This window comes from Pseudomonadota bacterium (assembly GCA_016719885.1).
Classification (GTDB): Bacteria; Pseudomonadota; Gammaproteobacteria.
Window position 1 is genome coordinate 1 of record JADJYF010000016.1, and the last position, 57,671, is coordinate 57,671.

At 63.0% G+C, this 57,671-nt stretch carries 50 protein-coding genes, 2 tRNA genes and 8 pseudogenes (1 of these 60 running past the window's edge); 44 read left to right on the top strand and 16 right to left on the bottom strand.

Translation table 11 applies throughout. The annotated features are described in order from the left end of the window. Window positions 1-781 precede the first annotated feature (781 nt). The 25 genes and pseudogenes from IPM80_16790 to IPM80_16910 all read left to right on the top strand — a co-directional run bounded on the left by IPM80_16790 (window position 782) and on the right by IPM80_16910 (window position 22,165). On the top strand, window positions 782-1,648 hold the full coding sequence (locus IPM80_16790; protein MBK8960024.1) for an integrase domain-containing protein: 867 nt from the start codon (window positions 782-784) through the stop codon (window positions 1,646-1,648). 67 nt (window positions 1,649-1,715) lie between these two features. Continuing rightward, a complete protein-coding gene (locus IPM80_16795; GenBank protein ID MBK8960025.1) occupies window positions 1,716-2,219 on the top strand; it encodes a hypothetical protein in 504 nt (167 codons plus the stop codon). Next, the gene (locus IPM80_16800) at window positions 2,219-2,455 is read left to right on the top strand and encodes a hypothetical protein (protein MBK8960026.1); all 237 of its coding nucleotides are present in this window, start codon (window positions 2,219-2,221) and stop codon (window positions 2,453-2,455) included. The genes IPM80_16795 and IPM80_16800 overlap by 1 nt, the downstream gene beginning before the upstream one ends. A 170-nt stretch (window positions 2,456-2,625) precedes the next feature. Further along, window positions 2,626-3,234 carry a TIGR03759 family integrating conjugative element protein gene (locus IPM80_16805; protein ID MBK8960027.1) on the top strand — a complete coding sequence of 203 codons (609 nt, stop codon included), beginning with the start codon at window positions 2,626-2,628 and terminating at the stop codon, window positions 3,232-3,234. 71 nt (window positions 3,235-3,305) lie between these two features. Next, the gene (locus IPM80_16810) at window positions 3,306-3,770 is read left to right on the top strand and encodes a transglycosylase SLT domain-containing protein (protein MBK8960028.1); all 465 of its coding nucleotides are present in this window, start codon (window positions 3,306-3,308) and stop codon (window positions 3,768-3,770) included. A 27-nt stretch (window positions 3,771-3,797) separates the two neighbouring features. Next, window positions 3,798-4,297: pseudogene (locus IPM80_16815) on the top strand (integrating conjugative element protein). After that, a pseudogene (traD, locus tag IPM80_16820) lies at window positions 4,294-6,379 on the top strand (type IV conjugative transfer system coupling protein TraD). Before IPM80_16815 ends, traD begins: the two co-directional pseudogenes overlap by 4 nt. After that, window positions 6,372-7,106, top strand: a complete 735-nt coding sequence (locus tag IPM80_16825; protein MBK8960029.1) for a TIGR03747 family integrating conjugative element membrane protein — start codon at window positions 6,372-6,374, stop codon at window positions 7,104-7,106. Before traD ends, IPM80_16825 begins: the two are co-directional and overlap by 8 nt. A 154-nt stretch (window positions 7,107-7,260) precedes the next feature. Beyond that, complete coding sequence (locus IPM80_16830; GenBank protein ID MBK8960030.1) at window positions 7,261-7,554, top strand: hypothetical protein; 294 nt, start codon at window positions 7,261-7,263, stop codon at window positions 7,552-7,554. Window positions 7,555-7,563: 9 nt separating this feature from the next. Next, window positions 7,564-8,043, top strand: a complete 480-nt coding sequence (locus tag IPM80_16835; GenBank protein MBK8960031.1) for an HNH endonuclease — start codon at window positions 7,564-7,566, stop codon at window positions 8,041-8,043. 466 nt (window positions 8,044-8,509) lie between these two features. Next, window positions 8,510-9,679, top strand: coding sequence for a hypothetical protein (locus IPM80_16840; GenBank protein MBK8960032.1), 1,170 nt, complete (start codon window positions 8,510-8,512; stop codon window positions 9,677-9,679). Window positions 9,680-10,040: 361 nt separating this feature from the next. Further along, the gene (locus tag IPM80_16845) at window positions 10,041-10,340 is read left to right on the top strand and encodes an RAQPRD family integrative conjugative element protein (protein ID MBK8960033.1); all 300 of its coding nucleotides are present in this window, start codon (window positions 10,041-10,043) and stop codon (window positions 10,338-10,340) included. Window positions 10,341-10,349: 9 nt separating this feature from the next. Then, on the top strand, window positions 10,350-10,580 hold the full coding sequence (locus IPM80_16850; GenBank protein ID MBK8960034.1) for a TIGR03758 family integrating conjugative element protein: 231 nt from the start codon (window positions 10,350-10,352) through the stop codon (window positions 10,578-10,580). Window positions 10,581-10,633: 53 nt separating this feature from the next. Then, window positions 10,634-10,981, top strand: coding sequence for a TIGR03745 family integrating conjugative element membrane protein (locus tag IPM80_16855; protein ID MBK8960035.1), 348 nt, complete (start codon window positions 10,634-10,636; stop codon window positions 10,979-10,981). Between the two features lie 22 nt (window positions 10,982-11,003). Next, on the top strand, window positions 11,004-11,348 hold the full coding sequence (locus tag IPM80_16860; GenBank protein ID MBK8960036.1) for a TIGR03750 family conjugal transfer protein: 345 nt from the start codon (window positions 11,004-11,006) through the stop codon (window positions 11,346-11,348). After that, entirely contained in the window at window positions 11,335-11,997 is a 663-nt protein-coding gene (locus IPM80_16865; GenBank protein ID MBK8960037.1) for a TIGR03746 family integrating conjugative element protein, read from the top strand. Before IPM80_16860 ends, IPM80_16865 begins: the two co-directional genes overlap by 14 nt. Before the next feature lie 16 nt (window positions 11,998-12,013). After that, window positions 12,014-12,805: a TIGR03749 family integrating conjugative element protein gene (locus tag IPM80_16870; GenBank protein ID MBK8960038.1), complete on the top strand. Its 792-nt coding sequence runs from the start codon at window positions 12,014-12,016 to the stop codon at window positions 12,803-12,805. 9 nt (window positions 12,806-12,814) lie between these two features. After that, a complete protein-coding gene (locus IPM80_16875) occupies window positions 12,815-14,203 on the top strand; it encodes a TIGR03752 family integrating conjugative element protein (GenBank protein MBK8960039.1) in 1,389 nt (462 codons plus the stop codon). Further along, complete coding sequence (locus IPM80_16880) at window positions 14,160-14,600, top strand: TIGR03751 family conjugal transfer lipoprotein (protein ID MBK8960040.1); 441 nt, start codon at window positions 14,160-14,162, stop codon at window positions 14,598-14,600. Before IPM80_16875 ends, IPM80_16880 begins: the two co-directional genes overlap by 44 nt. Further along, window positions 14,597-17,301, top strand: a pseudogene (locus IPM80_16885) (conjugative transfer ATPase). The gene IPM80_16880 and the pseudogene IPM80_16885 overlap by 4 nt, the downstream one beginning before the upstream one ends. A 227-nt stretch (window positions 17,302-17,528) precedes the next feature. Beyond that, complete coding sequence (locus IPM80_16890) at window positions 17,529-17,708, top strand: hypothetical protein (protein MBK8960041.1); 180 nt, start codon at window positions 17,529-17,531, stop codon at window positions 17,706-17,708. Window positions 17,709-17,753: 45 nt separating this feature from the next. Further along, window positions 17,754-17,909 (top strand): DUF1525 domain-containing protein, encoded by a 156-nt coding sequence (locus IPM80_16895; protein ID MBK8960042.1) that lies wholly within the window; start codon window positions 17,754-17,756, stop codon window positions 17,907-17,909. Further along, window positions 17,909-18,928 (top strand): annotated as a pseudogene (locus IPM80_16900) (TIGR03756 family integrating conjugative element protein). The gene IPM80_16895 and the pseudogene IPM80_16900 overlap by 1 nt, the downstream one beginning before the upstream one ends. A 62-nt stretch (window positions 18,929-18,990) precedes the next feature. Next, a pseudogene (locus IPM80_16905) lies at window positions 18,991-20,285 on the top strand (integrating conjugative element protein). A 315-nt stretch (window positions 20,286-20,600) separates the two neighbouring features. Then, window positions 20,601-22,165 (top strand): annotated as a pseudogene (locus tag IPM80_16910) (conjugal transfer protein TraG N-terminal domain-containing protein). 400 nt (window positions 22,166-22,565) lie between these two features. On the opposite strand, the pseudogene IPM80_16915 reads toward IPM80_16910, so the two are convergent. From IPM80_16915 to ispB, 3 genes and pseudogenes are all read right to left on the bottom strand, one after another. After that, a pseudogene (locus IPM80_16915) lies at window positions 22,566-23,570 on the bottom strand (site-specific integrase). A 100-nt stretch (window positions 23,571-23,670) separates the two neighbouring features. Next, a tRNA-Pro gene (locus tag IPM80_16920) sits at window positions 23,671-23,748 on the bottom strand. Window positions 23,749-23,811: 63 nt separating this feature from the next. After that, window positions 23,812-24,765, bottom strand: coding sequence for an octaprenyl diphosphate synthase (gene ispB / locus IPM80_16925; protein ID MBK8960043.1), 954 nt, complete (start codon window positions 24,763-24,765; stop codon window positions 23,812-23,814). Window positions 24,766-25,040: 275 nt separating this feature from the next. Here ispB and rplU point away from each other — a divergent pair, with 275 nt between their 5' ends. The 4 genes from rplU to IPM80_16945 all read left to right on the top strand — a co-directional run bounded on the left by rplU (window position 25,041) and on the right by IPM80_16945 (window position 27,927). Further along, window positions 25,041-25,355 carry a 50S ribosomal protein L21 gene (gene rplU, locus IPM80_16930; GenBank protein MBK8960044.1) on the top strand — a complete coding sequence of 105 codons (315 nt, stop codon included), beginning with the start codon at window positions 25,041-25,043 and terminating at the stop codon, window positions 25,353-25,355. Window positions 25,356-25,361: 6 nt separating this feature from the next. Then, complete coding sequence (gene rpmA, locus IPM80_16935) at window positions 25,362-25,622, top strand: 50S ribosomal protein L27 (protein ID MBK8960045.1); 261 nt, start codon at window positions 25,362-25,364, stop codon at window positions 25,620-25,622. Between the two features lie 84 nt (window positions 25,623-25,706). Beyond that, window positions 25,707-26,792 (top strand): GTPase ObgE, encoded by a 1,086-nt coding sequence (gene obgE, locus IPM80_16940; GenBank protein MBK8960046.1) that lies wholly within the window; start codon window positions 25,707-25,709, stop codon window positions 26,790-26,792. After that, window positions 26,770-27,927 carry a glutamate 5-kinase gene (locus tag IPM80_16945; protein MBK8960047.1) on the top strand — a complete coding sequence of 386 codons (1,158 nt, stop codon included), beginning with the start codon at window positions 26,770-26,772 and terminating at the stop codon, window positions 27,925-27,927. Before obgE ends, IPM80_16945 begins: the two co-directional genes overlap by 23 nt. Window positions 27,928-27,980: 53 nt before the next feature. Here IPM80_16945 and rpsT read toward each other — a convergent pair whose 3' ends face one another. Continuing rightward, on the bottom strand, window positions 27,981-28,244 hold the full coding sequence (gene rpsT / locus IPM80_16950) for a 30S ribosomal protein S20 (GenBank protein ID MBK8960048.1): 264 nt from the start codon (window positions 28,242-28,244) through the stop codon (window positions 27,981-27,983). Window positions 28,245-28,394: 150 nt separating this feature from the next. On the opposite strand from rpsT, the gene murJ reads away from it, so the two are divergent. The 4 genes from murJ to ispH all read left to right on the top strand — a co-directional run bounded on the left by murJ (window position 28,395) and on the right by ispH (window position 32,451). Continuing rightward, on the top strand, window positions 28,395-29,942 hold the full coding sequence (gene murJ, locus IPM80_16955) for a murein biosynthesis integral membrane protein MurJ (GenBank protein MBK8960049.1): 1,548 nt from the start codon (window positions 28,395-28,397) through the stop codon (window positions 29,940-29,942). 49 nt (window positions 29,943-29,991) lie between these two features. After that, on the top strand, window positions 29,992-30,927 hold the full coding sequence (ribF, locus tag IPM80_16960; GenBank protein ID MBK8960050.1) for a bifunctional riboflavin kinase/FAD synthetase: 936 nt from the start codon (window positions 29,992-29,994) through the stop codon (window positions 30,925-30,927). Continuing rightward, window positions 30,833-31,411 (top strand): lipoprotein signal peptidase, encoded by a 579-nt coding sequence (locus IPM80_16965; protein MBK8960051.1) that lies wholly within the window; start codon window positions 30,833-30,835, stop codon window positions 31,409-31,411. Before ribF ends, IPM80_16965 begins: the two co-directional genes overlap by 95 nt. Window positions 31,412-31,488: 77 nt before the next feature. Continuing rightward, window positions 31,489-32,451 carry a 4-hydroxy-3-methylbut-2-enyl diphosphate reductase gene (ispH, locus tag IPM80_16970; protein MBK8960052.1) on the top strand — a complete coding sequence of 321 codons (963 nt, stop codon included), beginning with the start codon at window positions 31,489-31,491 and terminating at the stop codon, window positions 32,449-32,451. 64 nt (window positions 32,452-32,515) lie between these two features. On the opposite strand, the gene IPM80_16975 is transcribed toward ispH, so the two are convergent. Genes IPM80_16975 through IPM80_17005 form a run of 7 tightly spaced genes read right to left on the bottom strand, consistent with a single transcriptional unit; the run spans window position 32,516 to window position 41,652 of the window. Then, window positions 32,516-33,007 (bottom strand): DUF4124 domain-containing protein, encoded by a 492-nt coding sequence (locus tag IPM80_16975; GenBank protein ID MBK8960053.1) that lies wholly within the window; start codon window positions 33,005-33,007, stop codon window positions 32,516-32,518. After that, entirely contained in the window at window positions 33,007-33,468 is a 462-nt protein-coding gene (locus tag IPM80_16980; GenBank protein ID MBK8960054.1) for a type IV pilin protein, read from the bottom strand. Before IPM80_16980 ends, IPM80_16975 begins: the two co-directional genes overlap by 1 nt. 26 nt (window positions 33,469-33,494) lie before the next feature. Further along, window positions 33,495-38,759 carry a hypothetical protein gene (locus IPM80_16985; GenBank protein ID MBK8960055.1) on the bottom strand — a complete coding sequence of 1,755 codons (5,265 nt, stop codon included), beginning with the start codon at window positions 38,757-38,759 and terminating at the stop codon, window positions 33,495-33,497. 30 nt (window positions 38,760-38,789) lie between these two features. After that, a complete protein-coding gene (locus tag IPM80_16990; GenBank protein MBK8960056.1) occupies window positions 38,790-39,419 on the bottom strand; it encodes a hypothetical protein in 630 nt (209 codons plus the stop codon). Window positions 39,420-39,422: 3 nt separating this feature from the next. Continuing rightward, a complete protein-coding gene (locus IPM80_16995) occupies window positions 39,423-40,427 on the bottom strand; it encodes a PilW family protein (GenBank protein ID MBK8960057.1) in 1,005 nt (334 codons plus the stop codon). A gap of 23 nt (window positions 40,428-40,450) precedes the next feature. Further along, a complete protein-coding gene (gene pilV / locus IPM80_17000; protein MBK8960058.1) occupies window positions 40,451-41,035 on the bottom strand; it encodes a type IV pilus modification protein PilV in 585 nt (194 codons plus the stop codon). After that, a complete protein-coding gene (locus IPM80_17005) occupies window positions 41,026-41,652 on the bottom strand; it encodes a GspH/FimT family pseudopilin (GenBank protein ID MBK8960059.1) in 627 nt (208 codons plus the stop codon). The genes pilV and IPM80_17005 overlap by 10 nt, the downstream gene beginning before the upstream one ends. 224 nt (window positions 41,653-41,876) lie before the next feature. Between IPM80_17005 and IPM80_17010 the strand changes: the two genes are divergently transcribed. Beyond that, on the top strand, window positions 41,877-42,308 hold the full coding sequence (locus IPM80_17010; GenBank protein MBK8960060.1) for a transcriptional repressor: 432 nt from the start codon (window positions 41,877-41,879) through the stop codon (window positions 42,306-42,308). A gap of 128 nt (window positions 42,309-42,436) precedes the next feature. Next, a tRNA-Thr gene (locus tag IPM80_17015) sits at window positions 42,437-42,512 on the top strand. 181 nt (window positions 42,513-42,693) lie between these two features. Here IPM80_17015 and IPM80_17020 read toward each other — a convergent pair. Beyond that, a complete protein-coding gene (locus tag IPM80_17020) occupies window positions 42,694-42,948 on the bottom strand; it encodes a hypothetical protein (GenBank protein ID MBK8960061.1) in 255 nt (84 codons plus the stop codon). A gap of 331 nt (window positions 42,949-43,279) precedes the next feature. Here IPM80_17020 and IPM80_17025 point away from each other — a divergent pair, with 331 nt between their 5' ends. The 7 genes from IPM80_17025 to IPM80_17055 are packed head-to-tail and all read left to right on the top strand — an operon-like array spanning window position 43,280 to window position 51,079. Beyond that, complete coding sequence (locus IPM80_17025) at window positions 43,280-43,465, top strand: carbon storage regulator (GenBank protein ID MBK8960062.1); 186 nt, start codon at window positions 43,280-43,282, stop codon at window positions 43,463-43,465. Window positions 43,466-43,505: 40 nt separating this feature from the next. Further along, window positions 43,506-44,588 carry a multicopper oxidase domain-containing protein gene (locus IPM80_17030; GenBank protein ID MBK8960063.1) on the top strand — a complete coding sequence of 361 codons (1,083 nt, stop codon included), beginning with the start codon at window positions 43,506-43,508 and terminating at the stop codon, window positions 44,586-44,588. Between the two features lie 17 nt (window positions 44,589-44,605). Further along, entirely contained in the window at window positions 44,606-45,280 is a 675-nt protein-coding gene (locus IPM80_17035; protein MBK8960064.1) for a c-type cytochrome, read from the top strand. After that, window positions 45,277-45,636 carry a cytochrome c gene (locus IPM80_17040; protein ID MBK8960065.1) on the top strand — a complete coding sequence of 120 codons (360 nt, stop codon included), beginning with the start codon at window positions 45,277-45,279 and terminating at the stop codon, window positions 45,634-45,636. Before IPM80_17035 ends, IPM80_17040 begins: the two co-directional genes overlap by 4 nt. Before the next feature lie 46 nt (window positions 45,637-45,682). Next, on the top strand, window positions 45,683-46,615 hold the full coding sequence (locus IPM80_17045; protein MBK8960066.1) for a multicopper oxidase domain-containing protein: 933 nt from the start codon (window positions 45,683-45,685) through the stop codon (window positions 46,613-46,615). Window positions 46,616-46,666: 51 nt separating this feature from the next. Further along, complete coding sequence (locus tag IPM80_17050) at window positions 46,667-47,920, top strand: efflux RND transporter periplasmic adaptor subunit (GenBank protein ID MBK8960067.1); 1,254 nt, start codon at window positions 46,667-46,669, stop codon at window positions 47,918-47,920. Between the two features lie 3 nt (window positions 47,921-47,923). Then, complete coding sequence (locus tag IPM80_17055; protein ID MBK8960068.1) at window positions 47,924-51,079, top strand: efflux RND transporter permease subunit; 3,156 nt, start codon at window positions 47,924-47,926, stop codon at window positions 51,077-51,079. Here IPM80_17055 and IPM80_17060 read toward each other — a convergent pair. Together IPM80_17060 and IPM80_17065 are read right to left on the bottom strand one after the other, a co-directional pair. Next, on the bottom strand, window positions 50,973-51,455 hold the full coding sequence (locus IPM80_17060; GenBank protein MBK8960069.1) for an Rrf2 family transcriptional regulator: 483 nt from the start codon (window positions 51,453-51,455) through the stop codon (window positions 50,973-50,975). The genes IPM80_17055 and IPM80_17060 overlap by 107 nt on opposite strands. A gap of 307 nt (window positions 51,456-51,762) precedes the next feature. Further along, the gene (locus IPM80_17065; protein ID MBK8960070.1) at window positions 51,763-52,809 is read right to left on the bottom strand and encodes an AraC family transcriptional regulator ligand-binding domain-containing protein; all 1,047 of its coding nucleotides are present in this window, start codon (window positions 52,807-52,809) and stop codon (window positions 51,763-51,765) included. A 131-nt stretch (window positions 52,810-52,940) separates the two neighbouring features. Here IPM80_17065 and IPM80_17070 point away from each other — a divergent pair, with 131 nt between their 5' ends. Together IPM80_17070 and IPM80_17075 are read left to right on the top strand one after the other, a co-directional pair. Continuing rightward, complete coding sequence (locus IPM80_17070; GenBank protein MBK8960071.1) at window positions 52,941-53,753, top strand: enoyl-CoA hydratase/isomerase family protein; 813 nt, start codon at window positions 52,941-52,943, stop codon at window positions 53,751-53,753. Between the two features lie 62 nt (window positions 53,754-53,815). Further along, on the top strand, window positions 53,816-54,979 hold the full coding sequence (locus tag IPM80_17075; GenBank protein MBK8960072.1) for an acyl-CoA/acyl-ACP dehydrogenase: 1,164 nt from the start codon (window positions 53,816-53,818) through the stop codon (window positions 54,977-54,979). Window positions 54,980-55,182: 203 nt separating this feature from the next. On the opposite strand, the pseudogene IPM80_17080 reads toward IPM80_17075, so the two are convergent. Both IPM80_17080 and IPM80_17085 read right to left on the bottom strand, forming a co-directional pair. After that, window positions 55,183-56,798: pseudogene (locus IPM80_17080) on the bottom strand (NAD(P)/FAD-dependent oxidoreductase). 106 nt (window positions 56,799-56,904) lie between these two features. After that, window positions 56,905-57,671, bottom strand: the 3' end of a protein-coding gene (locus tag IPM80_17085) for an anion permease (GenBank protein MBK8960073.1). 1,624 nt of this gene lie beyond the right edge of the window; only the last 767 of its 2,391 coding nucleotides appear in the window; its start codon lies beyond the right edge, outside the window — the gene reads right to left on this strand; it ends in the stop codon at window positions 56,905-56,907.

A 57,671-nucleotide genomic window follows, 5' to 3' on the forward strand; every position in this document is an offset into this window, starting at 1 on the left:
TCAATCGGCCGTCAGTGGCGGCGCGCCCGTGCGTACTATTCACTGCCAAGCCACCCAGACGACCGACACCGACGGCTGTCATTGGATCCAAACGCGAGTCGCATGACAGGCCGGCACGGCCTGGCGTGGGGCTTGCTCGCTCCGAAGCGCCCTCGTCACTGCGCGAAGCGGGTAGTGACGAGGGCGGCCGCGCCAGCAATGACGCCGCTTGCAGCGTGATTTTCGCCATGCCAGCGACGTGACGCGTTGCTAGAGTTCCGCCCACGTCGAGATTCAACCGTGGCTACTGCGGATCAGTAGCAAGAGGCGCGTACGACCTCGCCTGCAAAGGCAAACCGTGCGACGGGCAGGCACACACCTGCACGATGATGCGTCGCAGACCGTGCAATGACACAGCGACCAAAAGTCGTCGGTCTCGTTCTAACACTTCAAATGCGCGCGATCTGCGCTCTTCGGCCCACGCTCACACCGTGGCGCTGTCTTCAAACTAATTGCCGAGTGACACCACGCATGCGCGTGGCGGCAATTGCAATCTGTTCAACAACGCCAGGCCTCGTGCCTGCAATTCAACGTAAAGGAGGTGAAAAGCCGCGAAGTCACGCCCGTATGGGCGCAGTTGGTCCCCGTCGGCCCATTCCCCAGCAGGGGACAACCGACGCTGCCTGTCACCAGGCATATCAGGTGAACGGGAGTCGTGCCCCGAGACCCTAGCCGCGTAAGCGGATCCAGCAGGGAGTAACCCTGAGGTTGGTCAGAAGCACTTACCGAAAAGGAATCGCACTTGAAGACCCTGAACTACCAACTGAAGCAACTTTGTCGGCGCAATCGCGAAGGCAGCTACAACACACAGCGCGACCGGGAGCACAACCTGACGCTGATAGCCGATCAGCTCCAAGAAATGCGTTTCCGATTCATGAGCGCGCATTCGCTGAAGGCGAAGCACGTCCAAGGTTTGGTGCGTCGCTGGCTCAGTGAGGAATTGAACGCAGGCACGATTAAGAATCGCATGGCGGCGCTGCGGTGGTGGGCGGCAAAAGTCGGCCTGCCTGACGCGGTGGCCAAGTCCAATGACCATTACGGGATCCCCGTGCGGCGCTTCGTGACCGATGGCACGAAGGTTCGCCACGTAGACGGCTCTCAGCTTGCACGCGTGCAGGACGAGTATGTGCGGATGAGTCTCGAGCTTCAGCAGGCATTTGGATTGAGGCGCGAGGAAGCTATCAAATTTCGGCCGAGCTATGCCGATCGCGGTGATCGAATTGTGCTCAAAGAATCGTGGACGAAAGGCGGCAAGGCCCGCGAGGTGCCGATCCTGACGGCCGCCCAACGGGAGGTCCTCAATCGCGCCCACCGACTTGCTGGCAAAGGCTCGCTCATCCCGGCCGAGAAACGCTACGTCGAACAGCGGCGAGTCTATGAGCGCCATACGGTGGACGCTGGCCTGTCGAAAATGCACGGCTTGCGGCACGCCTATGCGCAGGCGCGCTATCTCGCGCTGACCGGTTGGCTCTCGCCGGCGGCGGGTGGACCCAAGTCTCGCGCGCTGAGCACGGCGCAGCGCGAAGCCGATCGTAACGCGCGCCTGACTATCAGTCGCGAGCTTGGTCATGAGAGAGAGCAGGTGCTGACGGTCTACATCGGGCGATAAATCGTGCCTTGGGCACTGAAAAGGCGCGGCCGGCAGGATTGGTTTCCGGTTTGCGGATGTGACCTGGATGGAGACGATGCCGGCGACCAGCCATTCCAGGGTCCTCGGTATGACGCATCGCAATGACCTGATCTCTTGTGCGCGGCTCCTGACGCCGGCGATCATCGGCCTCACGTTTGCTATGAGCAATGCCGAGGCACTTGAGACCCTCGGCCGTTACACGACGGTCAATCCGCATGCACAAACTGTCGTGCGCGATCTCCTCGCGGCACCGGTCTCGGTTGAGTTCCCGCAGAGCATTACCGTAGGGGACGCCGTCGCGCGTGTCTTGCAGGACACGGGGTATTCACTGTCACCAGCCACAGCCGCCGCTGACGAGCGGTCAGCACTGCTGTTGCTTCCGTTGCCGCCAGCCCATCGCACACTGGATGTGCCGTCAGTTCGGTTGGCACTTCAAATGTTGGTGGGGCCAGCCTTCGCTGTCATTGAGGATCCGGTCCATCGTCTGGTCTCATTCGAGCGCTGTCGTGCCGCAGATCCGGCGACCGCCGGCATGGTGGTGCAGCCGTAATGGCCATCGCACTCATCATCTTCTGCCTGCTCGGACTGTTCGCCGGAACCCATTCGCCCGATGCGGCTAGAGCGGTCAGGGTACCGTCGCGAGCCGCAGCTCCTATCGAGGCCGTGCGCGAACCCGACCACGTCGAATTGGGCGCCGATTGCGCTTTGGCAACGCCCCACTATCGTGACTTGAGTGTTCCGGACAGCGGCCATGCCTCGACCGATGCTTTGGTGCTTTGCCGATGAACACGCGGTGCCAGTGGTTAGTGGTCATCGCATTTCCACTTGCCTTCATGAGCCCCAACGAAGCGGCCACTCTCAGCCCTACACAGGGTGCGGAAACGTCGACGGTGACGTCCGAAACAGTCTCGATTGCGGTATCGCCCGTCGCTCGCGCGCGAGCAGATCTGTGGAGCTTGTCAGCCGTCGAATGGCAGCGCTACGAGTCCTTGATGTCAGGTGTGCGGGGCAGTATCAGTCCGGCGAGCATTTCTCCGATTGAAGTCCTTGGCATCCATGCACGCGACAATGCAGAGCGCCAGAAATACGCCGAACGCTGGGCTCGGGTAATGCATGAGGACGTCGAGCGGATCCTGGCGTTTCAGCATGCGTACGACGATGCCAGCCAGCGGCTCTATCCCAATGAGCCACTCATTGCCGACCGTTCAGCGACAGCGACCTCCGAACCCGTTCCAGCGCTGTCGGCGCAAGACCGACTGCTGCTCTTCACGGCGCCGACGTGTGCCGACTGTGACAACGCTCTTTCCTATGTACTGAAACGCCTGGCGCAGGTCGCGGGGATTGATATCTACCTGAGCGGCATCAAGACAAACGATACCGCTGCTGTTCGCGGCTGGGCGGCGAAGCATGAGATCCCACTCGACCAGGTCAAGGCGGGAAACATCACACTCAATTTCGAGGACGGGACCCTGGTCAAGCTGGGTTATGGCGCAGCCACGGTGCCGGTGATCATGCGGCGACGTGGCGATGAGGTGAGCGCCCTGCCTTCAGATGCCCCGCGATGAAGAAGGCGATGATTGCCGCCGCATTGACGCTGCTGTCCCGGCCGTCAGGCGCTGTGTCTGCCGAACTGGGGGTGCCCAGCGGATATCAGCAGGTAGCCGCCGAGTACGCTATCCCGCCGCAGATCTTCTACGCCGTGGCATTGACCGAGAGTGGGCGCCGGGTCGAGGGATCTGCGGCGCTGCATCCCTGGCCATGGACGCTCAATATTCGGGGTGAGGCGCATTTCTTCCGCGAACGGCGTGCCGCCGAGCGTGCACTTCATCATGCATTGGAAGGCGGAGAAGACTTAATCGACGTCGGACTCATGCAGGTCAACTGGCGATTTCACCAGGCGCGCCTCGGCAGTCCGAGCGGCGCACTCGACCCCTATCGCAATCTTCGTATTGCGGCGCGCATTCTCCGCGAGTGTCATCGCGAGCGCTCGGACTGGTGGGCGGCTGTGGGTTGCTACCACGCGCCGGCCGATCCGGCACGCGCGGCAAAGTACCGATCCCTGGTGCGTCAGCACTGGCGCCGGCTACGGCGGACGGGTTGAGAGCCCATGAATTCGGGACGGCGGCGGATGGCATTCGGGCTGATGCTGATCATAGTAGGACGTGCATCTGCGGAGGGTCTTACGGTTATCTACGACAATGGTGATACGCAGCCCATTGCCCCCTACCTTGAGATCTTGAAAGACCCGACTGAGGGCGACGACACCGAAGCGCCCCAGTTCCCTCGCTCGGCGCAGCAGATCTGAGCCAACTGTTACCGATCCACTCGCCGGATCTGACACCCGGTCCCGTAACACGCACCGCTATCAGCCGACCGTATTCGGCGCCGCTCTTTCTGATCGGGTGCGACCCACTCTCGGCACGCTGGTTGGCTGCGAACCGCTCGCGGCTCGCCCATCTCGGTGCCGTCGGCATGGTCGTCGAGGTGCCGGACGAGGCTGCGCTCCAACGCATCACCGAACTGGCCGGTGGGTTGTCGTTGTTGCCGGCGTCAGCCACCGACCTGGCCGCGAGTCTCGGCATCACGCACTACCCGGTGTTGATCACGCAAGACGGCTTTGAGCAATGAGCCGCTATCCTCTCGAAGCACTGCTGCGTCCGCCGGTCGAGTTGTGGTCGGCGCTGGCGGCGAGCGCCGTCGGCACTATCGCGCTGCTGGCGCCGTGGTCCTTGATGATGCCGCCGGGACTGGCCCACGGCACGGCGGCAGCGCTATTTGCGCTCGCCGTGTTGGAGAGGCCGTCAGGGCTGGCGGATTCTCCGATACCAACGCCATTTGCGCCAGTTACCCGAATACCATATTCGTGCCGCGCAGATCCCGGTCAGCCATAGCAAGCTGTTTCTCGGACGTGGATTTCGTTGGACGCAACGCCACACGCAGCGCCTGCGCGACACGTTGCGTCCTGAGGCGGCCCGCTATCTTGAACCGAACCGCCTCTACCGCTGGGCGCGACAGGCCGAAATTGCCTGGGAGTCGAAGCCATTCCTGGATGGCCTGGCGCGAGGACTGCGTTCACGCGTCTGGTGGAATCCGCTGCGTCCGCTGCCGGCGGTGGGCGGCCTTCCGGCGCTCCATGGCGTGGAGCCCGATGAGCAGAACGTCTGGATGAATCTCAGCGACCGCGTCGGACACACGCTGGTCCTCGGCACTACCCGCGTCGGCAAGACCCGACTCGCTGAAGTCTTGATCACCCAGGATATCCATCGTGGTGACTGCGTGATCGTGTTCGATCCGAAAGGCGACGCCGATCTACTCCGGCGAATATTCGCGGAAGCAGCCCGCGCCGGCCGCGCCGACGCGTTTTTGCTCTTTCATCTCGGCTATCCGCAAGTCTCAGCACGTTACAACGCTATCGGGCATTTCTCGCGGATTACGGAGGTGGCCACGCGGATCGCCAACCAACTGCCGAGTGAAGGCAACTCGGCCGCCTTCAAAGAATTCGCATGGCGCTTCGTCAACATCATCGCGCGTGCGTTGGTCGCGCTGGGTCGCCGACCTGATTACACCCAGGTACGGCGCTACATCAACGATATCGAACCCCTCTTCGTAGAATATGCGCAGGCACACTTAGCCGCGAAGGGTCCGCCTGGATGGCAGGCGGCTTTGAGCACCACGGGTGAGCAGACTAAGGATAAAAATCTGCCGTCCGCCATGCGTGGCCGCAATCCGAAGGCCGTGGCGATTGCCCGCTACATCCAAGACCTCGACCTCTACGACCCCGTTCTCGACGGTCTGGCCTCCGCATTCAAGTACGACAAAACGTACTTCGACAAGATTGTGAGCTCGGTCGGCCCCTTGATGGAAAAGCTGACCACCGGGCCCATCGCTGAACTCATCTCGCCCAATCTCGAAAATTCCGAAGACACCCGCCCTGTACTCGAATGGATGGACGTGATCAGGCGACGGGCGATCGTCTACGTCGGACTTGATGCGCTGACCGATACGACGGTCGCGAGTGCGGTCGGTAATTCGATGTTCGCCGATCTGGTGTCGGTGGCCGGGCACCTCTACAAGCATGGTGTCAGCGATCGCTCAGAGCAGGGCGCCATCATCCCTGGACCTAAGCCGCCCGCCATCTCGCTCCATGCCGACGAGTTCAATGAACTTATCGGTGACGAGTTCGTGCCGCTCCTGAACAAGGCCGGCGGCGCGGGCTTTCAGGTGACGGCTTACACGCAGACCTGGTCGGACGTGGAGGCTAGGATTGGTAATCGCGCCAAGGCCGGCCAGGTCGCCGGTAACTTCAACAGCCTCATCATGCTGCGGGTCAAAGAACTCGCGACCGCCGAGATGCTCATCGACCAGCTGCCGATGGTCGATGTTCTGACGTTGACCAGCGTGTCCAGTGTCGATGATTCCTCCGAGCCTGCTTCGGGGGTCGACTTTCGGTCAAAAAATGAAGACCGTCTCAGCACGACCGAAGTCCCGCTCCTGACTGCCGCTGATCTCGTCTCGCTGCCCAAGGGCCAGGCTTTCGCGTTACTGGAAGGGGGCCGTTTATGGAAGATCCGAATACCGCTGCCGGCCACTGCGGATGACAAATCGTTGCCCAGAGACGTCGAAGCCATTGCGCGCGCCATGGCCGCGCGGTACCGCCGACCAGCGGACGGCTTGAACCTCACTGAATCATCGGCAGGTGCGCATGGCTGAGGGGCGTCGGACACCGCCGCGGCCAGACGAGGAGCGCGGCATCACCGTCGGCCTCATCGCCCTCATCGCGAAAATCATCCAATGGCTACTGTTGAGTTTATTCCTCGCCATCTTGGTGGAGTGGGTCGGCATGACTTGGTGGTGGGAGCAGGCAGGGGTGACACACAGCCGCGAGATGTTTGAAGCAGAGCAGCGCTTTCTCGGTACCGAGTTTCATCGGACCCTGGTCAGCAGCGAGCCTGTGCGTTTGGGTGCCGCGATCGGGCATCGCCTGTCCTACGTCATCTTCGATCTGACGCGTCTCAACCAGCTCATCAACTGGGCGACTCAAACACCCTCCCGGGATGAACCACATCTTCGCGCGCTGATCCATGCCATGGTCAATAAGCTTGCACGCTACCTCATCGCCGCCAAGCAGGTCGTGCAAGTCTTCGGCTGTCGGTTAGCTGTACTGGTGCTCGCCATGCCCGTGCTCGGGCTCAGTTGCGTCGTGGCGCTGATAGAGGGGCTGGTGCGCCGGGATCTGCGTCGATGGGGAGGCGGGCGCGAAAGCGGATTCATCTATCACTGGGCCAAACGAGTGGCATTGCCGCTCGCTGTCGGGGTGTGGCTTATCTATCTAATGCTGCCGGTAAGCATTCATCCATCCTACGTGATCCTCCCATTTGCAGCCTTGCTGGGTGTCGCGACCACGGCGGCCGCTGGCACCTTCAAGAAATATCTCTAATGAAACATTGACTGGTTGAAAAACAGCCCAGATTGGGTAGCGGGGCAGGCCACGAGCTACCGGAGGAAGGGGGCATTCTGATGATAATCTTCACTGCTTCGTGCTGGTTTTGTGCGGTGTACACAGGGCCAATCCACGAAGTGGGAACCCATGGATGCAGCACGCCCAGTGGACTATGAATTTCAACAAAATGGAGAACCCGCTGATGGAAACAGCAAAAGAAACAGAGGTCGATTTGAGCCCTCTGCATCGAGCGCTGGATGACGCGACAGAGCTTCTTGCAGCGTTCTTGAGCTGCGCGCGAGGCAACGAAGTCCCGCCGGCTATTCTTATCGATGCGGCCGACGAGGCTATCGGCCAGGTGGCGCAGTGGCGATTAATCATTTCCCGTACGAAAGCTCTCCTAAATGAGAGACACGGTGCCATGCCCAAATCGATGCTCCATTAATGCGAGTGCGTGGCCGAGGCATCACTCGATGAAACCATCGGCTTCCCCAGAAGCCGCAGTCTCGCAATGAAGATCGCAGTGCGCATCGTTGCGGTTGTGGTGTTTGTCTTGATTAGCGGGACTGTTGTGGCCGATGACCTTCCTGACTTAGGCAAAACACCTGGAAAGTCCCGTCCCGGTCTGACTAAGAAGACTATCTGCGCCACCCTTTGGGGGAAGGACGAGCGTCATGTCACCGCAGCGATGAAGAAGGAAGCATTTTCTCGCTACGGTTATACGGGCTACAGCGATCCGCGCTGCGTTGCCGATAGTCACGGCAAGACCTGCGAAATTGACCACCTCGTCAGTCGTGAATTAGGCGGGGCCGACGTCGTCGACAATCTGTGGCCGCAATCTTACGGTTCGCCCTGGAACGCGCACATGAAGGACAAGCTCGAGAACCGCCTGCGTCCATCCGAGAACGATTATGGTCATATACTGTATGGATGAACAGTATATCGAAAATTGGTTCCCGTCCAGGTTTCAGATGCCCCCTGTGCGCGTCCACCGTCTACGAGCGCGTGGTTGTCCGTCTGCCATCGGGTAACTCCCGACAAACCGATTTATTCCAGTGCGCTGGCTGCAGCGTAATTTTTCGGGATAAAGACCGGTTTACGCAGCGAGCGAAATACGAACCGGGAAAAGATCGCTCACCGGCAATTCCGATGAATCCGTCGCCGGTCGACGATCAGGGAAAACGCTGATTGGGCGGTCAACGGCCGCTGCGTCCGCGCTGAGTAGACCTGCTCAATTGCCAACGCTAGAATAATTGTAGGTGCCCACCTTACTTGCACACGAGTAGAAAAAGGCAGGACGACCCACAAGCATCGAACATCTTTCTTTTAGGCCTCGTCGTCGGGGACTTAAACGTGTGCGCCTGACTCGACATTGACGCGGCCCTAAGGAGAGATCCGTCATGAAGATTCGAGAACTCGCGTACTCGGCACAGCAGCATCTGGAAACGCGCTGCGGCACCCCTTTCAAACGCTCCCATGTCTACGAGATCCTGGCTGCGTCCTTTGGTTACAAATCCTATGCCGCGCTGACGACCTCGGCCGTGTTCGCGGGCTCGACGTCACACGACAATCCCAGTGCGCGGCACGGTGCTGCCGTCAAGACACGCTGTGTCGAGTTGGGATACCTGCCTGAAACATCCGACCACGTTCCGTCCGAGCTGTCGGCGTTCGTTGCCCAACATGGGGTCGGTGTCGTCACGCTCAGTGACTTGATTCTTCATCTGCGCCGCGAATTGTCACTTCGTAGCGATACATTCGAGTTAGACCCCGGTGAAGAACCAGATTTCGAAGGTAATTACGACGGGGAGAACGAGGAAGGAGATATCGATCCGGATACCGGCTTTGCAGAAGCTGGGTTAGTGATATCACCGCTCTTGATTGACGGGCTGAAAACGGCGGCGCAGAAGGACAGCGCGACCGCACACTATGCACTGGCGCTCATATTTGCTGCGGGCGATGACGAATACAGTGGGGGGAAGGGTAGTTCGTACTGGTATACGCAGGGAAAAGAGGGGCGTGTGCTCAGTGGTGTCGAACAGGAATGGGCGGACGCTTATGCGAAGAAGGTGGCGGACGCGGGCGCCTATGATTATCACCTGCGCGAGGCCGCGCGGCTTGGTAACCGTCAGGCGCTCCTTGACCGTGCAGATCGCTTTTCTGATCCATCGTTCTTCGAAACCAGAGATGCCGCGTGCACTGCAGATCCGGTCCGAGTCGCTGAGATCGCTGAACGACTGGGACGAAAGGCGGACGCACATTACTGGTTGACGATTGCAGGCGAGGCGGGCGATACGGGTGCAATGCGTCAACTTATCGAAAGTTATGACGAAGACGATCTCGAACGCTGCTGGACATGGGTGTATCTCGCGCAGTTGGTCGGTACCGATCTGACGCAATCGCATTACTCCCTCATCCATGAAGATGGGACTGATTACGACGACGATGTGGGTGGCCCGGCATTCCCCGTCGGCGAGGATGGCGTACAGCTGGCCGTGCTCGATTCGGCGCGCGACGCTGTTGTCCGGCAGGCTGCCGAGCAGATCTTCAACCGGATGAAAGCCCGAAAATAGGGGCAGAGAAAGTCGTGACCCACGATCATTCCGACGTTTGGAAGGGCTGAGTGTTTCGGTCCCGGCCTGAACAGGGATGGATGCAGACCAAGTGCCAGTACCTATGAGGAACCTCGTAGGCGCTGGCCGCGATTGAGTCCTTATGACGTGCTTGCGGGATCTGTTCATTCTCGTCGGCGCCTGATTCATACGGCCTGGACCATTGGCCAGGCGATATCGCAGGGACAGGTCAAGATGGCCGATCCCGTTCATCGAAGATGATGTCTTAAGAAAGCGCCCACCTTGGTTCGGCGATTTTCTATCGCTCCGGATCTGGGGATGGCGGAGCATTCCCGCCATGCAGATCTCGAAGAGCCATCCGATGCGTGCAAGCTGCCAGGTCGCGGGTCTACTCGGGGCCGTGTTCCTTTCCACGACGGTATTGGCGAACGCCGACGCCGAGCGCCAATCTCTCGCCCGCCTCGTTCACGAGCTAGACGCCCTTGAGCCCTTACTTCGTTCCGCCGAGTCGCAGGCTGATGCCGACGCGCGAGTGCGATTCCAGTACGACTGGTTGCGCCAGGATCTCGCCCGCGTTCGCCTCGGCATTGAAGAGCACCTGAACGCCCCGCAGGCAGAGCCGCGCCGGTTTCCGCCACTGCGCGGAGACTATCGGCGTTGAGTGTTCCCGATGACGGCAGCGCAGAACGCGGCATTCACGGCAGGGGCAGGGGTCACGCCAGGCACGCTGCTCGTCGCTATCGCTGGTATCACCCTGACATTGAGTCTGGTCTGGGCCATGTGGCTGACCTATGGCGCATTCGGTGCGTGGCAGAGCGGGCGAGCCAGCCTGTTCGATCTGATCTGGCAGGTAATACGTGCCTGCATCGTCCTGCTCGTTCTCGGTTTCTATCTTCGGTGACGCACCACGCACTCGCCGCACTCGGCCATCCCCATCCAATCTGGAGTTCAAAAATGAAACGTGCCATTCGATCGATAACTTCTGCGCTGAGCATGCTCGGCCTGCTCGGCGCGCAGTTCGCGCAAGCTGCGCTGCCCACACCGGTAGCTCCGAGCACGGGGCCGCGCGCTGGCGACTGGATTGCGCTGATCCGGGGCTACATCAAAGACGGTGGTCTGGTGCTCGGACTCGCGATTGCCGTGATGGGCTTCCTATGGATTGCGTACCTCGCGTTCGCCAAGTTCAACGAAGCGCGGCAAGGCAAAGCGGAGTGGGCCGAAGTCGGGGTACTCGGCATCGTCGGCGCCATCGTCTTGATCTTCGCGAGCTATCTGCTCACCGAAGCGTCGGGCGTCATCTAAGGTGGCCGTGCGTAGCGACATCCTGCCGGAGCGGCTCAACGCTGAGCCGGCCATCTTCAAGGGCTGCTCGTCGAGCGAGCTCGGCGTGATCGTGATGGTCGCCATCCTGGTGTGGTTGCCAGTCAGTCTTCTCATCGCTGGGGCGCTCGGCGCCATCACCATGGGTTTCGGACTGGCGGGGATCGGGATCGTCGGCACGGTCATCGCTGTCGCGACCCTCTTTCAACATCTGAAGCGCAACCGCCCGGATGGTTACTATCAGCAGCGCTTGGTGCTGTGGTTACACGCCACGGGACTGCGTCGCTCACGCCTGGTCGTACGTAGTGGCGTGTGGGACATCGGACGGCGGGTCGATGGGACGCTATAGGCTTGAGATTGACAACGTGCGCTCGCACGTCCGGTCGCTCTGGCTGGTGATCGGCCTGCAGGTGGCCATCATCGCGGGCCTCGGTTTTGGTTGGAGTCAGGCGCCACGGCGGATCACCGTTCACTTGCCGCCTGATCTACGTGCCGGTGCCGAGCTTGCCATCGACACGGTGCCGCGCCCCAATGTTTACGCCTTCGCCTACTACATCTTCCAGCAATTGAATCGCTGGCCGGAAGACGGGACGCAGGACTGCGGACGCGCCATTTTTCGGGTATCGGCCTATCTGACACCGCGCTACCGCGCGACCCTGATAGCCGAGATGGAGCAGAAGGCGCGTCAGGGCGAACTCAGCTATCGCGTACGGGGTGTGCAGGAGGCTCCTGACCGGCCCTATACCGAAGCGCGGGTCGAAGTGCTGGGACATGACGTGTGGATAGTGTGGCTGGATCTCGATCTCATCGAGTCCGTCAAAGGCATGACAGTCAAGTCGACGGCCATCCGGTATCCCTTGCGTGTCGTTCGCCAGGCCGTCGACCTCGAAGCCAACCCGTGGGGACTCGCGCTGGACGGTTATGGACAGAGCGGACCGCAGCGCCTGAGTGATGCCGATCTGAAACAACCGTTCCATGGCCGCCCCGATGCGAGCTGAAATAAGAGGGCGGCGCATGGATCCAATCATCGACCGGATAGCGCGCCTGTGGGTCATCGTGAGTCTCTGCACGACGGCGGTCGTCCATGCAGAGCCGCCCGTCGCCGAGCGCATCGAATGGAACAAGGTTCCCGTTGAGATTGTGCTCAAGACGGGCACCGAAACACAGGTGCAGTTTCCGGCGCCCGTGAAGGTCGGAGTGCCAGCCGGACTCAAAGCTGAACTCCGTACACAGTCGGTGGGTGATACTGTCTACTTCCAGGCTTCCGCTGCTTTCGAGACGACACGCATCGTTGTCCAGACACGGGATGGCGCCCATACCTACCTGCTCGATCTGGCTGCGTCGGCGACCGCTGATTTGAGGCCGTTACTTCGCATCGTTGACGCGGCGATGCAGGACAAGCCCGACGAGACGTCAGACGTCGATGCAGATCTGGCGTCGACGAGGCAGAGCGATCCCGTTGCCCTGACCCGATACGCGGCACAGCAACTCTACGCACCCAGCCGACTGCTGCACGACGTGCCCGCTATCGTGCGTGTGCCGGTGCGCACCGAGCGTGTTGATCTGTTACGAGGCGGCTCTGTCACTGCTGTGCCCTTGATTGCCTGGCGCAGTGGTGTCTTGCATGTCACAGCCGTCAAATTGACCAATACCGGTAGCGCGCCCATCGAACTCGATCCGCGGGCCTTGAGGGGCGCGTGGCTGACAGCGACATTCCAGCACAATCGTTTGCTCGCAGCCGGAGACGAAGCCGATACGACGGTGGTTTATCTGGTTTCTGCTCGCCCATTCGCGGCGGCGCGCTAGGAGAGCGTCATGGTGCCGCCGCAACAAAATCGATTGCTCCCTATTCTCGTCAGCCTCGTGTTCGCCGCATTGCTGCTGGTCGCGTTCAAGTCCTGCCGCGAGACAGCACGGACGCCTGCGACACTCAGCACGGTACCGGTGGCGCCGGCCGCCGATGCCGATACACCCGCTGACACCATCAAGACCCTGACCGCCAATGTCGCGGCGATGACCTCCGAAGTGGAAGCGCTGCGACAGGACAACGCGAGCCTCAAGAAAGACAACCAGGCGCTGATCGGCGATCGTGATCAAATTGAGCAGCACCTGAAAGAACGACTCGACGAAACCCTCGCGACCCGCGCTAAAACGGCAGACGCAGACCAGGCAGAGCACACCAGCGCACTCTCGACGTTGACGGCGCGGGTCGATGCGCTGGCCGATTCTTTGTCGTCGGCGTCCGCCGAGCATAAAGAGAGCGATATCCCCGTGGGCCTCGGACTCGACACCACTTCCGCGGCGTCTGAGTCTCTGTCCTGGATAGAGCCGTTGGACAGCCATGAGGCTGGCAGCGGCGGCCAGGGCATGGCCGCCGGACTTGAGCGCTCATGGACCAGTGGAGCGAGTGACAAGGCCGGTGCATTGGCAGAGGCCGTCGGCGAGCGCGTGGCGGAGCAGAGCGCCCGTCCGGTCTATACCGTGCCGCGCAACGCGACGCTGATTGGCTCGACCGCGATGACGGCCCTGGTCGGCCGCGTGCCGGTGCAGGGTCAGGTTCGGGATCCAATGCCCTTCAAAGTGATCACGGGTGCCGACAATCTCGCTGCGAACGGGCTTAGCGTTCCCGGCGTGCATGGCATGGTTTGGAGCGGCACGGCAGTGGGTGATTGGACACTGTCCTGTGTCAGTGGGCGCCTCGATTCGGTCACGTTTGTCTTTGACGACGGCACCATTCGGACGATCTCAAGCGACGACAAGAGTCTGCAGGGTAGCGACAACAATAGGTCGCTCGCGTGGATCTCGGACGCGCAGGGGATCCCGTGCGTCAGCGGTGAGCGCAAAACCAATGCGCCAGCCTTCCTCGCCCAGCGCATTGGTGTCACCGCCATCGGCGCGGCGGCCGATGCGGTGGCCGCAGCGGAGACCACCACGGTCGTGACGGATACCGGCGCCATCAACCACAGCATGACCGGCAATATGGGGCCTTACGTCATGGGTAAGACCCTGTCCGGCGGCAGCGACGAGGTCGCGAAATGGCTCATGGAGCGGCAGGCGCAGAGCTTCGATGCCGTATTCGTTCCTGCGGGCATCAAACTCGCGATCCACGTCGACCGCGAACTTCTGATTGATTTCGAGCGCAACGGCCGGAGGCTGTCTCATGCGAATGGCGACTTATCCACTCTGCATCCTCATCTCGATTAGTGCGGCGTTGACGGGCTGCGCGAGCAGCAAGGACGCCGTGCTTCCCCACGATGGGCCGACCATGAAGGCCATCTATGACGCACATTTCGAGGACATGAACGCGGCCTCGACGACGCGCGCGCGCGAGGAGATCGCGAACCGGCCACTGATTGCGAACGATGAGGCACTCGCCGGCTATACGCGCGATAGCTTGACCGAGCTTGACGCACACTTTCCGCGACTCCCCGATCCCACGCTCGTCATGTATGTGTTTCCTCACCTCGCCGGCCCGTCGCGCGTCCCCGTGCCGGGCTATGCCACGACATTTTCGATGTATGAACATGGCGAGTACGCATTGCCCGGCGAGGTGCCGATGCACACACCAGTTCACTTAAACGTTCCCGGGCAGCAGCCCTGAGTACAGAAGATGGGCAAGGCCGGCTCACCCGGCTGCTGCGCACCGCTCGGATCAAGCAGACGGTCACGCGTCCGCCGTCATTTACCGATCTGCTGCCCTGGGTTGAGTACCTGCCGGCGTCGCGGGCATTTCTCCTGGAAGACGGGGTCAGCGTCGGCGCGCTGTTCGACATCGTGCCGGTCGGCACCGAGGCACGCTCGACGGAATTTCTAGCTGAGCTGCGGGATGCCATTCAAACTGCGATCAGCGATGCGATCCCCGAGCGGGATGACGCGCCCTGGGTGCTGCAGATCTATGTGCAGGACGAACCCGATCTGACCGCGCTGTCGCGCGAGGTGGCGAGCTACGGCGTCGCGTCCGACACCGCATTTACGCAGGCTTATCGGTCCGTCCTCTCCGAACACCTTATGCGCGTCACGCAACCGGGTGGCCTATTCACTGACACGGCAGTCAGTGGTGGACGGTGGCGTGGGCAACAACGGCGCGTACGCGCCACACTCTATCGACGCCAAGGGGCGCACGAGCGTCACCGCTCGCCCCTCGAAGTCGAGACTGAGTTGAACGAAGTCGCGACCAAGTGGACTTCGGCGCTCGCTGCGGCCGGGATCGGCGCACGCCGAGGCACCGGGGCCGATTTCTACCAATGGCTACTGCCCTGGTTCAATCCGTGCCCTCAAGGCTTAGGCGAGCACCAGACGTCAGTGACGGAGCTGGCGCCTTATCCCGGCGATGATGCGTTGCCCTTTGGCGCCGACTTTGCCGAAAGCCTGACGCTGTCGATGCCGCGCTCGGAGGCTGAGACGGGCACCTGGTGGTTCGATGAGTGGCCGCATACGGTGGTGTCCGTGCAAGGCTTACGACGCGCGCCGGAGGTGGGGCACCTGACGGCAGAGCGCACGATTGGCGAATATGTCTATGCGCTCTTTGACCGACTGCCGGAGGGCACTGTCTTGGTGATGACGCTGACGGTTGTCGCGCAAGACACTATTCGCAATCATCTCAATCGGGTTCGTCGCTCGGCCGTTGGTGATACTGCCGAAGCGGCAATGACGCGCGAAGATGCGGTTGTCGTCGAGCGCGCGATGGCCCAGGGTGACAAGCTCTACCCTGTATCGCTCGCCTTCTACCTTCGCGCACCCGATCTCAAGACCCTGCGGTTTCAATCGAACCAACTGCAGGCCTTGCTGTTACCCAATGGACTACAGCCGATCGGACGCGAAGCCGATCTGCTTCTTCTTGATAGCTACATCCGCAACTTGCCGATGGCCTATGACCCGACGCTGGACAAACTCCGTCGCCGCTCACGCCTGGTCTTCGCCAGTCATCTGGCCAGTCTGGTGCCGTTCTATGGTCGCTCACGCGGTACCGGGCATCCCGGGATGGTATTTTTCAATCGCGGCGCCGAGCCACTCACCTTCGATCCGTTGCACCGCGACGACCGCAAGAAGAACGCGCATCTGCTCATTCTGGGGCCGACTGGATCGGGTAAGTCGGCTCTGCTCGTCTATCTGTTACTCCAGATGGCCGCCGTGCACCGACCACGGATCTTCATCGTTGAGGCCGGCGGCTCCTTCTCGCTTCTCGGTGAACATTTTCGGGCACTGGGCTTTCCGTCAACGCCCTGACGCTGAATCCCAACGAGGACGTCAGCCTGCCGCCCTTCGCCGAAGCATTGCGACTCCTTGAGCGGGGCCGCGAGCCGCCCCTTCTGGACGATGCGGACACCTTGGATGAAGACGAGCGAGACGAGGCGGGAGGACGCGACCTGCTGGGCGAAATGGAGATCGCCGCGCGCATCATGATCACGGGGGGCGATGAACGAGAGGACGCGCGGATGAACCGCGCCGACCGGCTTCTCATCCGTAACGGGATTCTGTTGGCCGCCAAAACGGTTCACGTAGGAGGGAGAGAGCAAGTATTGACCGAGGACGTGGTTACTGCCCTGACCACACTCGGCCACGACAGCGATCTCCCCGAGCACCGGCGCCATCGCGCCCTTGAAATGGCCGATGGCATGGCCCTGTTCTGCTCTGGGCTTGCCGGGCATTTCTTCAATCGCAGAGGACGGCGCTGGATGGAGGCCGACGTGACCTTGCTTGAGATGGGGATCTTGGCGCGCGAAGGCTACGAAGACCAACTGACGGTCGCCTATCTGTCTATCTTGAGTCATATCAATGACTGCGTTGAACGACACCAGCGCGATGCGCGCCCGACACTGGTGGTGACTGATGAAGGGCACCTCATCACAACCAATCCCTTGCTCGCGCGCTATGTGGTCAAGATCACCAAGATGTGGCGAAAACTCGGCGCGTGGTTCTGGATTGCGACCCAGAACCTCGAAGACTTTCCGGACGCGAGCCGGCGCATGCTGACGATGATGGAATGGTGGCTGTGCCTGGTCAGTCCGAAAGAGGAAGTTGAACAGATTGCGCGGTTCAAAGATCTGACGCCGCAACAGCGACAACTCCTGCTCTCTACGCGCAAAGAGCCCGGCAAATATGTGGAAGGGGTGGTGCTGGCAGATACCCTGGAAGCCTTGTTCCGCAGCGTCCCGCCACCGCTCGCCCTCGCACTCGCCATGACCGAAAAGCACGAAAAGGCAGCGCGCGCCGCCATCATGCGACAACACGGATGCTCAGAGCTCGACGCGGCGTATCGGATGGCGGCGGAGATCGCTGCGACCAGTTCAAGGACGGATTGAGCCAAACCGCCGACGCGCTACCGCTCGTTTACGGGCACCGCGTCTGACCGCCACCAGGTTTTCGGTTACCCGCTGCTTCCAATAATCGCGCCGTTCGAATTCGCGATTTTCCCTTACTCAACCTTCCAGACTTCGGCAGGATGGCCGACATGTCTCGACCGTCGCATCTAATCTTGTCCTGGGGAATTCTCTGCCTACAGGCAGGTGCCTTGGCGCAAGGCGGTGCGATGGCCGAGGCGCCTCTTCATATCGAAGTCTTCATGACGCAGACGCAGCCCATCACGGTCGGTGGTGTTGCGACTAACCCGGGAGTTGCGCTTCAGATCTCCGAGGTCGACGCCGTCGAGCGCTTCGATAGCGCACTTTCGGAAGGACTACCGATCGATCCCGCGCTTGCGCAGCGCTAAGTTCAACGACGTCTGGCGACTTTCAATGACCGCGATGGGGCGACGTTGCGACGTTCAGCCACGGGCGTCGCCACCGCGGCGCGGCTCGGCATTGATCGCACGCCCGCCATTGTGTTCGACCAGTCCGCAGTGATCTATGGCGTGACAGACTTGCCGATGGCGTTGCGCCACTATCAGGCATGGGCTGCGAAGGCACGCTGATGCGTCCCGTTTTCCTCATCGCCGTCTGCTTTCTTGCGTTGAGCAGTCCGGAGGTGACCCGTGCCGAGACCCTAACGACGCCAGTAATCGTAGCTCGAACGACCACGGCGGCGTTGTCCTGCATGCGCTGGACACCGATCGGCATGTGCTTCTGGCTTCGTTGCGGGATCAGTGGTTGCCGTGTTCGCTCATCGCTCAAAGTGGGGCACTACAACCCTGATCTCGTTGTTGCCAGCTACCACACGCTAGGCGGCAATCCGTGGCTTGAGATCCGTAGCACGCTCGGAGCGGCCCAGCGCGTCGCAGCCAGCGGGATCCTGGGCCGATTGATGCACGTGCCCATCGGGAGCGGCGTCAATCGCACGGAAGGCGATCCGGCGCAGCGCGACCATCGCAATCTGCTGTTCCGCGAGGCGGACGCGATTGGCCATCCGGTCAGTACGTTTTTAAAGATCTCATTCGACCTGATTTGCAACTCGTAGGCGACGCCCTTGGTGCCGTATTTCCAGTCTGGCATTGATGCCTTGGCGTGGCGGGCCGCACTTCCCGAGAGTCTCCTTCCTGACAGCCTGATCCCGGGGCGTCGTGAGGTCGGCACCTGGCCGGTGCAGACCTGGGGCAGCGTGTACCCGAGAAACGGCTGGTTGACGCAATCCGAAGAGCCCAAGGCCGCTGCGGTGATTGCAGAGCGGGCGGGCGACATCGTCACGCGCAAAGGCCAACCGCATGTCTACCTGGCACTGTCGGGGCCGAAGGGCTCGCGTCAGCGCGTGTGGCCGCCGGGACCACTACTTGAAAACGATGCACGCACCGGATCTTGGCAGATGCTGGCGCCGAAGGCCGACACGGGCTGTGCGGTTTTCGGCCAGAACGACCTCGCGCGCCGCAATAGTTGGTCAAACGGACGGGTCGATGTCCATGGCGATTACGCCTGGAACCTCTGGCGGCCCTATAAGTGCTGTCGCTCGCGCGGCCAGGTGTTCCTGTTCAGTGTCGACTGGAGCGCTTACCCGCCATGAGTGCCGCTGTTATCGCCCGGCGGCCAATCTCGACGCCGCTCATTTTGGGAGCGGCCTTGCTCATGTTCGTGAGTAGAGCAGGGGGCGTCACTGATGCGCCGACCGAAGATGGACTCTGGTATTACCGCATCGGCGGTGCGCGACCGGTGTCTGTCCCCGCCAATCCCAATGTCGTCAATCTGACGTTGGGTGGCTCGGCCGATCTACGTCTGGGCTCAAGTTGCGCAAGTTTGACCCGGTCATCGCGGTCCGCCACACCTTGAACGACATCAAACGCGGGGCGGACAGCATGATGGCCGCCATGACGAGCGCCGCCACCGGTGCACTGGCATCGTTGCCAGCGCTCATCCTGCAGCGCGCGAATCCGGGCCTCTACGATCTTTTCCAGAATTCACTCTTAAAGGCTGAGGCTACTTTGCAACTCGCGACCAAGTCCTGCGAGCAGATGCAGTCGGATATCGCGGACGGTAAGAATCCTTACGCTGATCTCGTCACCCTCTCGAAGGGCCAGGACTGGAAAGTGCAGATGGGCATTGGCGGCAACGATGTCGTCAAGGCCAAACAACGCGTCGAGTCGTCGAATGGCCGCAACGGCGTGCCGTGGATTGGCGGCAAGGCCGGCGGCAGAGGACAGCCGGTGCTGCAATTTACTGGTGACCTCGTGCGGGCAGGCTACAACATCAACATGAACCGGTCATTGACGGCGACCGGCCCGGTGCCGGCAAAAGATGCCACACGGCTCACCGAGATCTGGCGCACTCCGAATGCGGCGCGCAACTGGACGGTCGAAGTGGTCGGCGAAAACATTGTGACGACCTGCGATACCTGTCGTAAGGACAGTGTCCCAGGGACGGGTCTGCTACCCAAGTTGAATGAAGAGTCCGACGCCGTCACACGGGATGTGCAAAAGCTCGTCGACGGCGTGACATCCCCGACACGTGACAATCTCGAAAAAATTGCCGCGCCGGGTGTGGCGATTACTCGCCAGGTCGTGGAGGCCATCCGCGACATGCCACCGACCGAGCGCCGTCTGATTGTCGGGCGCTTAGTCAGCGAGATCAGTACCGCCCGCACCGTCGAGAAGGCCCTCTACGCCCGGCGTCTGCTCTTGAGCGGCCGCCAGGTGCCCGAAGTCTATGCGACCGAAGTCGCCCGCGAACACGCGGACGCTTCCATTGCAGAGCTCGACAAGGAAATCGAAGCGCTGTTATTCGAAGTCCGCGCGCGCAAGGAGGTGGTCTCCGATACCGTCACCGTGCTCTTGCAGCGGGATGCGACACGCCGGCAGGCCTCACTGAATGTACCGCCGGCCAGTGTGGTAGACCCACGACCCTTCAAAGACGGCCGTGTCCAATAGTCGTCGAATGGCCACGCGGAGCTGGACGTTCGGGCTGACGCTCCTGGCGGGCATAGTGGCCGTGGGACTCGGCGTTGTACTTAGACATTCGATTTCACCCTCTCAGCACGCAATGAACTGTCGTGAGTGGGCGAGCGCCGGGCGGTTGGCCACGATCGCAATCTTGTTTGTCGGCTGGCCAACGCTCATGAGACTTGGCACGCGATTCTACCTGCGGACCAGTGCGCAGGTACGGCCGTACCGTTGGCGCGTGACGGCTTGGTTGCTAATCCTTGAACTCACCATCGGACAGAACCTGTTGGGTAGGCTGCTCGGATGAGCGTGGATAGCTACCTCGAGTTATTCACGACGTTGTTCGGATGGTCATTCTACGGCGTACTTTGGGACGCGTTGGTTGCCACGGGCATCGTCTACCTACCGTTTCTCGGCATCCTCATCGATCATTGGCGGGGATCGGCCGAGCGTGCTGAACTGGGCGTCGCAGCCCCCAATTCGTTGCGGAGCCTGGAGATTGACCTGTTCCTGGCTCTCCTCGTCGTTGTCCTCGCAGGACAGCCGGCAGCATTAACGCCCCTGAATGCGAGCGCACTGAGCTATACGCCGCCTCCGACCCTCGCCAATCCATCGCCCCCTACGGCATCGCCATCGGCGTCGCAAAGTACCTTCGGCGCTACCGGCTTTTCGGGCTCGCCTGGGTCCGTCAATCTCCACATCTGGTGGTACGCCGTGCTATCGACGAGCGCAGGTCTAAACCACGCGGTGGTTGAAGGGCTGCCAAGCGCAAGCAGTTGGCGGGCAGTCGAGCAGCAGGCACGCTTAGCGACAGTGACCGATCCTCGGCTTCGGCAGGAAGCGAGCCAGTTCTTCAGTGAATGCTTTGTGCCGGCCCGCTCGAAATTTCAGCAGTCGCGACCCGACGGGTCTGCTATTGCCGCGCAGCTAGCTGCGAATGGCGATACCGATCCGGAGTGGCTGGGTTCCCATGTCTACCGTCAGACCCCCGGCTACTACGACACGTTGCGTGCCGCCACCGCAGTTCAGGGATGGGCGTTTGATTCCCGTCGCGACACAGAATACGACCCTGCGGCCCCGCCTCAAGCCGGTCGACCAACGTGCAAACAATGGTGGGAAGACGCGTCAAGCGGACTACGGCAAAAGCTGATCGCGGAAGGGGATGCGACGTCGGGCGGACTGTCAGGACTTGTCGTTGCATTGGCACCTGGACTTGCGAGTGAGAGCCAAAAGGACACGGTCGTAAAGACCATTCTCAATAATGCACCAGCAGTCTGGTCAAGTAATGACCTGGCTGCGAACAACACGGCTACGACAGGAATTATCGGGACCGCCGCAAACTTCGTGAAAGGCGGCCTTGCGGCCGGCGGCGTTGTGACCGCGTCGGCTCTGCTCGCCGTTGGAATGACGGTTATGCTTCAGGCACTGCCAATGATCCAAGCCCTCATCCTTTTAGGGATCTACGCATTGCTGCCGCTCATCATCGTGCTGTCGAGGTATTCAATCGAATTCTTGATCACCGGCGCCCTGGCCATCTTCACCGTCAAGTTCTGGTCAGTCCTCTGGTATCTGGCGATGTGGGTCGATCAAAATCTCATCCAGTCGATGTATCCCGATGCGAATATATTTTTACAGATATTCACCAACCCGGGTGAGCATGATGCAAAACGCTTATTGCTGAATATGCTGACGACTGCGCTCTATCTCGGACTACCGATACTTTGGAGCGGAATGATGACTTGGGCCATGGTTCAGTGGGCTGAGCATTGGACGCTGGTGCGGCGGCGATTCGGTCACCGGCACAAGACGCCGGAAGTCATGGTGCAGCGATAGTAAGAGGAATTTCAGGTCGAGTTACCGGCCGCTAGTCGAGTGTGTACCAGCCTGCAGGATCAGTGCCGTCGTCAAATTGATTGGTACGGTAGTTAAATATCCCGCCGCGAATCGCAGAGGCTAATTCATCGCTCTGCGAACGAGAACTCTCGCTAGTCGCTAACACGTCGACAAAAAACTTAAAACAAATCACGCATGCGGAAACGATAGCTACTGCAGCTTTGGTGATGGTCTGCACAGAGTGCCGATGGAATATGGACAGTAACATCTTCTTCAGCGCCCGGACATGTTGCCTACTGATGAAAGTAATTCGAGAGTTCTTCGGCGACAGAACGTCTACCTATAAATGGTAGCTTACGAACGATTAACGTGCCGACTATTTGATCAACCGACGATTCGCGATGAGATCGTATTGTTCCTAGCCTTGTCGCGCCGTCATCCCAATTTCTTAGCCAAGTCCTCGGCCTTCAAGTGGGTATATCGGCGTAGCATCCCCAAGTCTTTATGACCAGTGATACTGGCCACTTCCATAACGTTCAGTCCCCGCTCGAAAAATCGAGTCGTGGCTTCGTGGCGTAGGTCGTGAAAGTGAAAATCCTGCAGTCCCGCACGCTGCGTCGCACGCGTGAAGGCGCGTTTAACCGCCTCGCGAGTGACGCCATCGAAGACACGACCCCGTCCTGGATTGTGGATGGCATTGAACGTCTCGACTGCTACGCTCGAGAGCGGTACGGTCCGAGTGTCACCATTCTTAGTATCGGGCAAGAACGCAGTTCTCCGATTGAGGTCGATATTTTCTATACCAATCCGGAGAAGTTCACCTTGGCGCATGGCGGTTTCTATTGCGAGGCGAACTCATGACTGACAGGTATCGGTTACGTGCATTTTTACACGCGGTGAATAGTCGAGTTTCCTCGGATTCGGTCCCCGGCGTCTGCGGTGACCAGGACGACGATCTCGGCGCGACCATTCTGCGGAAGCTTTATGTCCCGGAATGGGATTCAACAGGTAGATGTCCCATTCCTTTCTTGCCACTTCGAATACGTTCGACAAGATTATGAGTTCGCGTCTGACCGTCGCCGACGTAACGGTTTTCATCCGCTCGTCGCGGAAGCGCGCGATATCTATTCCACGAATAGTGGCGACGTAACGACCAGCGAGCGCATGCCGCAGGAATGCTCTAATTCTGATCGCTTCCGGCTCGGCGCCCTTTTTGTGTGGTGTCACTTCCTTAAGGTAACGATCAAGCAAATCGCCGAGGGTGGTCGTTTGGGCGTTAGCACGGGAAAGAAATGAACCTTGAGCCATTTCGACTTCCGTCGCTTTGGCCCATCGCTCCGCTTCGGCGCGTGTGTTGAATGTCTTAGTCTGATTAGGATAGCCGCAGACCCGGACTTGGGCTTGCCACTGAGACGGTCCGCGTTTTCTAAGATTCGCCATCGCACACTCCTTCGGTCGAAAGCGAGTGGCAACGCTGTGGCAAATCACCGATAGAGAACCAAATCCTAGGTTGGCGTGGTTTCTAAACGATTGATTTAAATGGTCGGGGGTGACAGGATTCGAACCTACGACCCCTGCCTCCCGAAGGCAGTGCTCTACCAGACTGAGCTACACCCCGACTGCAAACTTGATCGACGACGCCCGGGCGGGCATGCGTCGTGCGCGATGACTGGGCCTACCGTTAGAAGGTGCGGTAGACCGCAAATTCGACGAGAGTCTCCAGCGCGTTGCGATAAGGAGATTTCGGGATCTCCGTCAACGCAGCCAGAGCTTTTTGGGCTTCGGCTTGAGCGCGGGCGAAAGTGTAAGTGATGGCTCCCGTGGATTCAATTGCGGCTTGAATTTCTTTCAGGTGGTCGAGCCCGCCGTGTTCGATCGCGGTGCGGATCATGGCGGCCTGGTCCGGGGTGCCGTGCCACATGGCGTAGAGCAGGGGCAGGGTTGGTTTGCCTTCCGCGAGGTCGTCGCCGATGTTCTTGCCGAGCTCGTCGGACGAGGAGTGGTAGTCGAGGGCGTCGTCGACCAATTGAAAGGCGGTGCCGATGTGGCGGCCGTAGGCGCCCATCGCATTTTCAAAGGCACCGGCCTTGCCCGCCACCACCGCGCCGAGCATGGCGGCGGCCTCGAACAGCTTGGCGGTCTTGTTGTGGATGGTGGTGAGGTAGCGCTCCTCGGTGGTTTCCGGATCGCGGCAGTTCACCAATTGCATCACTTCGCCTTCGGCGATGGTGTTGGTGGCGTCGGCCAGGATCTCGAGGATGCGGATATTCTGCAGATCCACCATCATCTGGAAGGCACGGGAATAGAGGAAGTCGCCGACCAGCACACTGGCCTCGTTGCCCCACACCAGGTTCGCGGTCTCGCGGCCGCGGCGCAGCTTGGAGGCGTCGACCACGTCGTCGTGCAGCAAGGTGGCGGTATGCACCAGCTCGATGATCACGGCGACGTCGATGTGGCGCGAACCCTCGTAACCGGCGGCCTTGGCGCCGAGCAGCGCCAGCAGCGGGCGCAGACGCTTGCCGCCACCGGCGATGATGTAATGGCTGAGCTGGTTGATCAGGACGACGTCGGAATATAGCCGCGCGCGGATCAGGCGGTCGACCGCCTGCGAATCCTCCAGGACCAGCCGGCGCATTTCTTCAATATCGGGGGCGCTTCTTGCTTCGTGCACGGCTGTCTCTGATGGCGCTGGTGGCGGGCAGGCGGGATCTTGCCAATTGCCAGGGCAAATTGCCATTTCCTTAAGTCCGCCAAAATCGCTACGGTGGCGGTTGCGCGGCACAGGCGAGGTCATGGCGACCGGCCGCCGCTGCCGGCCCGGCGCCCGGAAAACCTTGTTTCGGCTCGCCCGATTGCTTAGAATCGCGCGCTCGTTTGCACCCCGGTGCCAGATTTTTGGATGAATTCATCATGCACGCAGTGATAAAGACAGGCGGTAAGCAATACCGCGTCAGCGCCGGCGACAAACTCAACGTCGAGACCCTGCCGGTCGAGGCAGGGGGCGACGTCGCATTTGATCAGGTCCTGATGTTGTCCGATGGCGACAATATCGAAATCGGCGCGCCGTTCCTGGCGGGCGTGACGGTCACCGCCAAGGTCGTCGAGCACGGCCGCGGCGAGAAGATCCGCATCGTCAAGTTCAAGCGCCGCAAGCACTACAAGCGTCAGGCCGGACATCGGCAGAACTACACGCGGGTGGAAATCACCGGCGTAGCACGAGGCTAAGCAGCAATGGCTCACAAGAAAGCAGGCGGCAGTACCCGCAACGGTCGCGATTCGGATTCCAAGCGTCTCGGCGTCAAGATCTTTGGCGGCCAGGCAGTGCGGGCGGGCAACATCATCGTGCGCCAGCGCGGTACGCACTTCCATGCCGGCACCAACGTCGGCATCGGTCGTGACCACACCCTGTTCGCCCTGACCGACGGCGCGGTGCGCTTCGATCGCAAGGGTCCGCACGAGCGTCGCTTCGTGAGTATCGTCGCTGCCGAGTAATCGTCACGGCCCCGCGCGTGGCTCAAGGAACCCCGTCCATGACGGGGTTTTTTGTTTAGGGCCGGACCACAGCAGTCTCCTCCCATGAAATTCGTCGACGAAGCATTGATCACCGTCCAGGCCGGCAACGGCGGTGACGGCTGCCTGAGTTTTCGCCGTGAGAAATTCATTCCGCGCGGTGGCCCCGACGGTGGCGACGGCGGCGATGGCGGCAGCGTCTACCTGGAAGTCGATTCGGGCTTGAACACGCTGGTCGATTTCCGCTTCAAGCGCCTGTTTCGCGCCGCCCACGGCCAAGCCGGACAAGGTTCGGATCGCATTGGCAAGAGCGCCGACGACCTCGTCGTGCGAGTGCCCGAGGGCACCCTGGTCTACGACGCCGATACCGAAGAATTGATCGGCGACCTGATCGGTCACGGCACGCGGCTGCTGGTGGCGCAGGGCGGCTTTCACGGCCTCGGCAACGCGCGCTTCAAGAGCAGCGTCAATCGCGCGCCACGGCGTACCACGCCGGGCACGCCGGGTGAAGAGCGCAACCTGCGCCTGGAGTTGAAACTGCTGGCCGACGTCGGCCTGCTGGGCCTGCCCAATGCCGGCAAGTCGACCTTGATCCGGGCGGTGTCGGCCGCGCGCCCCAAGGTTGCGGACTACCCGTTCACGACGCTGGTGCCCAATCTCGGCGTGGTGCGCCTCGGCCTCGAACAGAGTTTCGTGATTGCCGACATTCCCGGCATCATCGAAGGCGCCGCCGAGGGCGCGGGCCTGGGCCTGCGCTTCCTGAAGCATCTCGAACGCACGCGCCTGCTGCTGCACCTGCTCGACATTTCGGGCTTCGACCCGGAGCGCGACCCGCTGGTCGATTTCGAAACCATCTCGGCCGAGCTCGAAGCCTTCGACGAAGAACTCGCCACGCGACCGCGCTGGGTGGTGCTGAACAAGATGGACGTGGTCGATGACGCCATCGCCGACGAAGTAGAAGCGCGTCTGCGCGAGCATGGCTGGGACGGCCCGGTGCATCGCATTTCGGCTGCCACCGGGCTTGGTTGCGACGAGTTGATGTGGGCCATCTTCCACTGGCTGGGCACACGCCCGGACGAGGACGACGACCTCGAGGATTTTGACCAGCAGTACGACGAGGATGACGAGCATGACGCAGGCGCCGATGACTGACGCGCAGGCATTGCGCGACAGCGTGGCAGAGGGTCGCCGCTGGGTGGTGAAAATCGGCAGCGCGCTGGCCACCAACCAGGGCGTGGGCCTCAACCTGCCGGCCATCGAAGGCTGGGCCGAGCAGATGGTCGAACTGCAGAATGCCGGCCGCCAGGTGGTGGTCGTGACCTCGGGCGCGGTGGCCGAGGGCGCCGCGCGGCTCGGTTGGAAGCAGCGGCCGAGCGCCTTGCCGCAACTCCAGGCGGCGGCTGCCATCGGCCAGATGGGACTGGTGCGTGGCTGGGACCAGGCCTACGAGAAATTCGGCAAGCGTGCCGCCCAGGTGCTGCTCACCCACGATGACCTGTCCGATCGCCAGCGCTATCTCAATTCACGCAGCACGCTGTGGACCCTGCTCGAACTGGGCGTGTTTCCCGTCATCAACGAAAACGACACGGTGGCAACCGAGGAAATCAGCCTCGGTGACAATGACACCCTGGCGGGCCTGGTCAGCAATTTGATCGAGGCCGACGTGCTGGTCATCCTCACTGACCAAGCCGGCATCATGACGGCCGACCCGCGCAGCGATCCGACCGCGCGTCTCATCGAGCACGCGCCGGCCAATTCGCCGGAGCTCGAAGCGGTGGCCGGCGGTGGTGGCGCCTGGGGACGCGGCGGCATGCGCACCAAGCTGCGCGCCGGGCGTCTCGCCGCGCGTTCCGCCACCACCACCATCATCGCCTCCGGCCACGCGCCGAACGTACTGCGTGACATCGCCGCCGGCCGCCCGGTGGGTACGCTGCTTTACTCCAAGGACGAAAAGGTCAGCGCGCGCAAGCAATGGCTGGGCGGCACCATCCGTGCCCGCGGCAGCTTGCGCCTCGACAGCGGCGCGTGCCGCGCCCTGCTCGAACAAGGCAAGAGCCTGCTGGCGGTGGGCGTGACCAACGTCAACGGCGAGTTTTCGCGCGGGGAACTGGTGGTGCTGGAAGACCAGGGCGGGGTCGAAGTCGGGCGCGGCCTGGTCAACTACTCATCCGGCGAATGTCGCCAGATTGCCGGCTTGCCGTCCGATCAAATCGAAGCGGTGCTGGGTTTCTGTCGCGAAGCGGAATTGATCCACCGCGACAACCTGCTGGCCGACAGCCGCGCCTGACACAAAAAAGCCGGCACTGGGCCGGCTTTCGTGCGCAAGGGCGGAAGGACCTGTCAGGCCATTGCCTTGATGCGTGCATTCAGTCGCGACTTGTGGCGGGCAGCCTTGTGCTTGTGAATGATGTCGGTGCCGGCCATGCGGTCGATGGTCGGCACGGCTTTGCCATAGGCTGCCAGGGCGGCGGCCTTGTCACCCGACTCGATGGCCTTGATGACTTGCTTGATACGGGTACGCAGCAGGGAACGGCGGCTGGCGTTGTGCTGGCGACGCTTCTCGGACTGACGTGCGCGCTTGCGCGCTTGAGCGGAATTTGCCAAGGGACCTGATCTCCGTGCGGCTGGGCTTGAGAGCGCGGCACTATGCTGTCTCGAGCCGGGATTGTCAATCCTGCTGCGCCGCGTCCAATGCTCCGCGAGTGCGTATAATCCCGCGCTCCTGGCCCGCGGCCGCCACTTCAGGAACCCGCTCTGAGCTCCAATCTGCTGCGTTCGACCGCGCTCGTCGGTCAGATGACGTTGGTCTCGCGGATCCTGGGGTTCGTGCGCGACGTCATCGTGGCGCGCGTGTTCGGCGCCGGCATGGCCGCCGACGCCTTCTTCGTCGCCTTCAAGATCCCCAACCTGTTCCGCCGCCTGTTCGCCGAGGGCGCGTTTTCGCAAGCCTTCGTGCCGGTGCTGAGCGAGTGCCGGGAGAAGGAAGGCGAGCAGGCCGTCCGTCAGCTGGTGGATGCCGCCGCCGGCACCCTGGCAGCGGTGGTGTTGGGCGTGGTGACCTTGGGCGTGATTGCCGCCCCGGTGTTCGTGCTGCTGTTTGCGCCGGGCTTCGTGCACGAGACCGACAAGCTCGAACTGTCGGCGAGCCTGTTGCGTGTCACCTTTCCCTACCTGTTGTTCATTTCCCTGAGCGGCCTGGCCGGCTCGGTCTCCAACATCTACGGGCGTTTCGGCATTCCGGCGCTGAGCCCGGTGATGCTCAACATCACGCTCATCATCGGCGCGGTGTGGCTGGCGCCGCACCTTGAGCAGCCGGTGATGGGGCTGGCCATCGGCGTCATCGCCGGCGGCGTCACGCAACTGGCCATGCAGTACGCGGGGCTGTGGCGCCTGGGCTTCCGGCCGCGTCCCGTAATCGCGTTCGCCGACGCCGGCGTGCGCAAGATCCTGCGGCTCATGGGGCCGGCGATATTCGGCGTATCGGTTGCCCAGATCAACATGATGCTGGACACCATCCTCGCGTCTTTTCTGCAGACCGGCAGCATCTCCTGGCTCTACTACGCCGATCGCCTGTGTGAATTTCCGTTGGGGGTATTCGGGCTTGCCTTGAGCACCGTCATCCTGCCGGCCTTATCCAAGCGCCATGCCACCGGCAGTGCCGAGGATTTCGCCGACACCCTCGACTGGGGACTGCGCTGGGTGTTCCTGATCGGCGTGCCGTCGGCCATGGCGCTGGCGGTGCTGGCCGTGCCACTGCTCAGCACCCTGTTCCAATACGGGGAAATGGACGTGCGCGACGTCAACATGTCGGCCCAGGCACTGGTGGCCCTTGCCTTCGGTCTGTTGCCCTTCATCCTGGTCAAGGTGCTGGCGCCGGCTTTCTATGCCCGCCAGGACACGCGTACGCCGGTGCGTATCGGCATCATCGCGATGATCTCATCGAGTGTCATGAACGTAATACTGGTTTTTCCGCTTGCTCATGGAGGCCTGGCGCTGGCGACCTCGCTGGGTGCCTGCATCAATTCGTGGATGCTTTATTCGACCCTGCGGCGCGACGGGGTGTACCACGCCGGGCCCGCATGGCGCGGGTTCCTGCTGCGCGTGGCGTTCGCGAGTGTCGCCATGTCCGCGGTGTTGTGGCTCATCGTCACGCCATTCGATCAATGGCATGCCTGGAGCATGGTCGAGCGCGCCACGCGGCTCGGCGTCGCGGTGCTGGCCGGCGCGGTGGTGTACTTCGCGTGCCTGTGGCTCGGCGGATTGCGTTTCCGTGATATGGCAGCGCGGGAGCACGTCGTATAATGCGACCTTCGCAACCGCCGTTCCCACGCCAGGTCTCAGCCCGTCGCCCATGCAACTGATCCGCGGCATCCACAACATCCGGCCCGAGCATTACGGCTGCGTGGCGACCATCGGCAATTTCGATGGTGTGCATCTCGGCCATGGCGAGATCATCAAGCGCCTGAAGCGACTCGGCGCGGCGCGCGGCGTGCCGACCATGGTGGTGTTGTTCGAGCCGCAGCCGGCCGAGTTCTTTGATCGCGGCCGCGTGCCGGCCCGCCTCACGCGCCTGCGCGAGAAGTACCACCTGCTGGCGGCGCGCGGCGTCGATCGGCTGCTGGTGCTGCATTTCACGCGCGATCTGGCATCGATGCCGCCGGAGCGATTCGTCGGCGAGCTGCTGGTCGGCAAGCTCGGAATCCAGGCGCTCATCATCGGTGACGATTTCCGTTTCGGCAGCGGCCGGGGCGGGGATTTCGCCCTGCTGCAGGATCTTGCCGACCGTCACCACTTCACCATGGAACAGACGGTGCCGTTCCTGTTCATCGGCAAGCGCATCAGCAGCACCTACGTGCGCGACCTGCTGCGCCAGGGCTATTACCACGAAGCGACGCGCATGCTCGGTCATCCCTACATCATCGAGGGCCGCGTGGTGCACGGACACAAGCGCGGTCGCGAATGGGGGTTTCCGACCATCAATCTCGATCTGCATCGGCGCAAGAGCCCCATCACCGGCATCTTCGCCGTGAAAGTGCACGGCCTCGCCGTCGAGCCCTTGCCGGGCGTCGGCTATGTCGGCTCACGACCGACCATCGACGACCCGCGCTTCGTGCTCGAAGTGCATATCTTCGATTACAACCAGGAGTGCTACGGCAAGTACGTGGGCATCGAATTCATCGACAAGATTCGCGATGACATCAAGTTCGATTCGTTTGCCGCGATGGCGGAGCAAATCGGGCGTGATTGCGAATCGGCGCGCGGGATCCTGGCCGTTGCAAACGGATAAGCCGGCGCTCGCGCCGTGGTTGGCGGTGGCACTCGGCGTGTGCGGTCTCGACCAGGCGACCAAGTTCGCCGCCAGCGCCGGCCTCGAATACGGCGTCCCTCACCCGCTGCTGCCGAGCTTCAATCTCACGCTTTTGCACAACACCGGCGCGGCATTCAGCATGCTGCACGATGCCGCCGGCTGGCAGCGCTGGTTCTTCTCGGCCATAGCGCTGGTGGTGGCCGTCGGTCTCGGTTGGTGGCTGACGCGCATGGACCGCTCCGATCGCTTCGAAGTGTGCGCCCTGGTCCTGATCCTGGGCGGCGCGGTGGGCAACCTGGTCGACCGCGTGCGGCTCGGCTACGTGGTGGACTTCATCCAGCTCTACTATCAGCAGTACTCCTTTCCGGCCTTCAATATCGCCGATTCCGCAATTTCCGTGGGGGCATTCATGCTGTTGTTGCGCAGCGCCGGCATGGGGCCGCGCGCGCCGCTGCGCGGCTGAACCACACGGCGTTCGGCCATCCCACGACCCGCGGGTATAATGCCGCGCATCCATAGCTCCTCAAGGTCTGCCGACTCATGCAAATCCATCTGGCCAATCCGCGCGGTTTTTGCGCAGGTGTCGACCGCGCCATCGGCATCGTCGAGCGTGCGCTCGAATTGTTTGGCGCGCCGGTCTACGTGCGTCATGAAGTGGTGCACAACAAGTACGTGGTCGACGGTCTGCGCACCAAGGGGGCGATCTTCGTCGACGAATTGAACGAAGTGCCCGACGACGCAACTGTCATCTTCAGCGCCCATGGCGTGGCCAAGGCGGTGCGCGAGGAAGCCGCGCGTCGCAAGCTGCGGGTCTTCGACGCCATCTGCCCGCTGGTCACCAAGGTGCACATGGAAGTCGGCCACTACCAGGGCGAAGGACGCGAATGCATCCTGATTGGTCATGCCGGCCACCCCGAGGTGGAAGGTACGCTGGGCCAGTATCGCCATGGCGATGACGGCCGTGGCGGCATGTACCTGGTCGAATCGGTCGACGATGTGCGGCGCATGCAGGTCAAGGACCCCGACTTCCTGGCCTTCGTCACCCAGACCACCCTGTCGATGGACGACACCGCAGAGATCATCGAGGCGCTGCGCAAGCGTTTTCCGAAAATCGTCGGACCCAAGAAGGAAGACATCTGCTACGCGACGCAGAACCGCCAGGACGCCGTCAAGCGCATGGTGCAGAACTGCGATCTGATCCTGGTGGTCGGTTCGCAGACGAGTTCCAATTCCACGCGCCTGAAGGAGATCGCCGAGAAGCAGGGCATCTCGGCCTATCTCATCGACAGCGCCGATGAGATCCAGACCGCGTGGTTGAACGGCAAGAAGAGCGTGGGCGTGACCGCCGGCGCGTCGGCGCCCGAGGTGTTGGTGGAGCAGGTGGTGAAGACCCTGCGCGACCGCGGCGGCATCTCGGTCAGCGAGATCCCCGGCATCAAGGAGCAAGTGGTGTTCAGCTTGCCGCGCGAACTCGCCAAGGCGGAGGACGTCGGCGCCGAATAGGCGCTGCCTGCACTGGCGTCCGGGCGCGGCCTCGTGCGGTGCCCGGCATCGCCCCTTTCAAATACTAAGGCGCTGGCGCCTCGGTCGCGTCACCCGCGCAATTTTCCGCGATCTTGGCCTGCGCGTCGGTGATGTGCTTTTCCAGGTCTTCCGGCGTGAAATACGCGCGCTCACCCTGGTCATTGGTGTATTGCAGACGGTTGGAACGTGGTCCCTGCAGCTGCGCCAGGCGCTCACGCGCGGTTTCGCAATTCTTCTGCTTGGCTTCTTTCTGCTCGGGCGTCAGTTCCTTGGCTTTGCCCGCATCGCCGGTCGCGTTCGGCATGCCACCCGGCTGCGCGGGCGGCACGAATGGCGCCGGTCCGCCGGCCGGCGCGGTGGGCGGCTTGCTGTAGCGTGGCTTGATGACTTCGGACTTGGTGCCTTGCGGCGGCTTTTGCGAAAACACCACGCGACCGTTCTCATCGACCGATTTGTAGACTTCGGCCGTTGCGACGCTGGCGCTCACGGCCAATACCGTGAGCAGCGCGGCGCCGGCCAACACGCGCATCGTCATCACTTCGACCAGCAGATCGCGTCGCCGGTCTCGCTACCCTGCTCGCCCTTGGAGTCGAGCGACAGGTAGGTGCCGCAGGTGTCGTCGCTCCACGGGCTGACCGTCGTGATCTTCAGCAGGTAGCTGGTGGAGATATTGCCCGAGCCACCCGCCGCGATGGGATTGGTGAGCACGTAGTGGCTCTCGTCCGACTTGGGCGTGGTGGTGGCATAGCCGAGGTTGCGCGCGTCTGTCGCGTAGGAATTGTTGTCGAAGTAGTAGCGCTCCTGGCGCCCCGCGATCTCCATCAGGAAGGCTTTGCCCTCGGTGCGTTTGGCGCGATCGACATAGGCTTTGTAGGCCGGAAACGCGACGCCCGACAGAATGCCGACGATGACCACGACGATCATCAGTTCCATCAATGTGAAGCCGCGCTGGCGTTCGCTGAACGCCACGCCAGTCGTCGCATGCGGTTTGCTCATGGGATTCTCCGTGCTAGGCGCGGCCATTATTGAATGTTCCGGTATTCGCGCCAAGAGATCTCGCCATCGGTGATGCCGCCACGGTCCTTGACGTTGACCGCGCTCTGGTCGTCCACGCTGGTGTTGATGATGGCCGTGGCCATGCCGACGCCGGCGTTGACCGAGCCACTGATGCCGACATCGCCGTTGAGAGTCGCGGCATCGCCCGTGATCACGGGACCGAAATGGATGGCAGGTGCCGAGGCCATGCCGACACCGAGGTCGGTGTAGTCCGCGGATTCCTTGACGGTACCCGACGGGCAGGTACCGCCGCAGAACGCATCGCGCGTACCGATGTTGGCGTCCGGCAGGGCGGTGCCTGTATCGAAGCCCAGCACGAACAAGCGGCTGGTGCCTTCCGAAGTGCACTGGAGAATGCTGGGCGAGAACGCCGCGTTCAACACCAGGCCGCCGAACAGGGTCGAACGCACCGGACTGCGTTCGGACGGCGTGGTGCCGCCCGGCAGCAAGTAGTTGCGTTTCCAGCCGCCAGCGGCCAGCACGTCCGCCTGCAAGGCGGCGAAGGTCGTGTCGACGGCGCCATCGCCGTTCAGGTCGACGTCGCCATTGACGCGCACCCGCGCATTGGAGACGTTCTTGAGGCTGCTGATGGTGACGGCATTGGTCGAAGTGGCGAAGCCGGTGCCGGTCAGCGGGTTGGTATCGATCACGCCATACAGCGTCTGCTGCGTGGTGCTGGCCTTGTCGGCCGCCACCAGCGCGCGACCGGTGCCGGCGATCACCCAGGTACGCAGGCGGCTGTCGAGAGTCACCGACGGCTGGGCGAAGAACGGCTGGTTGGCGGCCAACAGCTTGAACGGCGTGCCCCAATCGGCCGGCGTTGCCTTCTCGCCGACGGCCAGGCGCCATAGTGAGCCGACGTTGCCGGTGGCGTTGCCGACCGTGCCGAAATAGATGGCCTCGCCCTTCATGTCGAGATCGAAGTCCGGCACCACCGGGTCACCGATGAAAGTGTTGTTCTCGTTGAGCTGCGCGAAGCCCGACGCGAACGGGCCGTCCGTGACGCGTGCGCCGTCGATGGTGCTCAGCGAGCCGCGACCGCTCGCGAGCTTGGTCAGGTCGTAGGCAAACAAGCGTGCCTGCTGCGTCGAGGCGCCGCTGCCGAGATCGGTCGGTCCAGAACCGAAAATCAGGTACCAGGAATTGGGCGACGAGACGTCCGACTCCGCGTCCGGTTCGATCGGATCGCCGATCGGCAACACGGTCGGCGCCGAGGTCGTCAGGTTGAGCGTATCGGGATTGAGTTCAGCCAACACCTTGGGCGGCACTTCGGGATTGGTGATGTCGAGCAGCACGTAGGCCGACTTGACGGTTTCCGCGCCATTGGTGGCGATGGCGCTGTCCGCATTGACGTCGATGGAAATCTTGGTGGCGTCGGAGCCGCCGCCGAGACGCATGCCCTGCACCAGCACCGTACCCCAGCCGCCGGGATGATCGGTGTCGTCGGCGAAGATCTTGGCGTCGAAGATGCGCGGCGTCTGATCCATGGTGAACACATGGTTGTAGTCGGTGCGCGCGCCCCACTGCAGGTGCGGCAGCAGGTTCTTGGGGATGTAGGCCCACAGCTCTGCGCCGAGCGGATGGGATACGGCGCCATTCTTGCTCAGCTTGAAGCGCCGGATCACCTTGCCGTCGGCGTCCTTGGTCGCATCGTCGAAGAAGCCAGCGTTGAACGCGTGGATCATGCCGTCGTTGGCACCGACATAGACCACCTGGCGGCGCTCGCGATAGTGATTGCGGAAGGTGCGATAGGACTGGTCCTGTGACAGACGGTCGTAGGCATCCACCGGCGCCGACACCGAAATCGGCGACGAATCGACGATGTCGCCGAGGCGCATGACCTCCGGTTCCCCGGACGGCATCTCCGCCACCCCCGCCTTGTTGTCGCCGTCGTAGTCCAGCGTGCGGTTGCGCATGCCGGTGGTCTCCTTGCCGCGCACCCAGTTGATGAGTTTTTGCGCGGTCGCGAGATCGCTCTCGTCGAGCCAGCGCCAGCGGTTGGACGAGCCCAGCGTGCTGGCATCGAAGGACTTGGTTTCCGAGCCATCGGTCGCCACGATGTTGTCCAGGTTGCTGTCTATCCAGGTCAGGATATGGCGACCGTGATTGGCCTCGCTGCTCACCGCCACGTCGTAGTCGCGCTGGTTGACGATGGTGCTGGCGTTGAGATCCGACAGCTTCTCGCGTGCGTTCCACAGCGGTTCGAGCGTCTTCAGCTCGACCGGCGTCGGGTTGAAATCGGAGATCTTGAGCACGTCCTGCTCGCTGGACGAAAAGCGGCGCAGCATGGCGCGTTTCTCGTTCTTGTTGAAGAAGATCTCGATCACCGGATCGGTCTGGTAGCCATCGAGTACGCCGTCCTGGTCGCCGTCCTCACGCAGCAGGCCGAAGCTGTCGATGAACAGCGAATTGAGCGTGCCCACCCATTCCGCCTTGTTCTTTGCCGCTGTCGCATCCGCCTTGAACGGATCGTAGACCGCCTGGAACACCGCGCCCACGCCTTCCTGGTTATTGGCGACCACCGCCGCCGCGGAACCGGACGCCACGCGTTCGATGATGTTTTCGAACACCGTGGTCAAGGCCGCTTCCAGTGCGCCGGGGTTGGACACGAAGAAGTAGTTGTCCGGCAAGCCGTCGCCGCCCTCGACTTCGGTGCCATGACTGTCGCGTACGTCCCATTCCTTGTCGAGATTCGGCTTGTCATTGCCATCCTCGTCGGTGAAGCCGCCCCACTTGGCCGCGTACAGCAGCGGGTTCTCGAGAAGGTCGGCGGTCGTCGAATTGGAGACTGTGAACGTATAGGACTGCGCGCCACGCTGGCCGCCGGTTTCGGACAAGGCGCGGCAATTGGTGCAACCGAGCACGCCGGAGGCGTCGACGTAGTTGGCGCCGAGGATGCCGGAATAGGCGTGGAAGCCGTTCAGGGTCGTGCCGCTGATGATGAAGCCGAACAACTGGCCGTTGGCGGTCGACTGTGCGACGGCCTTGGTGGTGATGGTGACCGTGGCGGGCGCGACGTTGGTGTTGACCACGTAGTCCAGCGTGCCCCACATGTCCTGGTCGAAGTCGCCGCCTTCCTCGGAGTCTTCCCAGTTGATGTAGAACTTGCCGTGGAAGATGCCGGTACCGGATTTCTCCACCGGGAAGTTCACGCTCGGCACGCCGGTGGCGGTGTCGATGTCGGCGGTACCGTCGGGAGTGGTATTGGGCAGCCCAGCGCCGGCCCGGTCGGTCGGATCGACCTCGGTGTGTTTACGCACCACCTTGAAGTCGACCAGGGTACCGCCGCCGTTGTTGAAGATCAGGCGGTAGGCCGGCAATACGCGCACCTTCTTGGAGGTGCCGTCCGGGCCGATGGGGATTTCTATGGTCGGCACCGAGGTGGCCAGCGCCACGCCATAGGTGTTGATCTTCTGGTTGTTGGCCAGGTCGGAGCGCATGTCGTGGGTGTGCGCGTACCACGCCATGCCGGCCATGTGGTAGGAGCCGACACCGGTGGGCGCCTCGGGGCAGATGCCAAATACCGTGCCGAGATCGGAGACGGTCTTCTGCGTGCAGAACTCGTCGATGGTGGTGCCCGCACGGCCGGAGAAGTAGTTGTTGCCGGTGATGCCTTCGTCGTCGCCGATCAACTTGGTCTCCGCCGCCGGCGTGGTCGAGCCGAAGATGCTGCTGGTGGTCTGATCGTTGTCGTAGGTGCTGACGCTGGCGTTGAAGGCAATGATGTTCAAGGACGCGCAGGCGTTGTTGGCGTTCAAGGGATCGGTAGTCCAGGCGACGTCCGTCATGCCCGGGAAGGTGCCGGTATCGGACGGGTCGAAGGCCGAGGTCGGCGCGCGCGAGGTGCTGACCGCGAAATAGCGCAGGGTCTCGAGGTAAATCTCCGACATCGGGTTGCCCCATGACCGGCACTTGCCCTGGGTGATGGCGGCCTGCTGGAAGCCGCAGTCATCGGAGCCGCTGGCGGTTGCGCCAAAGTAGGTGCCGTCGCCGTAGCGGTAACCCCACATGCGCATGATGTTGAGGGTGTTGATGATGCCGCCGGTTGAAGGCGCGGCCTTGAAGGTGCCGTCGGTAGTGCTGTTGATCTCGTCGTTCATGTCGCCGACGGCCTTGCGCAGCGCACCGCCGGAAATGTTCTTGCTCCAACTGCCGGTCACCAGGCCGAACTTGATGAGGCCGGTTTCACCGTAGCGCTGCAAGAGGCCGGTCGGCTTGCGGTTGCCGCTCGGATAGGACTGGCAGTTCTCGCGGTTTTGCGACGCATCGAAGTAGGTCGAGTCGCACACCACCACGCGCACGATGCGTTCCGGGCTGCTGCCGGCGGTCAGCAGACGCAGGGAGTTCGGCGGGTCGCTGGATACCGAGTCCAGGCCCGACTGCGCGGAGTTGTTGCTGTTGGCGTTGTCGCCGTGTTCACTCTCCCAGGTGCACTGCCAGCGTTCGTTGGCGGCCCACAGCTGGCGATTGCCGAACACGATGCGCATGGTTGGCAGCGAGGTCGAATTCTGTGATACAGCGGTCGAGCCATCGTAGCTGGTATTGCAGATGGTGATGCCTTCGCCGGCGTCGTCGTAGCCGTTGTCGTTGCCACCGTTGCTCTTGTCCGTCATCTGGCTGTCGAACGGCGTGAGCTTGTCCAGATCCTCCAGGTTGTAATACTTGGTGAAGCTATGCGCGTCGGTCGGCAGGTGTGCACGTTCGAGCACCGTGCTGCTGGCGTCATCGGTGGAACGCATGCCGCCGTAGAGCAGCTTGCGCACGATGTCCATGCGCGTCATGGTCGCCCAGTTCAAAAAATTGCCGCTGAACTTGTCGTCCTGGTCGCCCACGCAGTAGTGCTTGTTGTCGCCGCTATCGGTGTGGCCGGTCGGCTGGAAGCGCTGGTTGGTGTCGCTGTACTCGTAGCACAGGCGCGAGTGGAAGTAACCGTAGTATTCGAAAGTGTCGTCGTAGGTGGTTTCCGTCACGCCATCGGCGTCGACGTCCGAAAAATCGTTATAGGCCTTGAAGAAATACTGGTGGTCGCGCGACATCGACAGCATCACCAGCGGCGTGATCTGGGCGACCGCCGAGATCGGGCTGGCCGCGTAGTTGGACATCAGCGCACCCGAGATCTGCGCGGCGCGCACGTCCAATGACAGCATCGCGGGCAGGAACGCCAGGCTCAGGAACAGGCCGTGTACCACGCGCGCAAGGCGGCCCGAAATCGTCTTCGTACTGTTGCTCATCATGAAGTCCTCGTTTCGACGGCTCGGCCGTCACCTCACCAGCGCACGGTATTCCGCGCCGGTAATGAGTTGTGCGTTGCCGGGGGCGGCGCCACGCGAGCGCAGATCCAGGAAGGTCAGGGCATTGCCGTTGCTGGCGCCGGCGCCGGTGGTGCCGGCACCGACCTGCGCGCTGCCGCCTTCCACCAGGCGCGTCTGCAGGTAGGTCACCCAGATGTTGGCGAACATGTCGTTGGTGTCCACCACGTTGTCGTTATTGAGATCGTGCTTGAAGCGGATGTCGGGGTCGCGCGTGAAAGTTGGCGGCCCCACGCCGTCGAGCGTGCCGTTCTCGTTGGTGTCGAAGTGCACGGCCCAGTCGACCGGAAACACGTCGGCTGGAATGTCGTATTCCTTTTGACCGACGCCGCCCAGCGAGGGCGGCCAGCCGCCGTTATACATGTGCTGGGACAGCACGTCGCCGATGGCGGTGCGTGCGCCCTCGGAATTCTGAAAGGCTCGGCGCAGCAGCACGGTGTTGGTGGTCATCTTGAGATCGACCGTGGTGGTGCGCATGGCGACCACCGCGATCATGGTCATGACCAGCAGCAGCACCAGCGTGATGACCAGCGCAATACCTTTCTGGGTGGCGCGACGCGGCGAACGACGGTGACTTTTCATCGCTTATCCTCGCGTGGTGTTACGGATCTGGACCGAGAAGTTGTACTGTTTGCGGCCGTAGTGGCGATCGGCGGCGACCGGCGTGTAATCGAAATTGCCGTAGAGCTTGAAGCTGCGGTTGTCGGTGTGGGTGACGTCGTACTCGGTGCCGCGCACGATGAGCGACACCTGCACATTGACGATGCGCGGCCAGTCGGCGGCGGCAATCGACGACGCCGCGTAGTACTGGATCTTCGGCACCGCCGCGTCGCTCAACTTGCCGAAGGTTGCCTGCAACTGCTCGACGCCGGACACCACGTCTTCCTGCACCAGCGAGGTGCCGCTCAACACCAGGCGCGTGAGGGTGGGCGTGGAGTCGTCCGCGGCGTCGCATACGCCGGCCGTACCGAGATCCTGGGACGCGCAATTGCGGATGAAATAGATCACCGTCATCACGTGCCAGTTGGCTTGGTAGATCGGCTCGGGAGTTTCGTAGATCGTGCTCGGCAGCGAAGTCAGGCTGCTGCCCTTGAACAACACGCCCTCGGCGCCGACGCGGGTGCGCAGGTAGACATCCCCCGCGACGATGGCGGCCGACGGAGTGCGGTCCGGCCCGGCGTAGCGAACGACAAGCACGTCGGTATTGGGTTTGTAGTCACCGGCAGGAATACAGCTCAGAGGTGAGCTGGCGGCGCCTTCCAGGGCGAAAAAGCCGACGTTGGACACGGCGATCGACTGCGTGCACAGCGTCGAGGCGATGGGCAGGGCGGCGAGCGTCGCGTCCTTGGTGATACGGTCCGGTTCCACACCGCCCCAGTGGTCACCCATGCGCAGGTGGTACTGGATCTGGTTGAGGGCGTAGCGCGCATTTTCGTCCAGCACGTTGGTGCTTTCCTGCAGGCGGTAGGCGAGCTTGTTGCTGGAGAAGATGCTGATGACACCGGACAACAGGATGAGGCCGACGGTGATGGACACCATCACCTCGACCAGTGTCATACCGGATTGGTGACCTAAACGCGTGTTGCTCATGATTGTGGTCCGTAGTCGTCGCATCATTCCGCACTGTCGATGACGGGTACGACCGTCATGACGAAACGCTGGGTGAATTTGTTGGCGTCGGACTTGCCCGACTTGCCGACGTCGTCGTCGCCCACGGTGCGCTCCTGCCACTGCACTTTGATCGCGTAGACGTCGCCGGTGTTGTCGCACGCCCAGGCGCCGGAGGCACCGTCATTGGGAGTGGCGTCGCGACACACCACGCCATCGCCGAGCGGCAGGGCGTCCTGGTTGGACTGCACCGGCGCGTTGTCCTGGTGGTAGTTCCAGGTCTTGAGGTCATAGGCGGCGCGCTCGATCGAGGTGCATTCCAGGGTCGCGCAATCGGGCGTCGTTGTGGTCGGAATCGAGGTGTCCTTGACGTTGTACAAGCCCTTTTGCACGGCGTAGGGGTTGGCACGCATGAGGTCGGCCATCGATTCCACCTGGCTGACCGCGATGGTGCGCAACTGCGAACCGTGGGTGAAGCGCATGCCGGCCACCTGCAGTCCGGCGATGCCCAACAGGCCGATGGAGAAGATCACCACGGCGATCAGGATTTCTACCAGGGTGAAGCCCTGCGCTCGACGCATCACGGACATGTGAAGGCGCTCCCGTTCGGTTGCTTGTCTATGGACGACACGCGTCCGGTGGTACTCACGGCAACGCCCTTGGCATAGGCGGCGCCACGGAAATCGCACAGCGTGAAAAAGCTCGTGGCACGGGGGCAGGTTTCGAGCGTGGCGATGTCGGCATTGGTGTTGCAGCGGACCGAGCCGTCGCCGACGAAGGCGATGATGTCCTTGACGCTGTCCGCCGGCGTCAGCACGTTGGTGCCGACGAATGCCGGCAGCACCGATACCACGCAGTCGGTGGTGGCGTCCTGCGCGCAATCGTCCACCCCGCTTCCGCCGCTATCGATGTCGCTGTCATTATTTCGGTCAATGAACAGGATCCAGCCCTTGCTCCACGGCTGGCCGCTGCTGTAGCCATCGCAGCTCGTGCCGTTGCTGGACAGGCACACCACCGCCCGCGCGTTGAGCTTGATGGCCTCGCTGCGGGCGTGGTTCAGGGTGGTGGAGAAGCTGTTGATCTGGGTGGTCAGGCGGCTGTTGTAGATGTAGGCCTGAATGCCGGGCACGCCGACCCCAAGCAACACTCCGAACACCGCGACCGTGATCATGAGCTCGATGATGTTGAAGCCGCTTTGTCTTTTCATGCCGGGAGTATCGTCACCGTGGAAGGGCTTTTCATCCCGTATCCGATGAACGTGGCAATTCGCACCGTGAGCGGCGACGCGCCGCCGCCAGGTGTGAAATGCCTCACAGGTGGCGTGCACGGACCTCAATCACGGCGGTGCGCGGCGTCGGCCGCCATCGTTTCTAAATGACAATTATTCTTGTTTGTTCTAGACAGGGTCTAAATGCCGGGTATACTGCCGCCATGTCTCAGAACCCCCTCATGCCGCCGATCGCCCGCGAGGACATCCCGGCCACGCTGCTCCGCTTCGGCATTTCGCCGACGCCGCAGCGTGTCGAGGTGGCGGCACTGGTGCTGGAACGCACCCAGCACCTGTCGGCCGACCAGGTGCTGGCGCGCCTGTCCGGCAGCGACGCATCGGTGTCCAAGGCCACGGTCTACAACACCCTTGGCCTGTTCGCCGAGCGCGAACTGGTGCGTGAAGTGATGGTCGATGCGACCAAGGTCTTCTACGACTCGAACACCTCGCCCCATCATCATTTTTTCAATATCGACGATGGCACCTTGCTGGACGTCGCCTCGGGCGAAGTGGTCATCGACCAGTTGCCCGCCGCGCCGGCCGGTACCCGCACCGACAGCGTCGACATCGTGATCCGCGTCCGCAATCAATCCTGAGGCAAAATTTGCCGATTCATCGCGTCGCCCGCATTGACGGCCGGGTGTTGCATTGCGATGATTGCGCCCCGTCCGCGACCCGGCCCAAGGCCGCGCGGATCAAGTGCCTCAAGGCACCTCGCTCCGCTGCCGGAGTAGCTCAGTTGGTAGAGCAGCGCATTCGTAATGCGAAGGTCGGGGGTTCGATTCCTCTTTCCGGCACCATCCCACCTTTCCAGACCATCCAGCGACGTCCGAGATTGCCGAAAAAATAGCAAGGGCGGCGTACTGCGCCAGCCCCCTTTGGCGGAAGAGCTCGTTCTCCAAGCGGCCGAAGAAGCCGTCACCGGTTGCCTTGCTTCGGCGGCAGGCATTGCGGGACATCGAGCGGGTCAAACCTGCATCATCAATTCGAGACAGCCAGGCCGGCCATCGACATTGGCGCCACGATCTGAATGCACGACGGGGCGGTCAGGGCCGTTGGCGACGTCTCGATGGCCATGTCGATCATCGTGTTCACGAGTGCAGCGTAGGGACTCGGTCCCAGCGACCCGCTGAAGACCAGAGTGTCGAAGCGGTCGATGTTGTCGGTGAGACACTTCTGATCCGGCACGGCTGACCAGGAACCGTGATTGATCAGATTGGCCGTAGCTCTGCGCACGGTGAAATTCCTACGCAAGATTGCCTCGCTGTTGGTGGTCCAGGTATCAAGCCTTCAAGGCGTTGTTGGTCGGATAGTCCCATCGCCGAGTGATCGCCTTCGCACGCTTGCCGCGCTTGATGCAGGGCCTCGACCGTGCGCGCAGTCCCGTTGCACGCATACATGACCTGCCTCGAACTCATCCAAGAGCGTGTTCGCTCAGCACCTGCCTGCGCGTCAAATTTCCTCAATTTAAAAAAGCTTGAAATGCGTTGCGCTAAAAGATAGATATATCGTCCATCTTTAATAGCGACGGCACGCACTCACCCGTGCCCACCAGCGGAGAAAGCCCATGCTGCTTTTGTCGAGGAAGATTGGCGAGAAATTGCTGGTCGGGGAAAACGTCGCAATCACCATACTCGGCGTCTCGGGCCGGCACGTGCGCATCGGCATCGAATCCCCGCAGCGCATTCCCATCTACCGGGAAGAGGCCGTGCACAAGCATCCGCGTGCCTCGATCACCGCGACTCGCGATTGATTTACTCCCTCGACTCAAACCAGTGCAAGGACAACACCGTATGTTGCCGCATCACGCCAAGAAAACTGCCGGTCAGGTGAAACGAAAAACATTGTGCGCACGCGTCGTGCGGGCAGGTGCCTTGTATCTCGCCGGCCTGCTCGCCGGCGGCGCGGCGCTGGCCGAAACGCGCGAGTTCGAGATGACCATCGAAGACACGCGCATGACGCTGGTCGACAAACAGGACTTTCATACCTTCGCCTTCAATGGCCAGGTGCCGGGACCGCTCATCCACGTCAAGGAGGGTGACGACATCACGGTCAAGGTCATGAACCTGACTTCCTTACCCCACACCATTCACTGGCACGGCCTGCTCCAGCGCGGCACCTGGCAGAACGACGGCGTGCCGGGCGTTACCCAGGAAGCGATCAAGCCGGGCGAGGATTTCACGTATCACTTTGCCGCCGCGCCCGCCGGCACCATGTGGTACCACTGCCATGTCAACGTCAACGAACACGTCGCCATGCGCGGCATGTGGGGGCCATTCATCATCGACCCGCGCGAGCCGACGCCGCTGGAGAAAACCGTCACCCGCGACTTCATCCTCATGCTTTCGGACTGGGACGGAAAGTGGGCGGACAAGCCGGGTTACGGCGGTGTGCCGGGCGACGTCTTCAACTACTTCACCATCAACGGCAAGGCTTATCCCGAAACCCAGCCGCTGCGCGTCAAGAAAGGCGATGTGCTGCGTGTGCGCCTGATAGGCGCGGGCGAGCTCATCCATTCCATCCACATCCACGGGCACGTTTTCAAGGTCGCGTTCAAGGACGGTCACGCGCTGCCGGCGCCCTACGACGCCGACACCATCATGGTCGGGCCGGGTGAGCGTTATGACCTCATCTTCGAGGCCGACAACCCTGGTCTGTGGATGGTTCATGACCATGTCGACTCGCACACGGTCAACGGCGAAAAACCGATGGGCGGCATCATGTCCGTCATCGAGTATGAAGAAATAGACCCCAAGCCGGCCCTTTATGAATGGAAGGACAAGCAGTTCCAGCCGGATTTCTATTACGAACAATCCTTGAAGCTGCCCTACGGATTGCATACCCCGGCCCTGTTCAAGGGCACGGCGATCCAATGAACGACAGGAGACAGGTCATGCGCCATGTGCTGCCCGCGCTGCTGCTGGTCTCGTCGATGGCTGTTGCCGCCGACGGCCCGCAGTTACTGAAACAACAATGCGCCGAATGCCATGCGCTCACCGCGCCGGCGCAAACGGACGTCGAGCGACTGTGGTCGCGCAAGGGACCGGACCTCCACTACGCCGGTGACAAGTTCCAGCGCGCCTGGCTGGTCGCCTGGCTGGAGGCCCCGACCCGCATACGCCCGGGCGGTGAGTTCTATCGGCATCATCTCAAGGACGGCGCGGAAGGTGACGTGATCGACGAGGCGTCGCTCGCCGTGCATCCCAAGCTCGACCACGAAAGCGCCGAGGCGGTCGCCGATGCCTTGCTCGCGCTGCGCGTGCCGGGCCTGGTCGAAAGCGGCGCCTACAAGGGCGCGGCCGTCAGCGCCACCATTGGCTCGATGTTCTTCGGCAAGTTGCGCGGTTGCGCCGCCTGCCACGAGGACGCGCCGGGCAAGGGCGGCGTGTCGGGGCCCGAACTCCACACCGCGAGTACCCGGCTCAACGCCGACTATGTCTACAGCTACATCAAGCGGCCGCAGGCCTTCGACCCCCATGTGTGGATGCCCGATGCCGGCCTCGGCGAAAGCGATCTGCAACGCCTGACCGGCTACCTCATGCAACTCAAGAGCGGAGCCAAACCATGAACCGCCATCTCGCACCTCTTGCCTTCGTGCTCAGTCTCGCGCCGCTGGTCGCAGGCGCCGCCAGCGCGTTTCCCGAGGCCGAGCGCAATTACGACACCTACTGTGTGCAGTGCCACGGCGTGCATCGCAACGGTCGCGGCGTCAATGCCGCGCACATGTCGGTGCAACCACGGGATCACACCGACAGCAAGGCGATGAACGACGTGCCGAATGACGAGATGTTCAAGGCCATCAAGGAGGGGGGACTCGCGGTGAACAAATCCATTCTCATGCCGGTGTGGGGCAAGGTGCTCAGCGATGACGAAATTCACCAACTCGTCGATTACCTGCGCGAGATCTGCAAGTGCGGCACTTGAGCGCATCGGCGAACGAATTGACAGCAAACAACACGAGGGGCAAGACATGAATCGATATCTGCAACTGACGCTGGCGGCAGGCCTCGCGAGCCTGGTCGCGCTGCCAATGACAGCCGGTGCCGAGGTGGTCAAGGTGACCTTGAACAGCAAGGAAGTCGACCTGCCGATAGACAACAAGGGCACGACCTACAAGGCCTGGACTTTCGAGGGCAAGATTCCCGGGCCGGTGGTGCGGGTGAAGGAGGGCGACACCGTCGAGTTCACGCTCATCAACGACAAGTCGAACAAGAACTCCCATTCGATGGACTTCCACGCCGCGCGCGCCGACGTCGTAACGGATTTCGCGCCGATCAAGCCGGGCGAGACCAAGCAGTTCACCTTCAGCGCCGACTACCCGGGCGCATTCTTCTACCACTGTGGCGCCGACCCCATGATGCAGCACATCGCGCGCGGCATGTTCGGGTTGATCATCGTCGATCCCAAGGATACGGCCGCGATGCCCAAAGCGGACCGCGAGTACGTGCTGGTGCAGTCGGAGCTCTACCCAAATCCCGAAGATCGCGAAGCGATGATGGCCAACAAGTGGTCGAACGTGATGTTCAACGGCGGCGTGTTCAAGTACGACCCGGTGCATGACTCCAACGCCACGCGCTGGCTGCAGGCCAAGCCGGGCGAGCGAGTGCGGGTGTACTTCGTCAATGCCGGCCCCAACGAGTTTTCGTCCTTCCATCCGATTGCCGGCATCTGGGACAAGGTCTGGCCGAGCGGCAATCCGCGCAACGAAATGACCGGCCTGCAGAGCTTCACGGTGGGGCCGGGCGACGCGGCGGTGTTCGACCTCATTTCACCCAAGGCCGGCGCCAACGCCATTGTCAGTCATTCGCTCAAGCAGGCCTTGACCGGTGCAATAGCTGTCATCATGTTCAGCGACGATGCCGATCCGAACATGGGTCGCGGCGAACAGATCGTGGTGCGCTGAGCGCGCATGGGCCGCAAGCACGCACACCGGTCGTGGCGCGGACTGCTGTGCGTGCTGGCTCTGTTGCCGTGGGGCGCGGGCGCCGGGCAGGCGGGCGCCTTGGCCGCCGACGTGTCGGTTGCCGGGCATGAGCATGTCCATGCTCATGCCAGTGGCGCGGCCCACGCGCGCTATACCTGTCCCATGCACCCGCAGGTGCAGGCCAACGCGCCGGGGCGTTGCCCGATCTGCGGCATGGACCTCGCCCTGGCGCCGAACAGCGACGCTCGCGATGACGCGCCCGCTCGGGAGGTGATGGCGACGGTCGCGGTTTCGCCGCGCGCCGCGCAGGTGCTAGGCCTGCGTCGCGCGACCGTCGAGACCCGCGACATCGCAGCGCAGGTCGCCACCTATGCGCGGGTGGTGGCCGACAGCGTCAATGAAAGCATCGTGTCGGCGCCGGCGGAAGGTTGGATCCGCGCGTTGCACGTCAATCAACTCGGCGCGCGCGTGGAGGCCGGCGCGCCGCTGTTCGAACTCTACGCGCCGGAGCTGCAGCAGCGGCAGCGCGATTACATCGATACCCTCAATCGCCGCGACCAGATGCTCGCGACCCTCACCAGCATGGAGGGACAAAACGGGCAACTCCTGGCGAGCCTTGCGCGCGAGCGCAAGCGCCTGCGCGACGCTCTGCTGGAACTCGGCATCGCGCGCGCCTCGCTCGATGACATCGAACGCCTGCGGCGGGTGCGCGACAGCCTGACCGTGGTCGCGCGCGGTGACGGACAGGTCACGCGGCTGGAAGCGCGTGTCGGTCAGGCGGTGGCGCCGGGTGAAGCCTTGTACCGCCTGCTTGATGGCGGACGCACGGTGCTGGAAGTGATGTTGAGTCCGCGCCAGCGCGCGGCGCTGCAGGCGCCGGTGGAATTGTCGGTCGCCGAGTCCTCGGCGCCGCGCACCGTGGCGCTGGATGGGGCGCTGTTCGATGCCCGAGCACAGAGCTATGGCGTGCGCATCGCGGTCGCGGATATCGGCAGCCACGCGCCCGGCGAAGTGCTGGCCGTGACCTTGCGCGGCGCCCGTCTCACCCTGCCCAGCGTTCCGCGCGCGGCGCTGCTGGAGGACGGCGTCGGCGCGTTCGTGGTGGTTGCGGATGGCCGCGAAACGATGCGCCTGCGGCGCGTCGAGGTCGCCGCCCGCGACGAAGCCTGGGTCGGTGTCAGGCACGGCCTTGGCGTCGGCGAAAGCGTGGTGGTCGATGGTCAGTACCTGCTGGATGCGGCAGCGACCCTGACGACGAGTTTCGGCGCCGCGGACGCGCATTGAGCCATGCGCCTGGCCGCCGTCATTGCGTGGTCGGTGCGCGCGCGTCACCTGGTCGTTACGCTGACGCTGCTGGCCGCGTGCGCCGGCGCGGTGGCCCTGCGCCACGCGCCGCTCGATGCGCTGCCCAACGTCGCCGAGCCGCAGGTCATCGTGCGCACCGCCTATGCCGGGCGCACGCCCGAGCAGGTCGAACGGGATGTCGCCTACCCGCTGGCCACCGCGCTGGCCTCGGTGCCGGGCGCGGTGGCGGTGCGCGGCGTATCCATGGTCGGCGAGTCCTTTCTCTACGTGGTATGCGACGCCGATGCCGACGCGGAAGCGACCCGCACGCGCGTCGCGCAGCGTCTGCAGGAAGTGCAACCACGCCTGCCCGCGGGTGTGACACCGACGCTGGGCCCAGATGCGAGCGGCGTCGGCTGGGTTTACCAATACGCGCTGGTCGCACGCGGCGCGGCGCTGTCGCCCGGTGCGCTGGGCGCCTTGCAGACCACCTACCTCGCGCCTGAATTGCAGAGCCTGCGCGGTGTCGCCGAGGTCGCGACGGTCGGTGGCCAGGCGCGCGAATTCCGCGTTGACATCGATCCGCGCCGCGCCTTCGCCCATGGCCTCGCGCCGCAGGCCGTTGGCGAGGCGATCGTCGCCGCCAACGTCTCCAGCGGCGGCGGCGCACTCGACCTCGGCCAGCGCCGCGTGATCGTCGCCGCCGACAATCGCCTGCGCAGTCTCGACGAATTGCGCGCCGTGCCGCTGCTGAGCGAGGGCGGTGCGCTGCGTCTGGACGATGTGGCGCAGCTCAGTGAAGGTCCGGCGGCGGCGGCGGGCTTCACCGATCTCGATGGCCACGGGCCGGCGGTGGGCGGCATCGTGATCGCGCGCCAGGGTGAGAACGTGCTCGACGTCACCACGCGGGTCAAGGCGCGACTCGCCGAGTTGGCCCGTGGGCTGCCGGACGGTGTGCACCTCGAGCCGGTATACGATCGCTCGACCCTGGTCGTCGACGCGCTCGGCAATCTGCGCGCACGCCTGCTGGAGGAAGTGGCGGTGGTGTTCGCGGTGTGCGTGCTGCTGCTCGGTTCGCTGCGCGCGGCGGGCGCCGCGGCGCTGGTCTTGCCGGCCGGCCTCGGCGTGGCGGCGCTGGCGCTCGCCTGGCAGGGCGTCGAGCTCAACATCATGTCGCTCGGCGGCGTTGCAATCGCGCTCGGCGCGATGACCGATGCCGCCATCGTCATGACCGAGAACGTCACGCGCCGCCTGGCGCAGCGCGGCGCGGCCGAATCAAGCCTCGATGCTATCACGCGCGCCGCCGTCGAAGTCGGCCCGGCGCTGTTCTGGTCGCTGCTGCTCATCACCCTGTCGTTCCTGCCGGTGCTCTTGTTCGGCGGTCGCGAAGGACGCTTGTTTGCGCCGCTGGCCCTGACCAAGACCTGGCTCATGGCGGTTGCCTGCCTGCTGGGCGTGACACTCACGCCGGCGCTGTTGGCGCTGCTGGTGCGCGACGGCGACGACGAAGCGCGCAGCGCCTGGCTGCGTCGTCTGCAGGACGCTTACCGCGCACTGCTGGAAGCAACCCTGGCACGGCCGCGCACGCTGGCGCTGCTGGCGGTATTGGCCTTGCTGTCGGTGCTGTGGCCGCTGTCGCGCATGGGTGCCGAGTTCATGCCGCCGCTGGACGAGGGCGACCTGCTCTACATGCCCACCACCGCACCCGGCATGACCGCCACCCATGTGCGCGAGGTTCTGCGCCGCACCGACGCCTTAATCGCCGAACTGCCCGAGGTCGAGAGCGTGTTCGGCAAGGCCGGACGCGCCGACACCGCTACCGATCCGGCACCGCTTGCGATGCTCGAGACCACCATCCGCCTCAAGCCGCGTGAGGCGTGGCGGCCGGGCAAGACCAGCGCCGACCTCATCGCCGAACTGGACGAAAAACTACGCCTGCCGGGCTTGTTGAACAGTTGGGGCTACCCGATACGCACGCGCATCGCGATGTTGGCGAGCGGTGTGAAAACGCCTCTCGGACTGCGTATCAGCGGGCCCGACAGTCACACGACTGAAAAGGCCGCCATCGCCGCCGCCGCCGCGCTCGGCGAGCTGCCCGAGGTGCGCAGTGCCATCGCATCGCGCGCCGGCCAGGGCGAGTATCTCGACCTTCGACTCGATCGTGCGCGCGCTGCGGCGCTGGGTATCGATGCCGCCGCGCTCGGCCGCTACGCCGAGTTGCTGACCGGCGCCGAGGCCGTAAGCACCGTCAACGGCGAAGGCGCGGAGCGTATCGCTGTCACCCTGCGCATCGCGCCCAGCCTGCGCGCCTCGCTAGCCGAGCTGCGGGAATTACCGCTGGTGACGGCCAACGGTGCGGTGCCGCTGGCCGATGTCGCGACGCTGACCCGTCGCCACGGCCCGAGTGAGATCCTGAGCGAGGGCGGGCGTCCGGTCAGCTATGTGTACGTGAATGTCGCGCACGGCGACGCAACGCGGGTCATGGCCGCCGCGGCGCCGCGACTCGCCGCGCTCGGCCTGCCCGGCGGCGTTTCCATCGCCTGGGTCGGCGATCACCAGGACTACACGAGCGCGATGCAGCGCCTGGCGTTGATCGCGCCGCTGGTGGCGTTGGCGGTGGTGGCGATGCTCTATGCGGTGTTTCATGACATGGCACGCGTCGCTCTCGTCCTGTTCACCCTGCCGTTTGCGCTGGTGGGCGGCCTGTGGCTGGTCCACCTGCTCGACTTCCAGTTTTCCGTGGCGGTGGCGGTGGGGCTCATTGCGCTGGCCGGCGTTGCCGCTGAATTCAGCGTGGTGATGACGCTCTATCTGGATAACGCGGTGCGTGAAGCCGGCATGGCGCTGGATGCAGGCGCATGGCGTCGCGCGGTGCTGGCGGGCGCGGTGCAACGGCTACGCCCCAAGCTCATGACGGTCACCGTGATCAGCGCGAGCCTGTTGCCGGTGATGCTGTCCAACGCGGTCGGCTGCGACGTCATGCAGCGCATCGCGGCGCCGATGCTGGGCGGCATGCTGAGCGCACCACTGGTGTCGATGCTGCTGCTGCCCGTCATTTACCACCGCGTGCTGCGCGGCGGGACGGCGCCCGCGGCCGCGCCGCGGGCGGCAGGATCGCTTGCTGCATCTGCCGACTCTGCACCAGATCCTGCAGGCTGAAAGTGGCGAGGTGATCCAGGAAGGCGCGCTGCGCGCCACGCAGCACGTTGCGCAGGGCACAGCGCGGCATCAACGGGCAATCGCCGGCATAGCCCGCCGCCAGGCAATCGAGCACGGCGATGGATTCCTCGCAGTGCTCCACCACCTCGGCGAGGTTGATCTGCTCCGGCTCACGCGCGAGGCGCATGCCGCCGCCCCTGCCGCGCACGGTTTCGATGTAGCCCGCCAGTCCCAGGCGATGCACGACCTTCATCAGGTGGTTGGACGAGATGCGGTAGTTGCGCGCGAGCTCGGCAATGGTCGTCAGTCCGTCGCGCTTGCAGCTGAGATACATCAGCACGCGCAGGCAATAGTCGGTGAAGCGTGTCAGCTGCATGACGGCGGATGTTCGCAGCTCGGCGGCAGGGAGCGCAGGGTTGGCAATTGCGACATAAGCAGGACCGGGCCGGCATGGGCCATGAACGACGACGCGGTCATTATCATGCACGCGGGCGCGATGTACAGCCGAGGGGCGTCGCCCTGACGGGCCGCCAGGCTTTATGACCTCCCGGCGGGTAACTGCCCCTGCCGGCCGCTTTGCACATGGCGGCGACGCGCTCAGAGACCGCCTTCCCGGCGCGAGGGTCGGCTACTTCATTGATGACGGGTACACGTTTGCGCGGCCGGCCTGACTTCGTTGAACGTCAGCGACCAGCCACCGGCAACGTCGCGTTGCTCCGAGTGACTCGCTCGCGGCCCTGACTCGGCGTACCACCGTACCAGCGCCGGAAGGCGCGATCGAAACTGCTGGTATTCGCGTAGCCGAGGGCCTGCGCGACGTCCCCGACTCGATGTCCTTCGTCGAGCATCTCGCGCGCCAGCGTCATTCTCACGCTGTCGATCATCGCCTGGTATGAAGTACCGGCCCCGGTCAGTCGACGGCTCAGGGTCCGCGGCGACAGATTGAGGCGACGCGCCATCGAGTCGAATGCAGGCGGGCCTTGTTGGTCTCCGGCGGTAAAGCTGCCGTGCAGCGCCGCCATGACCGGCGCATCGATACCCGGCGGGCGCATGCACGCGCCACCGGCGACGGCGCGGCATTGCGCCAAGGCGGTCCGCCACAACGTCAGGTCGTGATCGACGTTCGCGATCCCTCGCCAGGCCGCTGGCATCACGAACGCATTGCGACGCGCGCCGAAACGAAACTCGCAGTCATACCAGCGTCGATAGTCCTGCGCTTTCACCAGCGGCTCATGCATCAGCTCGATGGTCAGACCCGCAATATCGCCGGTCCGCATCGAGTGGACATAGGAGACCAGCGACAAAAGCGGCAACTCGAAGAGAATCGGCGCCAGGTCGCCCAGCGGCATGCGCGGCGTGATGGTCAGACTGTAGGCGCGCGCGCCCTGGCGCCCGTGCCAGTCCATGTAGGGCACCCGGCTGTGCATATATCGCGCGAACACATCAATGCCATCGCCGAGTGTTGGCGCGCTTAGCTGCGCCACCGAGATCGGGCCGTGGAAGTGCGCTGACACGCGGTGGGCCCACGCGAGGTGCCAGTCCTTGCGGCGCATCATCGCCAGCGAATTGCGGACGCATGCCAGTTGCTGTGCGACCGTGATCGACCGACCTTCGGTCAGCATTCCCGGCGTCAGCCCGGTGCCGGCGAGGAGGCGCGGGACGTCACGTGTCGCCCGCACCATGAGTTGCACATAGGTGTTGGGCATCGGCAACTCGGCGATCTGAGACATGGGCGTACAGTGGCGTCAGATGCTAAAACGATGGCATCGATGGTGTTGGTGCGTCAAGGCGTCATGACCTAGCCTGAGCGCAGAACCAGTGTCATTCCATTTTGCAGCCATCAAATGCGAGGTGAATCATCTTGAGCACCCCCTTCGACATTACAAGCACGCCGTGGCAGCGATTCACTTTCGAACGGCGCGGCCGCGTGCTGTTTGCGCGAATCACGTCAGATCATCGGATGAACGGTGTCGACGAACAGATGCACGAGGAATTCGCGCGGATCTTCACCGATCTGCAGCGGGACGATGGCAGTGACATCATCGTCTTGTCCGCCGTTGGTCGCGCGTTTTGTGCCGGCGGCGACTTCGACTGGTTTGAACAGCAGATTGACGACCCGGCGCGCTTCCGCGCGATCGCATGGGATGCGAAGCGCATCGTCGGTTCGCTGCTCGAACTCGAAAAGCCGATCATCTGTCGTCTAAACGGAGCAGCCGCGGGCCTCGGCGCCTCGATAGCCCTGCTGTGCGACATGATCGTCGCAGACGAAAAGGCGCTGATAGGCGACCCCCATGTGAAGGTCGGCCTGGTCGCGGGCGACGGCGGCGCACTCATCTGGCCACAGCTGATTGGGTATGCGCGGGCGAAAGAACTGCTGATGACCGGCGATATGTTGACGGCGGCGCAGGCCGCACAGATGGGCCTGGTCAACTACGCCGTGCCGGCCGAGCAACTCGATGCCAAGGTGGACGAACTGATCGCGAAGCTCGAAGGCAATCCGAAATTCGCGGTCCGCTGGACCAAGACCGTCACCAATATTCCGTTGCGCGCGCTGGCGGCCCAACTGATGGACGCATCGATCGGATGGGAAACGGCCTCCAATCATCTGAAGGATCGACGGGAAGCAGTAAGGGCTGCGCGCGAGAAGCGCCCCCCGCAGCTGATCGGAGAATAGTCCAGACTCGCGCGGCGTGCGCCAGCGGCGCACGCCGGTATCCATGCGCCGAGGTGCTCGCCATGTTCGAACAGTCCGTCCACGACGAAGCTGCACACGTTACTGAAATCCGGCGCCAGTTGCGGCGTTTCGTAGCGGCAAAGATGCCGCGCGAAAAGCGTATTGCGTGGGATCGGGCGCATACCTGGGACCGGGCCTTGTTCGCCGAGATAGCCGACATGGGACTGATCGGCCTGACCGTGCCCGAGGAGCATGGCGGCGCCGGCGTCGACATCACGGCGGCCGTCGCCGTCATTGAGGAACTGGCGCAGGGCGGCACGTCGCTCGCAGGCCCGTACATCCACGCCGCGTTCTACGGCGGCATGAACCTGGCCGAAAACGGTTCTCCGGAGCAGAAGAAACTGCTGCCTGGCATCGTGGCGGGCAAGACGCTGCTGGCCTACGGCCTGTCCGAGCCGAATGTCGGCGGCGACCTTGCGAGCGTCGAGACCACCTCGCGCCGAGATGGCGACGAAATCGTCATCAATGGCGCCAAACGCTGGTGCACCGGCGCGGACTGGGCGCATTACATCTACTGCCTGACACGCTCCGGCGATCCGTCCGCGCGCCATCAAAACCTGAGCTTCGTGCTTGTGCCGACCGATGCGCCAGGTGTCAGCATGACTCCGCTCGAGCATCTGAACCTGCGCTATACGGCGAGCATGGACGTCCATTTCGACGATGTTCGCTTGCCAGCCTCGGCGATCGTTGGGGGACAGGCGATGTGGAACCGCGGTTGGGAGTTGCTGGCGGGACGCGCGCTGGATGTCGAGAAGATAGAGATCACGGCCCTCGGTTACGGCATTGCCCGCGCCGCGCTCGAAGAAGCCTGGACCTATGCACAGGAACGCCGGCAGTTCGGCAAGCGCATCGCCGATCATCAGGTGATTCGGCACAAGCTGGTCAACGCGCGCACCCGGCTTGCGGCATGCCGGCACATGCTCTACCACGGCGCCTGGTTGGCGGATCGGGGCTTGCCGTGTTCGGTCGAAACCAGCATGGCCAAGCTGTTCTGCGCTGACGTCGGCGTCGAAATTGCGCTGGCCTGTCAGCAGGTCATGGGCGCCTACGGTCTGTCCGACGCCTACGACATGGAACGTAATGTCCGCGATTTGCTCGGCATGCCGATCGTCGGCGGATCATCGGATATCCAGAAGAACAACCTCGCCAGGATGCTGCGGCTGTGAAGCCGCCGCTTGTGCGTTCATCCATGGCACAAGACGTCTTGATGCCAACGTCCTCTTCGACGTCGCGGGCATGGGCGCCGGGCCGCGCGACGTGGGCGCGAATGTGACTGCCCGGTGCTGATGAATCTCGACGTCGGTTCGAGCGCGGAGGACGAGTCGCCGCGGACAGGTCGTGCGCCCCGAGAGTCCGGACGACTGGCATCTCAACCAAAACGGAAGGAGCTGTAATCCGACGCCACGATGCGATCGAGCTCTTGCATGTAGGCGGCCATGCCGCCCATGTAGAACATCGAGGCGCGCGGCTTGCCGGGCACGTTGGCGCCGTTGATCCAGCTGTCGACCTGAGGGAAGAGTGTCTGGGCCATGCCGTCGTGGCAGACCTTGACCCACGCATCTTCTGCCGCCGCGTCGGTGTCTATCCTGCTGTGACCCTGTGCCCGCGCGTGGGCAATGAGTGTCGTCATCCAGTTGACCTGGTATTCGTGTACCAAGGGCTGGCTGGTGAACGGGCCGAAAGGCCCGAAAATCATGAACAGGTTGGGAAAGTCGGCGATGGTCATGCCGATGAAACCGTGCGGACCGTCGGCCCACTTGTCCTTGAGGCGCCGGCCGCCGCGTCCGATCGTTTCTATCTTGAGATAATTGCCGGTGACGGCGTCGAAGCCGGTCGCGAAGATGATGACGTCCACCGCGATTTCCTCGTTCGCGGTGCGAATGCCGTGCTCGGTGATGGCAAGGATGGGCGCGGCCTTGACGTCGACCAGCGTGACATTGTCGCGGTTGAAGGTCTCGTAATAGCCATCCACCGCCAGCGGTCGCTTGGCGTAGAGATCATGGGGTGTAAGCCTGGCGGCGACCGCCGGGTCGCGCACGAGCTGGCGGATCTTGGCGCGAATGAAATCGGTCGCGGTGTCGTTGGCGGCCTTGCTGACGATGATGTCGCCGAAGGTTTCGAGCATGAAACCGAAGCCGCCGCCCTTGTTCCAGGCCTTTTCATAGATGCGTTCGCGTTCCGCGTCCGACACGCTCATGGCCGGCGTGGTGCTTTCTTCGAGCCCGAACACCGAGGCCGAGTCGAGCGCCCAGGCCACGAAACCGTCGCGGTCCGCATCCATGCGCGCACGCTTGTCGGCGGGAAAAGGCGTCAGGCCCAATGGCACCACGTATTGCGGCGTGCGTTGCATCACGTAGAGCTGCGCGACTTCGGGGGCTATCTCGGTGACGATTTGTATGCCGGTCGAGCCGGTGCCGATCACGGCCACGCGCTTGCCCGCCAGCGTCACGCCGTCTTGCGGCCAGCGCGCGGCATGGTGGATCTCGCCCTTGAATTTTTCCATGCCGTCGAAGGCCGGCATGTTGGTCGAGGACAAGAGCCCCACGCCTTCCAGCACGTAGCGCGCCGCGAAGCGCTCGCCGCCGGCGGTGTCGAGGCGCCACAGCGCGGCATCTTCGTCCCATGCGGCGCGCACGATGCGAGTGTTGAAGTGGATGGAGCGCTTAAGTCGTGCTTGTCGGCGACGGCGTTGAGATAGGCCAGCACTTCGGCCTGGCGCGGATAGCGCTCTGACCAGCGCCAGTCACGGAACAGCTCCGCGTCGAACGAATAGCAGTACACCGCGGCCTCGGTATCGACGCGGCAGCCCGGGTAGCGGTTCCAGTACCAGGTGCCGCCCACGCCGCCGGCATCATCGAAGGCGCGTACCTCGAGCCCCATCTGGTCGCGCAGGCGCTGCAAGGCATACAGACCACCGACGCCGCTGCCGATCACGGCCGCGTCCAGCACCAGGCCGTCGAGTGTAGAGGGAGTGTTGGCGTTCAAGGGCGTAATCCGTGCTGGTTGTCGGTGGTTCGCGCGCGGCGACGCTAGCACGCGATGCCGCCGGTCTCAATTGCGCGATAGGGCGCCGCGGGGCTGGCGTCGCCGCTCAGCCCGGCAACAGGCCGAGATGGCGCCACAGCGGAATGCCGGCCGCGATCGCCACCAGGTAGATGACGCCATAGGCCCACGCCATGGGCCGTGCCTGGCGATGGGAAAACGCCTGTTCCTTGGTGCCGAAATAGAGCGCGAGGTAATAGGCGCTCTGGTAGGGCATGAACCACACGCTGACCGCCGTCGAGATCACCAGCAGCAGCACCATGGGCTTGATGCCCGCCGCGGTGGTGATGGGCACGATGGTCAGCACCAGCAGTGACACCAGCGGAAAGCTCGGCAGCACGAAGCGCGCGGCGTAGATCGACACCGCCAGCAGCAACAGCAGCGTGGTCGGGGATTTCGCCAGCGGCTCGACGTGCGGCGCGATGAGATCGATGAGCCACGCGTCGACGCCGAGATGGTGCACGACGCCGGTCAGGCTCAACACCGTGCCGAGGTAGAACAGGAAGTCCCAGTAGATACTGGCGCGGAACGCCGCGCGGTCGAGCATGTTGGCCGACAGCAGCACCAGGAGGCCGGTCATCGACACCCACGCCACGTCGATGCCGTGCATGGGACTGGTCAGCCAGCCGATCACCGCAATGGCCAGCACGCTGCCGTTGACGACCTCGGCGCGCGACGGCCGACCCAGGGCTTCGAGCTGGGCGTCGACCATGGCGCGCGAGATGCGCGGCGAGCTCTGCGGCCGGTAGAGCAGGTAGGTGACGGCGAGCCCGCTCACGAACGTGACCAGCGCCAGCGGCAGGGCGGCTATCAACC

Coding starts and splice junctions, on each gene's coding strand:
- IPM80_16795 (MBK8960025.1), top strand. CDS start 1,716: ATGGAGACGATGCCGGCGACCAGCCATTCCAGGGTCCTCGGTATGACG.
- IPM80_16800 (MBK8960026.1), top strand. CDS start 2,219: ATGGCCATCGCACTCATCATCTTCTGCCTGCTCGGACTGTTCGCCGGA.
- IPM80_16825 (MBK8960029.1), top strand. CDS start 6,372: ATGGCTGAGGGGCGTCGGACACCGCCGCGGCCAGACGAGGAGCGCGGC.
- IPM80_16830 (MBK8960030.1), top strand. CDS start 7,261: ATGCAGCACGCCCAGTGGACTATGAATTTCAACAAAATGGAGAACCCG.
- IPM80_16840 (MBK8960032.1), top strand. CDS start 8,510: ATGAAGATTCGAGAACTCGCGTACTCGGCACAGCAGCATCTGGAAACG.
- IPM80_16845 (MBK8960033.1), top strand. CDS start 10,041: ATGCGTGCAAGCTGCCAGGTCGCGGGTCTACTCGGGGCCGTGTTCCTT.
- IPM80_16850 (MBK8960034.1), top strand. CDS start 10,350: ATGACGGCAGCGCAGAACGCGGCATTCACGGCAGGGGCAGGGGTCACG.
- IPM80_16855 (MBK8960035.1), top strand. CDS start 10,634: ATGAAACGTGCCATTCGATCGATAACTTCTGCGCTGAGCATGCTCGGC.
- IPM80_16865 (MBK8960037.1), top strand. CDS start 11,335: ATGGGACGCTATAGGCTTGAGATTGACAACGTGCGCTCGCACGTCCGG.
- IPM80_16870 (MBK8960038.1), top strand. CDS start 12,014: ATGGATCCAATCATCGACCGGATAGCGCGCCTGTGGGTCATCGTGAGT.
- IPM80_16875 (MBK8960039.1), top strand. CDS start 12,815: ATGGTGCCGCCGCAACAAAATCGATTGCTCCCTATTCTCGTCAGCCTC.
- IPM80_16880 (MBK8960040.1), top strand. CDS start 14,160: ATGCGAATGGCGACTTATCCACTCTGCATCCTCATCTCGATTAGTGCG.
- IPM80_16890 (MBK8960041.1), top strand. CDS start 17,529: ATGGCCGAGGCGCCTCTTCATATCGAAGTCTTCATGACGCAGACGCAG.
- ispB (MBK8960043.1), bottom strand. CDS start 24,765: ATGCGCCGGCTGGTCCTGGAGGATTCGCAGGCGGTCGACCGCCTGATC.
- rplU (MBK8960044.1), top strand. CDS start 25,041: ATGCACGCAGTGATAAAGACAGGCGGTAAGCAATACCGCGTCAGCGCC.
- rpmA (MBK8960045.1), top strand. CDS start 25,362: ATGGCTCACAAGAAAGCAGGCGGCAGTACCCGCAACGGTCGCGATTCG.
- obgE (MBK8960046.1), top strand. CDS start 25,707: ATGAAATTCGTCGACGAAGCATTGATCACCGTCCAGGCCGGCAACGGC.
- IPM80_16945 (MBK8960047.1), top strand. CDS start 26,770: ATGACGCAGGCGCCGATGACTGACGCGCAGGCATTGCGCGACAGCGTG.
- ribF (MBK8960050.1), top strand. CDS start 29,992: ATGCAACTGATCCGCGGCATCCACAACATCCGGCCCGAGCATTACGGC.
- IPM80_16965 (MBK8960051.1), top strand. CDS start 30,833: ATGACATCAAGTTCGATTCGTTTGCCGCGATGGCGGAGCAAATCGGGC.
- ispH (MBK8960052.1), top strand. CDS start 31,489: ATGCAAATCCATCTGGCCAATCCGCGCGGTTTTTGCGCAGGTGTCGAC.
- IPM80_16975 (MBK8960053.1), bottom strand. CDS start 33,007: ATGACGATGCGCGTGTTGGCCGGCGCCGCGCTGCTCACGGTATTGGCC.
- IPM80_16980 (MBK8960054.1), bottom strand. CDS start 33,468: ATGAGCAAACCGCATGCGACGACTGGCGTGGCGTTCAGCGAACGCCAG.
- IPM80_16985 (MBK8960055.1), bottom strand. CDS start 38,759: ATGAGCAACAGTACGAAGACGATTTCGGGCCGCCTTGCGCGCGTGGTA.
- IPM80_16990 (MBK8960056.1), bottom strand. CDS start 39,419: ATGAAAAGTCACCGTCGTTCGCCGCGTCGCGCCACCCAGAAAGGTATT.
- IPM80_16995 (MBK8960057.1), bottom strand. CDS start 40,427: ATGAGCAACACGCGTTTAGGTCACCAATCCGGTATGACACTGGTCGAG.
- pilV (MBK8960058.1), bottom strand. CDS start 41,035: ATGTCCGTGATGCGTCGAGCGCAGGGCTTCACCCTGGTAGAAATCCTG.
- IPM80_17005 (MBK8960059.1), bottom strand. CDS start 41,652: ATGAAAAGACAAAGCGGCTTCAACATCATCGAGCTCATGATCACGGTC.
- IPM80_17010 (MBK8960060.1), top strand. CDS start 41,877: ATGTCTCAGAACCCCCTCATGCCGCCGATCGCCCGCGAGGACATCCCG.
- IPM80_17025 (MBK8960062.1), top strand. CDS start 43,280: ATGCTGCTTTTGTCGAGGAAGATTGGCGAGAAATTGCTGGTCGGGGAA.
- IPM80_17030 (MBK8960063.1), top strand. CDS start 43,506: ATGTTGCCGCATCACGCCAAGAAAACTGCCGGTCAGGTGAAACGAAAA.
- IPM80_17035 (MBK8960064.1), top strand. CDS start 44,606: ATGCGCCATGTGCTGCCCGCGCTGCTGCTGGTCTCGTCGATGGCTGTT.
- IPM80_17040 (MBK8960065.1), top strand. CDS start 45,277: ATGAACCGCCATCTCGCACCTCTTGCCTTCGTGCTCAGTCTCGCGCCG.
- IPM80_17045 (MBK8960066.1), top strand. CDS start 45,683: ATGAATCGATATCTGCAACTGACGCTGGCGGCAGGCCTCGCGAGCCTG.
- IPM80_17055 (MBK8960068.1), top strand. CDS start 47,924: ATGCGCCTGGCCGCCGTCATTGCGTGGTCGGTGCGCGCGCGTCACCTG.
- IPM80_17060 (MBK8960069.1), bottom strand. CDS start 51,455: ATGCAGCTGACACGCTTCACCGACTATTGCCTGCGCGTGCTGATGTAT.
- IPM80_17065 (MBK8960070.1), bottom strand. CDS start 52,809: ATGTCTCAGATCGCCGAGTTGCCGATGCCCAACACCTATGTGCAACTC.
- IPM80_17075 (MBK8960072.1), top strand. CDS start 53,816: ATGTTCGAACAGTCCGTCCACGACGAAGCTGCACACGTTACTGAAATC.